This is a genomic window from Streptomyces sp. NPDC032721, assembly GCF_055579625.1.
In genome coordinates, this window is record NZ_JBVIMX010000025.1 from 1 (window position 1) to 57,671 (window position 57,671).

The 57,671-nt window shown below is 69.7% G+C and carries 46 protein-coding genes and 2 pseudogenes (1 of these 48 running past the window's edge); 23 read left to right on the forward strand and 25 right to left on the reverse strand.

All coding sequences use genetic code 11. The features are described 5' to 3' along the window. Window positions 1–316: 316 nt before the first annotated feature. The 3 genes from ACZ5PB_RS37160 to thyX all read right to left on the reverse strand — a co-directional run bounded on the left by ACZ5PB_RS37160 (window position 317) and on the right by thyX (window position 3,989). Window positions 317–2,002 (reverse strand): ribonuclease J, encoded by a 1,686-nt coding sequence (locus ACZ5PB_RS37160; RefSeq protein WP_468697466.1) that lies wholly within the window; start codon window positions 2,000–2,002, stop codon window positions 317–319. Between the two features lie 137 nt (window positions 2,003–2,139). Beyond that, entirely contained in the window at window positions 2,140–3,039 is a 900-nt protein-coding gene (gene dapA, locus ACZ5PB_RS37165; protein WP_468697468.1) for a 4-hydroxy-tetrahydrodipicolinate synthase, read from the reverse strand. Window positions 3,040–3,236: 197 nt separating this feature from the next. After that, window positions 3,237–3,989, reverse strand: a complete 753-nt coding sequence (gene thyX, locus ACZ5PB_RS37170) for an FAD-dependent thymidylate synthase (RefSeq protein ID WP_468697469.1) — start codon at window positions 3,987–3,989, stop codon at window positions 3,237–3,239. A gap of 278 nt (window positions 3,990–4,267) precedes the next feature. Here thyX and ACZ5PB_RS37175 point away from each other — a divergent pair, with 278 nt between their 5' ends. Next, complete coding sequence (locus tag ACZ5PB_RS37175) at window positions 4,268–4,507, forward strand: hypothetical protein (RefSeq protein ID WP_468697470.1); 240 nt, start codon at window positions 4,268–4,270, stop codon at window positions 4,505–4,507. Window positions 4,508–4,683: 176 nt separating this feature from the next. Then, complete coding sequence (locus tag ACZ5PB_RS37180; protein ID WP_468697472.1) at window positions 4,684–5,232, forward strand: hypothetical protein; 549 nt, start codon at window positions 4,684–4,686, stop codon at window positions 5,230–5,232. A gap of 439 nt (window positions 5,233–5,671) precedes the next feature. Here ACZ5PB_RS37180 and ACZ5PB_RS37185 read toward each other — a convergent pair whose 3' ends face one another. From ACZ5PB_RS37185 to eccD (ACZ5PB_RS37210), 6 genes are all read right to left on the reverse strand, one after another. Then, the gene (locus tag ACZ5PB_RS37185; RefSeq protein WP_468697473.1) at window positions 5,672–6,115 is read right to left on the reverse strand and encodes a hypothetical protein; all 444 of its coding nucleotides are present in this window, start codon (window positions 6,113–6,115) and stop codon (window positions 5,672–5,674) included. 12 nt (window positions 6,116–6,127) lie between these two features. Next, window positions 6,128–6,880: a 4-hydroxy-tetrahydrodipicolinate reductase gene (gene dapB / locus ACZ5PB_RS37190; RefSeq protein WP_468697474.1), complete on the reverse strand. Its 753-nt coding sequence runs from the start codon at window positions 6,878–6,880 to the stop codon at window positions 6,128–6,130. Window positions 6,881–6,903: 23 nt separating this feature from the next. Beyond that, complete coding sequence (locus ACZ5PB_RS37195; RefSeq protein ID WP_468697476.1) at window positions 6,904–8,283, reverse strand: M16 family metallopeptidase; 1,380 nt, start codon at window positions 8,281–8,283, stop codon at window positions 6,904–6,906. Between the two features lie 2 nt (window positions 8,284–8,285). Further along, a complete protein-coding gene (locus ACZ5PB_RS37200; RefSeq protein WP_468697477.1) occupies window positions 8,286–10,496 on the reverse strand; it encodes a polyribonucleotide nucleotidyltransferase in 2,211 nt (736 codons plus the stop codon). 513 nt (window positions 10,497–11,009) lie between these two features. Beyond that, complete coding sequence (rpsO, locus tag ACZ5PB_RS37205; protein WP_389245362.1) at window positions 11,010–11,300, reverse strand: 30S ribosomal protein S15; 291 nt, start codon at window positions 11,298–11,300, stop codon at window positions 11,010–11,012. Window positions 11,301–11,501: 201 nt separating this feature from the next. Beyond that, window positions 11,502–13,157 carry a type VII secretion integral membrane protein EccD gene (gene eccD / locus ACZ5PB_RS37210; RefSeq protein ID WP_468697479.1) on the reverse strand — a complete coding sequence of 552 codons (1,656 nt, stop codon included), beginning with the start codon at window positions 13,155–13,157 and terminating at the stop codon, window positions 11,502–11,504. Window positions 13,158–13,683: 526 nt separating this feature from the next. On the opposite strand from eccD (ACZ5PB_RS37210), the gene eccCa (ACZ5PB_RS37215) reads away from it, so the two are divergent. From eccCa (ACZ5PB_RS37215) to ACZ5PB_RS37225, 3 genes are all read left to right on the forward strand, one after another. Further along, entirely contained in the window at window positions 13,684–17,763 is a 4,080-nt protein-coding gene (gene eccCa, locus ACZ5PB_RS37215; protein WP_468697481.1) for a type VII secretion protein EccCa, read from the forward strand. A 580-nt stretch (window positions 17,764–18,343) separates the two neighbouring features. After that, entirely contained in the window at window positions 18,344–20,632 is a 2,289-nt protein-coding gene (locus ACZ5PB_RS37220) for a hypothetical protein (protein ID WP_468697482.1), read from the forward strand. Continuing rightward, window positions 20,619–21,206, forward strand: a complete 588-nt coding sequence (locus tag ACZ5PB_RS37225; protein WP_468697484.1) for a hypothetical protein — start codon at window positions 20,619–20,621, stop codon at window positions 21,204–21,206. Before ACZ5PB_RS37220 ends, ACZ5PB_RS37225 begins: the two co-directional genes overlap by 14 nt. A 74-nt stretch (window positions 21,207–21,280) precedes the next feature. Here ACZ5PB_RS37225 and ACZ5PB_RS37230 read toward each other — a convergent pair whose 3' ends face one another. From ACZ5PB_RS37230 to eccB (ACZ5PB_RS37255), 6 genes are all read right to left on the reverse strand, one after another. Beyond that, complete coding sequence (locus tag ACZ5PB_RS37230; RefSeq protein WP_468697485.1) at window positions 21,281–21,580, reverse strand: WXG100 family type VII secretion target; 300 nt, start codon at window positions 21,578–21,580, stop codon at window positions 21,281–21,283. 23 nt (window positions 21,581–21,603) lie between these two features. After that, on the reverse strand, window positions 21,604–21,969 hold the full coding sequence (locus tag ACZ5PB_RS37235; RefSeq protein WP_468697486.1) for a WXG100 family type VII secretion target: 366 nt from the start codon (window positions 21,967–21,969) through the stop codon (window positions 21,604–21,606). Between the two features lie 13 nt (window positions 21,970–21,982). Beyond that, window positions 21,983–23,254: a WXG100 family type VII secretion target gene (locus tag ACZ5PB_RS37240; RefSeq protein WP_468697487.1), complete on the reverse strand. Its 1,272-nt coding sequence runs from the start codon at window positions 23,252–23,254 to the stop codon at window positions 21,983–21,985. Then, entirely contained in the window at window positions 23,251–23,649 is a 399-nt protein-coding gene (locus tag ACZ5PB_RS37245; protein ID WP_468697488.1) for a hypothetical protein, read from the reverse strand. The genes ACZ5PB_RS37240 and ACZ5PB_RS37245 overlap by 4 nt, the downstream gene beginning before the upstream one ends. Window positions 23,650–23,766: 117 nt before the next feature. Beyond that, window positions 23,767–25,047, reverse strand: a complete 1,281-nt coding sequence (gene mycP, locus ACZ5PB_RS37250; RefSeq protein ID WP_468697489.1) for a type VII secretion-associated serine protease mycosin — start codon at window positions 25,045–25,047, stop codon at window positions 23,767–23,769. 14 nt (window positions 25,048–25,061) lie between these two features. Next, window positions 25,062–26,603 carry a type VII secretion protein EccB gene (eccB, locus tag ACZ5PB_RS37255; RefSeq protein WP_468697490.1) on the reverse strand — a complete coding sequence of 514 codons (1,542 nt, stop codon included), beginning with the start codon at window positions 26,601–26,603 and terminating at the stop codon, window positions 25,062–25,064. Window positions 26,604–27,056: 453 nt separating this feature from the next. Here eccB (ACZ5PB_RS37255) and ACZ5PB_RS37260 point away from each other — a divergent pair. Both ACZ5PB_RS37260 and ACZ5PB_RS37265 read left to right on the forward strand, forming a co-directional pair. Then, window positions 27,057–27,407 (forward strand): annotated as a pseudogene (locus tag ACZ5PB_RS37260) (type VII secretion protein EccE); the annotation flags it as partial. Window positions 27,408–27,560: 153 nt separating this feature from the next. Continuing rightward, window positions 27,561–28,205, forward strand: coding sequence for a hypothetical protein (locus tag ACZ5PB_RS37265; RefSeq protein ID WP_468697610.1), 645 nt, complete (start codon window positions 27,561–27,563; stop codon window positions 28,203–28,205). 15 nt (window positions 28,206–28,220) lie between these two features. Here ACZ5PB_RS37265 and eccD (ACZ5PB_RS37270) read toward each other — a convergent pair whose 3' ends face one another. Continuing rightward, window positions 28,221–29,684, reverse strand: coding sequence for a type VII secretion integral membrane protein EccD (gene eccD / locus ACZ5PB_RS37270; protein ID WP_468697612.1), 1,464 nt, complete (start codon window positions 29,682–29,684; stop codon window positions 28,221–28,223). A gap of 523 nt (window positions 29,685–30,207) precedes the next feature. Here eccD (ACZ5PB_RS37270) and eccCa (ACZ5PB_RS37275) point away from each other — a divergent pair. The 10 genes from eccCa (ACZ5PB_RS37275) to ACZ5PB_RS37320 all read left to right on the forward strand — a co-directional run bounded on the left by eccCa (ACZ5PB_RS37275) (window position 30,208) and on the right by ACZ5PB_RS37320 (window position 42,813). Continuing rightward, on the forward strand, window positions 30,208–34,176 hold the full coding sequence (gene eccCa / locus ACZ5PB_RS37275; protein ID WP_468697491.1) for a type VII secretion protein EccCa: 3,969 nt from the start codon (window positions 30,208–30,210) through the stop codon (window positions 34,174–34,176). After that, window positions 34,158–34,559 carry an SseB family protein gene (locus ACZ5PB_RS37280; RefSeq protein WP_468697493.1) on the forward strand — a complete coding sequence of 134 codons (402 nt, stop codon included), beginning with the start codon at window positions 34,158–34,160 and terminating at the stop codon, window positions 34,557–34,559. The genes eccCa (ACZ5PB_RS37275) and ACZ5PB_RS37280 overlap by 19 nt, the downstream gene beginning before the upstream one ends. Then, entirely contained in the window at window positions 34,556–35,233 is a 678-nt protein-coding gene (locus ACZ5PB_RS37285) for a hypothetical protein (protein WP_468697494.1), read from the forward strand. Before ACZ5PB_RS37280 ends, ACZ5PB_RS37285 begins: the two co-directional genes overlap by 4 nt. Continuing rightward, on the forward strand, window positions 35,233–40,056 hold the full coding sequence (locus ACZ5PB_RS37290; RefSeq protein WP_468697495.1) for a putative T7SS-secreted protein: 4,824 nt from the start codon (window positions 35,233–35,235) through the stop codon (window positions 40,054–40,056). The genes ACZ5PB_RS37285 and ACZ5PB_RS37290 overlap by 1 nt, the downstream gene beginning before the upstream one ends. Beyond that, window positions 40,053–40,262, forward strand: coding sequence for a hypothetical protein (locus ACZ5PB_RS37295; protein WP_468697497.1), 210 nt, complete (start codon window positions 40,053–40,055; stop codon window positions 40,260–40,262). Before ACZ5PB_RS37290 ends, ACZ5PB_RS37295 begins: the two co-directional genes overlap by 4 nt. Window positions 40,263–40,316: 54 nt before the next feature. Next, window positions 40,317–40,733 carry a hypothetical protein gene (locus tag ACZ5PB_RS37300; protein ID WP_468697498.1) on the forward strand — a complete coding sequence of 139 codons (417 nt, stop codon included), beginning with the start codon at window positions 40,317–40,319 and terminating at the stop codon, window positions 40,731–40,733. A gap of 218 nt (window positions 40,734–40,951) precedes the next feature. Continuing rightward, window positions 40,952–41,491 (forward strand): hypothetical protein, encoded by a 540-nt coding sequence (locus tag ACZ5PB_RS37305; protein WP_468697499.1) that lies wholly within the window; start codon window positions 40,952–40,954, stop codon window positions 41,489–41,491. Between the two features lie 36 nt (window positions 41,492–41,527). After that, complete coding sequence (locus ACZ5PB_RS37310) at window positions 41,528–41,800, forward strand: hypothetical protein (protein ID WP_468697500.1); 273 nt, start codon at window positions 41,528–41,530, stop codon at window positions 41,798–41,800. Window positions 41,801–41,936: 136 nt separating this feature from the next. Then, complete coding sequence (locus tag ACZ5PB_RS37315; protein ID WP_468697501.1) at window positions 41,937–42,425, forward strand: Imm50 family immunity protein; 489 nt, start codon at window positions 41,937–41,939, stop codon at window positions 42,423–42,425. Next, the gene (locus ACZ5PB_RS37320; RefSeq protein WP_468697502.1) at window positions 42,412–42,813 is read left to right on the forward strand and encodes an Imm50 family immunity protein; all 402 of its coding nucleotides are present in this window, start codon (window positions 42,412–42,414) and stop codon (window positions 42,811–42,813) included. The genes ACZ5PB_RS37315 and ACZ5PB_RS37320 overlap by 14 nt, the downstream gene beginning before the upstream one ends. Window positions 42,814–43,238: 425 nt before the next feature. Here ACZ5PB_RS37320 and ACZ5PB_RS37325 read toward each other — a convergent pair whose 3' ends face one another. Together ACZ5PB_RS37325 and ACZ5PB_RS37330 are read right to left on the reverse strand one after the other, a co-directional pair. Beyond that, on the reverse strand, window positions 43,239–43,442 hold the full coding sequence (locus ACZ5PB_RS37325) for a DUF397 domain-containing protein (RefSeq protein ID WP_468697504.1): 204 nt from the start codon (window positions 43,440–43,442) through the stop codon (window positions 43,239–43,241). Further along, window positions 43,439–44,323 carry a helix-turn-helix domain-containing protein gene (locus tag ACZ5PB_RS37330; RefSeq protein ID WP_468697506.1) on the reverse strand — a complete coding sequence of 295 codons (885 nt, stop codon included), beginning with the start codon at window positions 44,321–44,323 and terminating at the stop codon, window positions 43,439–43,441. Before ACZ5PB_RS37330 ends, ACZ5PB_RS37325 begins: the two co-directional genes overlap by 4 nt. A gap of 196 nt (window positions 44,324–44,519) precedes the next feature. On the opposite strand from ACZ5PB_RS37330, the gene ACZ5PB_RS37335 reads away from it, so the two are divergent. Beyond that, window positions 44,520–45,158: an ATP-binding protein gene (locus ACZ5PB_RS37335; protein WP_468697507.1), complete on the forward strand. Its 639-nt coding sequence runs from the start codon at window positions 44,520–44,522 to the stop codon at window positions 45,156–45,158. 74 nt (window positions 45,159–45,232) lie between these two features. On the opposite strand, the gene ACZ5PB_RS37340 is transcribed toward ACZ5PB_RS37335, so the two are convergent. The 7 genes from ACZ5PB_RS37340 to eccB (ACZ5PB_RS37370) all read right to left on the reverse strand — a co-directional run bounded on the left by ACZ5PB_RS37340 (window position 45,233) and on the right by eccB (ACZ5PB_RS37370) (window position 52,719). Then, window positions 45,233–45,538 carry a WXG100 family type VII secretion target gene (locus ACZ5PB_RS37340; protein WP_468697509.1) on the reverse strand — a complete coding sequence of 102 codons (306 nt, stop codon included), beginning with the start codon at window positions 45,536–45,538 and terminating at the stop codon, window positions 45,233–45,235. A 58-nt stretch (window positions 45,539–45,596) separates the two neighbouring features. Then, window positions 45,597–45,959, reverse strand: a complete 363-nt coding sequence (locus tag ACZ5PB_RS37345; protein ID WP_468697511.1) for a WXG100 family type VII secretion target — start codon at window positions 45,957–45,959, stop codon at window positions 45,597–45,599. Between the two features lie 67 nt (window positions 45,960–46,026). Continuing rightward, window positions 46,027–47,229, reverse strand: coding sequence for a S8 family serine peptidase (locus ACZ5PB_RS37350; RefSeq protein WP_468697513.1), 1,203 nt, complete (start codon window positions 47,227–47,229; stop codon window positions 46,027–46,029). A gap of 68 nt (window positions 47,230–47,297) precedes the next feature. Beyond that, window positions 47,298–49,169 (reverse strand): hypothetical protein, encoded by a 1,872-nt coding sequence (locus ACZ5PB_RS37355; protein WP_468697515.1) that lies wholly within the window; start codon window positions 49,167–49,169, stop codon window positions 47,298–47,300. Beyond that, window positions 49,166–49,654: a hypothetical protein gene (locus ACZ5PB_RS37360; RefSeq protein ID WP_468697516.1), complete on the reverse strand. Its 489-nt coding sequence runs from the start codon at window positions 49,652–49,654 to the stop codon at window positions 49,166–49,168. The genes ACZ5PB_RS37355 and ACZ5PB_RS37360 overlap by 4 nt, the downstream gene beginning before the upstream one ends. 219 nt (window positions 49,655–49,873) lie before the next feature. Further along, on the reverse strand, window positions 49,874–51,115 hold the full coding sequence (gene mycP / locus ACZ5PB_RS37365; protein WP_468697614.1) for a type VII secretion-associated serine protease mycosin: 1,242 nt from the start codon (window positions 51,113–51,115) through the stop codon (window positions 49,874–49,876). Window positions 51,116–51,144: 29 nt separating this feature from the next. Then, window positions 51,145–52,719 (reverse strand): type VII secretion protein EccB, encoded by a 1,575-nt coding sequence (gene eccB / locus ACZ5PB_RS37370; RefSeq protein WP_468697518.1) that lies wholly within the window; start codon window positions 52,717–52,719, stop codon window positions 51,145–51,147. A 181-nt stretch (window positions 52,720–52,900) separates the two neighbouring features. On the opposite strand from eccB (ACZ5PB_RS37370), the gene eccE reads away from it, so the two are divergent. The 5 genes and pseudogenes from eccE to ACZ5PB_RS37395 form a co-directional block, all read left to right on the forward strand. Then, complete coding sequence (eccE, locus tag ACZ5PB_RS37375) at window positions 52,901–54,301, forward strand: type VII secretion protein EccE (protein ID WP_468697519.1); 1,401 nt, start codon at window positions 52,901–52,903, stop codon at window positions 54,299–54,301. A gap of 5 nt (window positions 54,302–54,306) precedes the next feature. Beyond that, window positions 54,307–55,047: a hypothetical protein gene (locus ACZ5PB_RS37380; RefSeq protein WP_468697521.1), complete on the forward strand. Its 741-nt coding sequence runs from the start codon at window positions 54,307–54,309 to the stop codon at window positions 55,045–55,047. Window positions 55,048–55,232: 185 nt separating this feature from the next. Next, on the forward strand, window positions 55,233–55,466 hold the full coding sequence (locus tag ACZ5PB_RS37385; protein WP_362416549.1) for a DUF397 domain-containing protein: 234 nt from the start codon (window positions 55,233–55,235) through the stop codon (window positions 55,464–55,466). Between the two features lie 472 nt (window positions 55,467–55,938). Then, window positions 55,939–56,061: pseudogene (locus ACZ5PB_RS37390) on the forward strand (SCO5717 family growth-regulating ATPase); the annotation flags it as partial. A 528-nt stretch (window positions 56,062–56,589) separates the two neighbouring features. After that, on the forward strand, window positions 56,590–57,671 hold the 5' portion of the coding sequence (locus ACZ5PB_RS37395; RefSeq protein ID WP_468697615.1) for a MinD/ParA family ATP-binding protein. The gene runs 2,332 nt beyond the window's last position; the window shows 1,082 of its 3,414 coding nt (coding positions 1–1,082); its start codon is at window positions 56,590–56,592; its stop codon lies beyond the right edge, outside the window.

Genomic DNA, 57,671 nt, shown 5'->3' on the forward strand with positions numbered 1-57,671 from the left:
TACTCACCCTCGCGGGCTTTCCTCCGGACGATTTCGTTCGGTGTTTCTTTTGTTCTTGCGTTTCCGACTCTATCAGACTGTTTCCAGTGCCGATTCCCTCGGTGCTTTCCAGGTTCTTCGCTTTCGCGCTTTCCCTTTTCAGCGGTTCCGACTTTATCAGAAGTTCTGAGTCGGAATTTCCAACCCCCTGCCGGTGCTCCAGGCACGCGAAGGTGTCCGGGTTCCCGCTGAGGTGGAGCCGTAAACGTACTGGAGCGGGGTGCCTCGATGCAAATCGAGGTGCCCCGCTCCAGGAGATGAGGTAGTGGGACCTCGATCAGACCTCGACGACGACCGGAAGGATCATCGGCCGGCGACGGTAGGTGTCGGACACCCACTTGCCCACCGAACGGCGGATGAGCTGCTGGATCTGGTGCGCTTCCATCACTCCGTCCGCTGCCGAACGAGCGAGGGCTTCCTCGATCTTCGGGGTGACGGCGTTGAACGCGGCGTCGTCGATGCCGGAGCCGCGGGCGTGGAAGGTCGGGCCGCCGACGATCTTGCCGCTGGAGCTGTCGACCACGACGAAGACCGAGATGAAGCCCTCGTCCCCGAGGATGCGGCGGTCCTTGAGGTGGGTTTCGGTGACGTCGCCGACCGAGAGGCCGTCGACGTACACGTAACCCGCCTGGACCTTGCCGACGATCTTGGCGCGGCCGTCGATGAGGTCGACGACGACGCCGTCCTCGGCGATGACGATGTGGTCCTTGCGGACGCCGGTGAGGGCGCCCAGCTCGGCGTTGGCGCGCAGGTGGCGCCATTCGCCGTGGACCGGCATCAGGTTCTTGGGCTTGCAGATGTTGTAGAAGTACAACAGCTCGCCGGCCGAGGCGTGGCCCGAGACGTGGACCTTGGCGTTGCCCTTGTGGACGACGTTGGCGCCCCAGCGGGTCAGGCCGTTGATGACGCGGTAGACCGCGTTCTCGTTGCCCGGGATGAGGGACGAGGCCAGGATGACCGTGTCGCCGGGGACGATGCGGATCTGGTGGTCGCGGTTGGCCATCCGGGAGAGGGCGGCCATCGGCTCGCCCTGCGAGCCGGTGCAGACCAGCACGACTTCCTCGTCCGGGAGGTCGTCGAGGGTCTTCACGTCGACGACCAGGCCGCCGGGGACCTTGAGATAGCCGAGGTCGCGGGCGATGCCCATGTTGCGGACCATCGAGCGGCCGACGAAGGCGACGCGGCGGCCGTACTCGTGGGCGGCGTCCAGGATCTGCTGGATGCGGTGCACGTGGCTGGCGAAGCTGGCGACGATGATGCGCTTCTCGGCGCTCGCGAAGACGTTGCGGAGCACGTTGGAGATGTCGCGCTCGGGCGGGACGAAGCCCGGGACCTCGGCGTTCGTGGAGTCCGAGAGGAGGAGGTCGATGCCCTCTTCACTCAGACGCGCGAAGGCGTGCAGGTCGGTGAGGCGGCCGTCCAGCGGGAGCTGGTCCATCTTGAAGTCGCCGGTGGCGACGACCATGCCCGCGGGGGTGCGGATGGCGACGGCCAGCGCGTCCGGGATGGAGTGGTTGACCGCGACGAACTCGCACTCGAAGGGGCCGAGGCGCTCGCGGTCGCCCTCGGCGACCTCAAGGGTGTACGGGCGGATGCGGTGCTCCTGGAGCTTCGCCTCGATGAGGGCGAGCGTCAGCTTGGAGCCGATCAGCGGGATGTCGGGCTTGAGGCGCAGGAGGTACGGGACACCACCGATGTGGTCCTCGTGGCCGTGCGTCAGGACGATGCCCTCGATGTCGTCGAGGCGGTCCTTGATCGAGGTGAAGTCGGGCAGGATCAGGTCGATGCCCGGCTGCTCCTCCTCGGGGAACAGGACGCCGCAGTCGACGATGAGCAGACGGCCGTCGAACTCGAAGACCGTCATGTTGCGGCCGATCTCGCCGAGACCGCCCAGCGGGGTGACGCGCAGGCCGCCCTTGGCCAGCTTCGGCGGGGCGCCCAGTTCGGGATGCGGATGACTCAAAAGACTCTCCTCACCATGCGCGCGGCGGATCGCTCGGATCTCGGGCGCATGTTGTGTCGTGCACGGGCTGAATGTCTGTGCAGGGGTGTTTCCGGGTGCTGCTGGGTGTGGTGCTTGTTCAGTTGTGAAGTCTGTGTTTAGAGCTGTACCCCGCCTGCGGCGAGATCGATCTTGAGCTGGTGGGTTTCATCCGCGGACAGCTCGACGAGCGGCAGGCGCAGCGGTCCGGCGGGCAGTCCTTGCAGGTCCAGCGCGGCCTTGGTGGTGATGACGCCCTGGGTGCGGAACATGCCGGTGAAGACCGGCAGCAGCTTCTGGTGGAGCTCGGTGGCCTTCTGTACGTCGCCGGAGAGGTGGGCGTCCAGCAGGGCGCGCAGCTCGGGGGTGACGACGTGGCCGACGACGGAGACGAAGCCGCAGGCGCCGACGGACAGGAGCGGCAGGTTGAGCATGTCGTCGCCCGAGTACCAGGCGAGGCCGGAGCGGGCGATGGCCCAGCTGGCACGGCCCAGGTCGCCCTTGGCGTCCTTGTTGGCGACGATCCGGGGGTGCTCGGCGAGGCGGACGATCGTCTCGGTGTTGATCGGGACGCCGCTGCGGCCGGGGATGTCGTACAGCATCACCGGGAGCTCGGTGGCGTCGGCGATGGCGGTGAAGTGCCGGAACAGGCCCTCCTGCGGGGGCTTGTTGTAGTACGGCGTGACCGCGAGGAGGCCGTGGGCGCCGATCTGCCCGGCGGCGCGGGCCAGCTCCAGGCTGTGGCGGGTGTCGTTGGTGCCGACTCCGGCGACGACGTGGGCGCGGTCGCCGACCGCTTCCAGTACCGCCCGTACCAGGTCGTTTTTCTCCGCGTCGCTGGTGGTCGGGGACTCGCCGGTGGTGCCGTTGACAACGAGACCGTCGTTGCCGGCATCCACCAGATGGGTCGCGAGGCGCTGTGCGCCGTCGAGGTCGAGTGCGCCGTCCGCCGTGAAGGGCGTGACCATGGCGGTGAGGACCCGCCCGAAGGGGGTCTGCGGAGTGGAGATCGGAGCCATGGGTAACACGCTACTCGCTGCTCAGCGCGGGGTGTCCCCTCGGGGGACCGTGTGAGACGGGGGAAGAGGACACCGGCACTGCCTGCTCGGGGGTTCAAGCAGTGCCGGGTCCGTTTGATCAGCCTAGATGAACTTCTCGAAACGTCGCAATACGGACACCTCGTGCAGCCCATCCGTACATCTGTGCCCTCGGAGAGTTACGGGGCGACACGGCCGTTCTTGTTGAAGGCGGCGTGGGTGAGCGGCATGAGCTGCTGCCACTGGGCTTCCATCTGCTCGCCGACCATCTCGATCTCGCGCTGCGGGAAGGAGGGGACCTTGGCCAGCTCGTGCTGGGTGCGCAGGCCGAGGAAGTGCATCAGCGAGCGTGCGTTGCAGGTGGCGTACATCGAGGAGTACAGGCCGACCGGGAGGGTCGCGCGGGCCACCTCGCGGGCGACGCCGGCGGCGAGCATCTCCTGGTACGCCTCGTAGGACTGGCGGTACGAGTCCTCCATGACGCGGGCGGTGAGCTCCTGCTGGGCCTCGGTGCCCTCGACGAACTCGTACTTGCCGGGGCGGCCCTGCTGGACCAGCTTGCGGGCGGCGCCGGGGACGTAGAAGACCGGGTCGAGCTGACGGTAGCGGCCCGATTCCTCGTTGTACGACCAGCCGACGCGGTGCCGCATGAACTCGCGGAAGACGAAGATCGGGGCGCTGATGAAGAAGGTCATCGAGTTGTGCTCGAAGGGGCTGCCGTGGCGGTCGCGCATCAGGTAATTGATGAGCCCCTTGGAGCGCTCGGGGTCCTTGGTGAGTTCCTCCAGGGACTGCTCGCCGGCCGTGGAGACCCGGGCGGCCCACAGGACGTCCGAGTCCTGCGCCGCGTGCTTGACCAGCTCGACAGTGACTTCACTGCGGAAGCTGGGCTTCTGGATCTCTTCGGGGGTGCTGTCCGGGGTCACGGTCACCGGCGGGTCCTTCCACTTGCGTCTCGCTCTGGGCCGCGTCCACTTTACGGGCCGGAGGAGGGGCCGATCGCCGCTTGCGGAGTCCGGGGGGAGCCTGGCGAGGGTCCGGCGAGGGCCTGGCGAGGGTCCGGCGAGAAGTTCGACGGGGCGTCAGGACATTCTTTGAGCAATTCGGGGAAATCGGGCACCAAGTGACAGGGCTGTACGTCTGTACTTGTAAGGCACCGTTCGGTGCTCCTGTGAATCCGTCAGTTTGATGACCAAAAGGAGCGACACTCATGTTTCGCCGGCGAGAAGCCGTCCCGTTCGCCTTCGTTGCCGAGGCCGACCGCTTCCGCAGTAACGTCACCCCGCCCCCTCCCGAACGCGCCAGCACGGCCCAGCTCTTCGGGCGGTCGTTGATCGGTCTGACCGTGGTCGCCGGACTGGTCGGTTCGCTGATGTTCGGGCTTCCCGCGCTTGATCCGGGGAATGCGCCGGGGAAGACGCAGCAGTCCGAGGCTGCTGAGGGGCGTTGATCCGGTTCCGGTGATCCGGTTCCGTTGATCCGGCGGTTCGGCTGCGTCGGGCCGGCAGGCTGAGTCGATGGGCCGTCAGGACTCGTCCGGACCCCCTGAGGTGGCTTGGCGCGGGAGCGCTCGGTAGCCTCACCGGGCACTGCCCAATCGAGCGTGCTTGTGAGTGAGGACCAGTCGTGCCCCTGCCTTTCCTGACGGCCGACCGCGCTTTTGAAGCTGGCGCGGACGATGTTGCGCTGCCGTACGACGATCACGACCAGTGGCGGCGGCCCTATCGGCCCGGGCCTTACCGGGTCGGGATCGCGGCGTTGTTGCTGCTGCTGGCGTCGTTCGTGCTGCTGTCGGCGATGATCATTGCCTTCGCGGCGGAGTTGACCGCTGCGTTGATCGTGCTCGGTGTCGGGGCGGTGGTGATCGTCTGCGCGCTGAGGATCCTGCGGATGGGGGTCTGGGTCAGTCGGGCGGGGCTGCGGCGGGTGGGGTTCCTGGGGACCGTGACCGTGCCGTGGGGCGAGACTTCGAACGTGCGGACGGTTCAGCAGCCGGTGCGGTGGTTGGGGTTGCCTCGGACTGTGCAGGGGCAGGCGTTGGTCATGGAGCGGCGGGGTGGGGGTTCTTTGCCGCCGCTGCTGACCGACCACAGTGCGGATTTTCTTTCTCGGCCCGAGGCTTTTGAGCGGGCTACGGATGTGGTGGAGGCTTGGGGGGACGAGTACCGGCGGTAGGCGGCGGGCTCGTTGTGGTTGACGTGAGGGTCTGGTTCGGGGGATGCCCTGGGCCAGGCCCTTTTTGGTGTGCGGGGGTGGGTGGGCCGCTGCGCGGGGCTTCACCCCACCCCGCCCCTTCCCGAAACCGGGGCTCCGCCCCGGGCCCCGGGCCCGTGTGGGCGGGCGGGGGTGGGTGGGTTGCCGGGGCTGCGCCCCGGGCCCCGGGGTGGCAGCCCGGTGGGGGTGGGTGGGGGAGGTGCGGGTCGAGTGTGGCTGGCCGCGCAGTTCCCCGCGCCCCTAAAGGGCGCACCCCGCGCGGGGGTGGGCGGGTACGCGGTACCCCTGGGAGGAGGGCTGGTCGCGCCCGCGCGGCGGAGCCGCGCATGGCACAGGGCCGCGCCCCTAGACCGGGTGGGTGTAGGTGGTCGCGCCCGCGCGGTGGAGTCGCGCCTGGGGTCTAGTGGGTGTTCTTGTGTAGGGCGATGGCGTGTTGCATGGCTTTGCGGGCTCGGGGGGTGTCTCTGGCGTCCTGGTAGGCGATGGCCAGGCGGAACCAGGCTCGCCAGTCCTGGGGGTTGTCCTCGGTTTCTTCGCGGCGTTTGGTGAAGACCTCGTCGGCGGAGTCGCGGTCGATGCGGCCGGCCGGGGTGCGGCGGAGTTCGTCCACCGGGAGGGCGCCCTCGGCGTCGAGGATGGCTGCCAGTTTGTTGGCGTTGCGGACGAACTCGGTGTTCTTCCAGAGGAACCAGACGCCGATGAGCGGGATGGTGAGGGCGGTGACGCCGAAGGTGATGCCGAGGGGGGTGCCGAGTTTGATCATGGCGACGGCACGGCCGCCGACCAGGACGAAGAAGACGACCAGGACGGCGGACGTGACGAGGTAGGTGATCTTTGCGCGCATGGCTGGGTGCCGTCAGTTCAGGTCGAGGAAGTGTTCCAGGCCGAACGTGAGGCCGGGAGTGGTGACCACGCGACGGGCGCCGAGCAGGATGCCCGGCATGAAGCTGCTGTGGTGCAGGGAGTCGTGGCGGATGGTGAGGGTTTCGCCCTCGGTGCCGAGGAGGACTTCCTGGTGTGCGAGGAGACCGCGCAGGCGCACGGAGTGGACGGGGATGCCGTCGACGTCCGCGCCGCGCGCCCCGTCCAGAGCGGTCGAGGTGGCGTCCGGCATCGGGGCGCTGCCCGCCTCGGTACGGGCCGCGGCGATCAGCTGGGCGGTACGGGCTGCCGTACCGGAGGGGGCGTCGGCCTTGTTGGGGTGGTGCAGCTCGATGACCTCGACGGATTCGAAGTGCGGGGCCGCGATCTGCGCGAACTTCGTGGTGAGGACGGCACCGATGGAGAAGTTCGGGGCGATGAGTACGCCGGTGGAGGGGGTGGCCTCCAGCCAGGAGTTCAGCTGCGCGAGGCGGTCCTCGGTCCAGCCCGTGGTGCCGACGACGGCGTGCATTCCGTTGCGTACACAGAATTCGAGGTTGGCCATCACCGAGTCGGGGTGGGTCAGGTCGACGACGACCTGGGCGCCGGATTCCTTGAGGGTCTCCAGCGAGTCGTCCCGGTCGAGGGCGGCCACCAGGTCCATGTCCGTGGCGGCTTCCACGGCTCGTACGGCTTCGGAGCCGATCCGGCCCTTGGCACCGAGGACCGCCACGCGCAGCTTGCTCATGTTCAGTGATTCCTTAAGGGGAGTTACGAGACCGCTTCTTCGAGGCGGGCCGCCTGCTTGTCCTTGAGCGGGCCGATCACCGAGAGGGACGGCCGCTGACCCAGGATGTCGTGGGCGACTTCCCGGACCTCGTCCGGGGTGACCTCGCTGATGCGGGTGAGCATGTCGGTGACCGACATGTGCTCGCCCCAGGCGAGTTCGCTCTTGCCGATGCGGTTCATGATCGCGCCGGTGTCCTCCAGGCCGAGGACGGTGGAGCCCGACAGCTGGCCGATGGCGCGGGTGATCTCGTCGTCCGTGAGGCCGTTGGCCGCCACGTGGTCGAGTTCGTCGCGGCAGATCTTGAGTACGTCGTGCACCTGGTTCGGGCGGCAGCCCGCGTACACGCCGAACAGGCCGCAGTCGGCGAAGCCCGAGGTGTACGAGTACACGCTGTAGGCCAGGCCGCGCTTCTCGCGGACCTCCTGGAAGAGGCGGGAGGACATGCCGCCGCCCAGCGCGGTGCTCAGGACGCTGAGTGCCCAGCGGCGGTCGTCCGCGCGGGCCAGGCCGGGCATGCCGAGGACCACGTGGGCCTGTTCGGTCTTGCGGTTGAGCAGTTCGACGCGGCCCAAGGTGCGGAGCCTGCGGGAGCCGGTGCGCGGGGCGACCGGGCGGGCTTCGGGGTGGCCCAGCGCGCCGGCCTTCTCGAAGGCGCGGCGGACCTGTCGTACGACCGTCGCGTGATCGACGTTGCCCGCGGCCGCGACCACCAGGTGGGTGGGGTCGTAGTGCTTCTTGTAGAAGCGGCGGATGCGGTCGGCCTGGAGCGCGTTGATGGTGTCGACGGTGCCCAGGACCGGGCGGCCGAGGGGGGTGTCGCCGAGCATGGTGTGCGCGAACAGGTCGTGCACGCAGTCGCCCGGGTCGTCCTCGGTCATCGCGATCTCTTCGAGGATGACTCCCCGCTCGGCGTCGACGTCCTCCTGGCGGATCAGCGAGCCGGTCAGCATGTCGCAGACGGTGTCGATCGCGAGGGGGAGGTCGGTGTCGAGGACGCGGGCGTAGTAGCAGGTGTACTCCTTCGCCGTGAAGGCGTTCATCTCGCCGCCGACCGCGTCGATCGCGGAGGAGATGTCGAGGGCGCTGCGCTTGGCGGTGCCCTTGAAGAGGAGGTGTTCGAGGTAGTGCGTCGCGCCGTTCAGGGACGGGGTCTCGTCGCGGGAGCCCACGTTGACCCAGATCCCGAAGGTGGCGGAGCGTACGGAGGGGAGGGTCTCGGTGACGATGCGCAGGCCGCCGGGGAGGGTGGTCCTGCGGACCGTACCGATGCCGTTCTCACCCTGGAGAAGCGTTTGGGTACGGGCGACGGCCCGCCCCTCCGAAGAGGTGCGGGCCGTCGTCACGGAACTACGGGACGTCACTTTTAGGCGTCGTCCTTCTGTTCGTCGTTCTCTTCACCCTCGATGACCGGGATCAGGGAGAGCTTGCCGCGGGAGTCGATCTCGGCGATCTCGACCTGCACCTTGGCGCCGACCGCGAGCACGTCCTCGACGTTCTCCACGCGCTTGCCACCGGCGAGCTTGCGGATCTGCGAGATGTGCAGCAGGCCGTCCTTGCCCGGCATGAGCGACACGAACGCACCGAAGGTGGTGGTCTTGACGACCGTACCCAGGTAGCGCTCGCCGACCTCCGGCATGGTCGGGTTGGCGATGCCGTTGATCGTGGCGCGGGCGGCCTCGGCGGCCGGTCCGTCGGCGGCACCGATGTAGATGGTGCCGTCGTCCTCGATCGTGATGTCGGCGCCGGTGTCCTCCTGGATCTGGTTGATCATCTTGCCCTTGGGGCCGATGACCTCACCGATCTTGTCCACCGGGATCTTGACGGTGATGATGCGCGGCGCGTTCGGGGACATCTCGTCCGGAACGTCGATGGCCTCGTTCATCACGTCGAGGATGTGCAGACGCGCGTCGCGGGCCTGCTTCAGCGCGGCGTCCAGGACCGACGACGGGATGCCGTCGAGCTTGGTGTCGAGCTGGAGCGCGGTGACGAAGGTCTTCGTACCGGCGACCTTGAAGTCCATGTCGCCGAACGCGTCCTCGGCGCCGAGGATGTCGGTCAGCGCGACGTAGTGCGTCTTGCCGTCGATCTCCTCGGAGATGAGGCCCATGGCGATACCGGCGACGGGGGCCTTGAGCGGCACACCGGCGTTCAGCAGCGACATGGTGGAGGCGCAGACCGAGCCCATCGAGGTGGAGCCGTTGGAGCCCAGCGCCTCGGAGACCTGGCGGATCGCGTAGGGGAACTCCTCGCGCGTCGGCAGGACCGGCACGATCGCGCGCTCGGCGAGCGCGCCGTGGCCGATCTCGCGGCGCTTCGGGGAGCCGACGCGGCCCGTCTCACCGACGGAGTACGGCGGGAAGTTGTAGTTGTGCATGTAGCGCTTGCGGGTCACCGGGGAGAGGGTGTCCAGCATCTGCTCCATGCGCAGCATGTTGAGGGTGGTGACGCCCAGAATCTGGGTCTCGCCACGCTCGAACAGGGCCGAGCCGTGCACGCGCGGGATGGCCTCGACCTCGGCGGCCAGCGTACGGATGTCCGTGACGCCGCGGCCGTCGATGCGGACCTTGTCCTTGATGACGCGCTCGCGGACGAGCTTCTTCGTCAGCGCGCGGTAGGCACCGGAGATCTCCTTCTCGCGGCCCTCGAAGGCCGGGAGGAGCTTCTCGGCGGCGATCTCCTTGATGCGGTCCAGCTCGGTCTCGCGCTCCTGCTTGCCCGCGATGGTGAGGGCCTGCGAGAGCTCCGACTTGACGGCCTTGGTGAGGGCCTCCAGGACGTCGTCCTGGTAGTCGAGGAAGACCGGGAACTCGCCGGTGGGCTTGGCAGCCTTGGAGGCGAGGTCCGACTGGGCCTTGCAGAGACCCTTGATGAAGGGCTTCGCGGCTTCCAGACCGGCGGCGACGACCTCTTCGGTGGGGGCCTCGGCGCCGTCCTTGACCAGCTGGATGGTCTTCTCGGTGGCCTCGGCCTCGACCATCATGATCGCGACGTCGCCGTCCTCCAGGACGCGACCGGCGACGACCATGTCGAAGACGGCGTCCTCAAGCTCGGTGTGCGTCGGGAACGCGACCCACTGGCCCTTGATCAGGGCGACGCGGGTGGCGCCGATCGGACCCGAGAAGGGCAGGCCCGCCAGGATCGTGGAGCACGAGGCGGCGTTGATCGCGACCACGTCGTACAGGTGGTCGGGGTTGAGCGCCATGATCGTCTCGACGATCTGGATCTCGTTGCGCAGGCCCTTCTTGAAGGAGGGGCGCAGCGGCCGGTCGATCAGGCGGCAGGTGAGGATCGCGTCCTCGGAGGGCCGGCCCTCACGGCGGAAGAAGCTGCCGGGGATCTTGCCGGCGGCGTACATGCGCTCTTCGACGTCCACCGTGAGGGGGAAGAAGTCGAGCTGGTCCTTGGGGCGCTTCGACGCGGTCGTGGCCGACATCACCATGGTGTCGTCGTCCAGGTACGCGACGGCGGAGCCGGCGGCCTGCTTGGCCAGGCGGCCCGTCTCGAAGCGGATGGTGCGGGTGCCGAAGGTGCCGTTGTCAATGACGGCCTCGGCGTAGTGGGTCTCGTTCTCCACTAGCGTTTTCTCCTCGTCTTCGTCCCCAGTCGCCCGTGTGGCGGTGGGACGGTGGCGGAGAAGCGGTCGCGCTCCGTGGTGCGGGCCGGTCTTCGATCGAAGCACCCGGGTCTTGTTTCTCCGGGGGCCACTACCGAGGACCGGCGGGCTGGGCTGCGCCGCTTCTCGCTCTTCGTGTTGTGTGCTGCTCCAGCTGCTCAGCTGTACGGCTTGTACTGCTGTGCAGCTCTACTGCTCTTGCTCTATTGCTCGCACGGGCTTCGTGGTGACGTCCGTGACGTCTGTGTACGTTTCCCGTGCGTCGTGCTCGTACGCCTCGCCGGTGGGGCGGGGTGTGACGCGTACCAGCCTAATTGGCGTCCGGTACGTCCCGCACGTCCCGGACGTACAAGAGGCTTCGTGCCTGTTGCACGTACGGCACCTGCGGCCGATGCGTACTGCTGTACGCGTACCGCCGTACGTACGGCAAAGGGAGCGGCTCCCAGTGGCGGGAACCGCTCCCTTCGTGGCGTCCTACTTGGCGCCGCCGGCCGCACCGCGGCGGATGCCGAGGCGGTCGACCAGCGCACGGAAGCGCTGGATGTCCTTCTTGGCGAGGTACTGCAGCAGGCGACGACGCTGACCGACCAGGATCAGCAGACCCCGGCGGGAGTGGTGGTCGTGCTTGTGCGTCTTGAGGTGCTCGGTCAGGTCCGAGATGCGGCGGGAAAGCATGGCGACCTGGACCTCGGGAGAGCCGGTGTCGCCCTCCTTCTGGCCGAACTCGCTCATGATCTGCTTCTTCGTAGCGGCGTCGAGCGCCATGCGTACTCCTCGTGAGTCATCGACTTGCCACCGAGTGCCCCTGGTCTTGGTCTCAGGGGAGCTTCCGTTACTCGGGAGGCGGGGATCCGCTGGGCGCAGCCCGCAGAGGTTCTGAGGCCTCCGGTGGGCGCGTACACAAACGGCCGTAGGTCAGAGTACCAGGCTGGTGAAGGGGGCCGGGGCGGTCGGGGCGGGGGCCGGTCACGGGGCCAGCGAGCGGAGCGCGTGGTACGCGTCGAAGACCGCGAGGCAGAGCGGGACGAGCGTGAGCAGGACGCAGGTCTCGGCGATCTCCAGGAAGCGGCCCCAGAAGGGGGTGACCCCCTTGTTCGGGACGATCAGCGCGACTGCGGCGATCACTGCTGCGACCGCTGCGGTGGCTGCCGTGATTCCGATTGTACGGAGGTCCAGGGGGCCTGCCGAACCGGCGAGGGCGCCGCTGACCAGGGCGGGCGGCGGGCGCAGGGCCAGTCCTAGGCCGAGCAGGAGGAACGTGGCGAGGCCGGCGGCGAGGGTGCAGGCGGCCTGCGCGGTGTAGCGGAAGAGGTGGGCCCGCAGGAGGAGGGCGGTGCCGAGGGCGAGGGCGAGGAACTGGGCGCGGGGGTTGCCGGAGAAGCCGAGGACGGCGGCGGAACCGGCGGCGAGGAGGGCGCAGCCGCCGATCAGGCCGGTGAGGAGTTCGTGGCCTCGACGGGTGCGGGCGGCGATGAGGGGGGCGTCGATGGAGGGACGGGGGGTGGGGGTGGTGCTGTCCGGGGTGCCTCTGTGGGCGTGGTCGTCGTAGGCGTCGGTGTAGCCGGTGGTGGTGGGGGTGGGGGGTGGTGCGAAGCCGACGGGGATGCGGGCGAAGCGGGTGGCGAGGCCGGGGAGGAAGGCGAGGGCGCCGACCAGGAGCGGGGCGGCGAGGGCGGCGGTCCGGGTGGGGGTGAGGTCGGCGACGGTCCCGGTGAAGACGAGGAGGAGGGCGGCGGTGGAGGCGGTGGCGGTGGCTACGAAGGGGGCGTCGGTGGGTGGAGTGGTGGGGGTGGGGATGGGGGTGGGGGTGGTGTTGGCGGTGGTTCGGGTGGTGGGGGTGGAGGCGGAGGGGTGCGTGGTTGTGGTGGGTGGGGGTGGGGTGGCGATCAGGAGGAGGACGGAGGCGAGGAGGACTGTCGCGCAGGCCGTGAGGAGGTGGAGGCGGCCGGGGCCTTCGCCCGTGGCGATGGGGAGGAGTGCGGTGCCGGCGACGGCGGCGTGGGCGAGAGCTGCCGTGCCGAGGGCCACGGCCGAGCCCTGGTCGTCGTACACCCGGGTGCGGATGGCGGCGAGGGCCAGGAGGAGTACGGCGGTGAGGGCGGCGAGGGCTCCGGGGACGCCTCGGGTGTGGTGGTGGGGGTCGGCGTTCCAGAGGGTGAAGGCGAGGAGGGTGAGGAGGGCGGAGGTGGCGAACAGGCCGGTGGTGCGGGTGAGTTGGTCGCTCCAGAGCGTGCGGTCTCGGGCGACGGCGGAGGCTACGGCGTCCGAGACGTCGTCGAAGACGGGTGGGGCGAGGGACTCCCCGAAGGGGCGCATCACGAGGATCTCGCCGTCGAGGACGCGCTGCGCGGCGAGGGTGCGGGAGCCGTTCAGGGCGGTGCCGTCGCGGCGGACGAGGCGGTGGCCTACGGGGGCGTGAGGGGTGGGGCGGCAGCCGGAGAGGCGGAGGAGGTCGGGGTGGAGGTCGGCGAGGGGGAGGTCGGAGGGGAGGGCTACGTCGATTCGGCTGGTGGGGGTGATGACGGTGAGGCGGAGGAAGGGGGTGGGGGGTTGGGGGTGGGGGTGGGGGTGGGGCTCGGGTTGCGTGGTTGGCGGTGGGGTGGTTGCTGATTGGGGGGTCAACGGGGTTGGTCCTTTTGGGGGTTGGTGGGGGCGGGGGTCTCCTTCGTCAAACGCGGGAGGGGTGGGGAAGGTGGCGGGGGGGGTGGGGCCGGGGCGGGGGTGGGGGTGCGCGGGCGTGTGGGTGGGGCGGGAGTGGGGGTGCGGGGCCATGGCGGAGGTGGGGCGGGGGTGAGGGGCCGAGCGGGGTCGGGGGCCGCCCCCTTGCCCGCCCGTTCCGCCCCCGGGGGGCGGCCCCGCCGCCCAAGGAGGCTCGGCGCGCGGCCCCGCCGCCCGAGGGGGCGGGGGGGTACAGGCGGCGTCGCCGCACGAGGGGGCAGGGGCGCACAGGCGGCGTCGCCGCACGAGGGGGCTCGGCGGGGTGGCCGCGTAACGGGGCGAGCGGTGGGGGCGGGGCCGGGGGGTGGGGGGTGCGGGGGTTTGGGGTGGTGTGGGAGGGGTGGGGTGGGGCAGTAGGATCCGTCGGCGGTGGGCCCGGATCGTTGGGGTTTGGGGGTAACACGACTGTTCGGTAGGGGAATTGGGGATCGTGGGGCAGATCGTCGTCAAGCGTCCGGCTCGGGATGTGCCGCCTGGTTTTGGTGGGGATGAAGTGGTTCTTCTGCCGCCTCCGGAGTTGCCTCGGGGGCAGCAGGAGGGCGTGCTGATGCAGCTCCTGCCGATGCTCGGGATGGGTGGGTCAGTGGTCTTCCTCTTCATGGGGAAGCACCCGATCATGCTTGTGATGGGCGGGTTGATGGTGGTTTCCACCGCTGCCATGGCCGTCGCGATGTTCGTACGGCACCGGCGGGGTGCGCAGGGGCAGTTGGCCGATCTGCGGCGGGACTATCTGACGCATTTGGCGCAGGTGCGCCGGGGTGTGCTGAGGACCGCGCGGCGGCAGCGGGACGTGCAGTACTACCTGCACCCTTCGCCCGAGCAGTTGTGGGCGCTGGTCGCCGAGGGCAGTCGGGTGTGGGAGCGGCGGCCGGCCGATCCGGACTTCGCCCAGGTACGGGTGGGGCTGGGGAGTCAGGGGCTGGTGACTCCCCTGGTGGCGCCCGAGACCGCGCCGGTGGAGGAGCTGGAGCCGTTGGCGGCGGGGGCGCTGCGCCAGTTCCTGGCTACGCACAGCACCGTTGATGATCTGCCGATCGCTGTTTCGTTGCGGGCGTTCTACCACTTGGTGGTGAGTGGGAGTGGAAGTGGGAGCGGTGGGGTGCGGGATGTGGCTCGGGCTGTGGTGGGGTCCTTGGTCGCGTTGCACTCCCCCGCCGATCTGGTGGTCGCCGTGGCCGCCGGTGAGCGGAGTGCGGCGGAGTGGGAGTGGGTGAAGTGGCTGCCGCATGCGCAGGGGGCGGGTGAGGCGGACGGGGTGGGGAGTCCACGGCTGTTCGCGGGTGGGGTCGTGGAGTTGGAGGGGCTGTTGGGTGGGGTGCTGGCCGACCGTCCCCGGTTTCGGGCGGACGGGCCTGCACTGGCCGATCGGCCGCAGGTGGTGGTGGTGCTCGACGGGGTGAGCGTGCCCGGCGGGTCCGTGCTCGCCTCCGCCGACGGGCTCCAGGGGGTGACCGTGGTGGAGGTCGTGCCGGGTGAGCTGGGCGAGGGTGCGAGGGGCGGGCTCTCCGTCGTCGTACGGGATGAAGTGCTGTTGCTGGAGTCGGGGCACGGGGCGGCCTTCGAGGGGATGCCCGACCGGCTGAGCAGGGAGTGTGCGGAGGGGCTTGCCCGGCAGTTGGCGCCGCTCGGGGTGGCTTCGGGGGCGGATGCCGCCGGGGAACCGCTGCTTTCGGAGCTGGACTTCACGGAGCTGCTGGAGCTGGGGGACGCGGATGCCGTCGAGGTGGGCAGGACCTGGCGGGCGCGGCCCCGGGCGGACCGGTTGCGGGTGCCGATCGGGGTGGGCGAGGACGGTGCACCCGTACTCCTGGACCTGAAGGAGGCGGCGCAGGAGGGAATGGGGCCGCACGGGCTGTGTGTCGGAGCCACCGGGTCGGGGAAGTCGGAGCTGCTGCGGACGCTGGTGCTGGGGCTGGCCGTCACGCACTCGTCGGAGACCTTGAACTTCGTCCTGGCGGACTTCAAGGGCGGGGCGACCTTTGCCGGGATGGCGCAGTTGCCGCATGTGGCGGCGGTCATCACCAATCTGGCGGACGACTTGTCGCTGGTCGACCGGATGGGTGACTCGATCAGGGGTGAGCTGAACCGCCGCCAGGAGTTGCTGCGGGACGCGGGCAACTACGCGAACGTGCACGACTACGAGCGGGCTCGGCTGGCGGGTGCCGTGGGGGCCGGTGGGGTGCCGTTGCGGCCGGTGCCCTCGCTCGTGCTGGTGATCGACGAGTTCAGCGAGCTGCTGACCGCGATGCCGGACTTCATCGAGATGTTCGTGCAGATCGGGCGGATCGGGCGGTCGTTGGGGGTGCATCTGCTGCTCGCCTCACAGCGGTTGGAGGAGGGGCGGCTGCGGGGGCTGGAGACGTATCTGTCGTACCGGGTGGGACTGCGGACCTTCTCGGCGGCGGAGTCGCGGGCCGCGCTCGGGGTTCCGGATGCGTACCAGCTGCCGAACGTGCCGGGGTCCGGCTATCTGAAGTACGGGACGGACGACATGGTGCGCTTCAAGGCGGCGTACGTGTCGGGGCCGTACCGGGGGGCGGAGGTGCGGCGGGAGCCGGTGGGGTCGGTGGGGGTGGGGGGTCGGCGGCCGATGTTGTTCACGGCGGGGCGGGTGCCGGTGCCGGATGTGCCGGATGTGGCGGATTTGGTGGATGTGGTGGATGTGGCGGCGGGGGCTGATGTGGCTCCGGTGCCTGTGCCGGATGTGGTGCCCGGGGCGCGGGTTGCCGAGGACGAGGCGTTGGCCGATTCCGTGCTCGATGTCATCGTGCGGCGGCTGGAGGGGCAGGGGCCGGATGCGCACCGGGTGTGGTTGCCGCCACTGGACAGTCCCCCGGCATTGGACGAGTTGGTCGCGGCGGAGGCGGATGGCGTGGCGGGGGCCGGGCGGCTTTCCGTACCGCTCGGGGTGATCGACAAGCCGTACGAGCAGCGGCGGGACACCCTGTGGCGGGACTTCTCGGGGGCCGCCGGGCACATGCAGATCGTCGGCGGTCCGCAGTCGGGCAAGTCGACGCTGCTGCGGACGCTCGTGGCCGCCTTCGCGCTGACGCATTCGCCGCAGGAGGTGCAGTTCTTCGGGCTGGACTTCGGCGGTGGCGGGCTGTCGGCGCTCGCCGGGCTGCCGCACGTGGGCTCGGTCGCCTCGCGGCTGGATCCCGAGCGGGTGCGTCGTACGGTCGCCGAGGTGTACGGGGTGCTGGCCGGGCGGGAGGAGTACTTCCGGTCGGCGGGCGTCGACTCCGTGGCCACGTACCGGACGATGCGTGCGAGCGCTGCGATCCCGGCGGACGAGCAGCCGTGGGGCGATGTCTTCCTGGTGATCGACGGGTGGGGCGGCTTCCGTACGGAGTACGAGGGGCTGGAGTCCGCCGTCGTCGACATCGCGGCGCGCGGGCTGGGTTACGGCGTCCACGTCGTCCTGACCGCCTCGCGTTCGATGGAGGTGCGTGCACAGCTCAAGGACCTCCTGATGAACCGGCTCGAACTGCGGCTCGGTGACGTCATGGACTCGGAGCTGGACCGGCGGGTGGCCGCGCAGGTGCCCTCCGGGGTGCCGGGGCGCGGTCTGACTCCCGAGAAGCTGCACTTCATGGGGGCGGTGCCGCGCACTGACGGGGTGGGGTCGGGCGACGGTCTCGCAGAGGCGACTGCGGCGCTGGTACGGGAGGTGTCGGCGCGCTGGGAGGGTGTCGCGCGGGCGCCTCAGGTGCGGTTGCTGCCACGGGAGTTGGCGGTACGGGAGCTGCCGGGCGGGGGTTCGCGGCCGGGTGAGGGGGTGGCGTTCGGGCTCGACGAGGACCGGTTGGAGCCGGTGTTCGTGGACTTCGAGCGGGATCCGTTCTTCCTGGTCTTCGGGGAGAGCGAGTCCGGGAAGACGAATCTGCTGCGGTTGCTGATCCGGCAGTTGAGCGAGCGGTACGCGGGCGAGGCGTGCAAGTTCTTCGTGATCGACAACCGGCGGGGGCTGCTGGACGTGACTCCGCCCTCGCACCTCGCGGAGTACGTGCCCATGTCGCACGCCATGGACCACCACGTGGAGGCGCTGGCCGAGCTGATGCGGCGGCGGGTCCCTGCGGCCGATGTGACGGCGCGGGAGTTGCGGGAGCGGAGCTGGTGGCAGGGGCCGACGGTGTTCGTGCTGGTCGACGACTACGACCTGGTGTCGACGTCGAGCGGCAATCCGCTGTCGCCGCTGACGGAGCTGCTGCCGTTCGCGCGGGACGTGGGCGTGCGGTTCGTGCTGGCGCGGAACACGGCGGGCGCGAGCAGGGCGGCGTACGAGCCCTTCGTACAGCGGATGGTGGAGCTGGGGGCGCAGGGGGTGGTGCTGTCCGGTGATCCGAACGAGGGGGATGTGTTCGGTGGGGTGCGGCCTCGGGTGATGCCGGCGGGGCGGGGAGTGCTGGTGTCGCGGAGGCGGGGGAGCTCGTTGGTGCAGACGGGGTGGGTTGGGGAGGGGGACGCGGGTGCGGGTGTGGGTGCGGATGCGGGTGCTGATCGGGTTTGAGCGCGGGTTCGGGAGAAGGCTGAGGGCTGCTGGTGGGTTGGGACGAGTGGGAGAAGTTGAAGGGCGAGGCGGCGGAGAGGCGGGCCGGGGCTGGTGGGGGGATGCAGCTCAATCAGTTGGTGGGGTCGCCGGTGGGGGCTGGGGGCGCGGGTGGTCAGGGGGTGCTGGCCACCAATGACCGGGATCTGTCGGCCGTGGCGAAGGACGCGTTCGTACTGTCCGAGCGGTTGGGGCGGGAGGGGCGTGGGCCGGTCGCCGCGAGTACGAGGGCGGCGGGCGATCTGAAGGGGCAGGGGTTCGAGCTCGGGGGCGGGCTGCAGCGGGTGCAGGAGCGGTGGGGGCAGCAGGTGCGTTCGCTGGTGGAAGCGTGCGCGCTGATTTCACGGCATGTGCAGGTCACCAGGAAGGTGCACCAGGAGGACGAGCATGCCGTGCAGCGGGCGGTGAGCAGGATCAAGCAGTTGGAGACGAGCTTTGACGAGAGGTCGGAGCGGTCGGGTCCGTCAGGGCCAGGGCCAGGGCCGTCAGGGTCCGGGCCGTCAGGGCGGCCGGAGCCGTCGGGAAGTTCTGGGGCGCGCTGATGAAGCTGGAGACCCTGCGCCACGGGAACTTCGCATCGTTGGACGAGGCGGTACGTGACTGGTCCCGGACCGTCGCCCAGTTGAGGACCCTCGCGAAGGAGGCGCGCGACGGCATGTGCGCGAAGGCCGAACGTGCCCGCTGGGGCGGGGAGAACGCGAGGGTCTCGCGGGCGTTCGTCACGAAGACCGCTGGGGAGTTCACGGACGCGGTCGCCCAGGCCACCAGCATCCACAACATCCTGCGGGACACCCGCGGCGAACTGGTCAAGCACCGTGACGAGTTGAACCGGGCCATCGAGCGGGGCCGGGCGAAGCAGTTGATGGTGGTCGGGGTCGCCGGGGGCGGGTTCGTGGTGAGGGCGGACGCACCGTGCAAGGCCGGGGAGACGGGAGAGGCCGCCCGGGCCGCCGAGGCGCAGCGGGCGAAGCAGTCCGCGAAGGACATCGGCGCGCTGCGGGACGAGATCCAGCGGATCCTCAACGCTGCCGCGGAGAGCGACACGACGGCGGACCGGGTGCTGCGGACCCTCGTGGCCCAGGCGGAGCTCGGTTTCGTGTCCGCGTCCTCGTACCGGGACCGCGATACGGCGGCGGAGGCGTTGCGGCAGGCGGATGCGATGGCTGCCGTGATGAAGCGCAAGGGCCTCGACCTCACGCAGGGGGAACTCGACGCGCTCAAGGCCGGGTTGAAGAGGTACGCGTCGGATCCGTTGTTCGCGGAACGGTTCGCGGAGCGGGTGGGGGCGCGGGGGACGTTGGACTTCTGGGCGGACAACGCGAGGTTCCAGAAGGACGCGGAGTTGCAGAAGTACCTGGGGCTGACGCTGGCGGAGGCGACGCGGTCCGACAGTCCGCAGATGCGGGCGTGGGAGCGGAGCATGGTCGATCTGGGGGACGAGTCGATCTCGGCGGGGCGGCGGGAGGCGAAGGGCTTCCAGGTGATGAGCAATCTGATGCGGTGGGGGCAGTTCGACAACGAGTTCCTGAAGAGTTACGGGTCCGAACTGATCCGGGTCGAGAAGGAGTTGAGGGAGAACGGGCGGGCTTCGGCGGAGGACATCTGGGATGACTCGCTGGTGCTGAACCGGAGTACTACGGATGCGGGGCATGACCCTATGACGGGGTTCATGCAGGCGTTGTCGAAGAGTCCGGACGCGGCGACGAGTTTCTTCAACGGGTCTTTCGTGACGGAGAAGGAGGACCACGAGTTCTTCAATGATCCGGAGGACGAGGACAAGGGGAAGAAGGGGCTGAGCAACTTCGACTACTTGTTCAGTGAGCGGGACTGGCCGGTTACGCATCATCCGAATGGGGAGGAGAGTTTCGCGGGGCCGGAGTTCATGGCCAGTGCGTTGGAGGCGGCGGCGACGGGACGTATGGCGGGCGAGCCGCCGGGTCCGGGCTCGGCTCCGCACACTGCGGAACAGGCGAAGGTGATGTCGGCCATTGTGACGGCGGTCGCCGAGAACGAGGAACGGCTCACGCATCGCAAGTATTTGGGCGACAACCTTGGGCGTATCACAGGGGATTACTTTCCGGACATCAACCGGACTTTGGCCGGCGCCGACCACTACGGCAATACGGAAAAGCTGTTTCCGCTTGCCGGTGCACAGGCCGACATGACGCAAGCCAAACTCATGCGATTCCTGGTGGCCATGGGGCAAACTCCCGACGGAAATACCGCGATGCAGTTCGGGCACAGGGCGTACATGGCGAGCCTGATGGACTACCACCTCAACCCGAGCCTTCCCGCTGATCAGCGGTATCCGCACCCCATCGAGGAAACCTTCGGGAGCATCGCTCTCAGAGCGGGTGAGATCGGCGGAGCTTTGGCCATCGGCAACCAAGAGGCCGTACTGACGAAGGCTTCGGAAGACGACAAGGACTTCATCAACGCGGTGAGCCAGGGGAAGAACAGCTGGGCTGGACTGGCTGGAGCAGGAGTGGGTGTCGGCGTCAGCTTCATCGGAACTCCGGCACTTGGTGCGGTCGCGGGTGGAGCGGCAACCACCCTGGGCAACATGGCCATTGAATACGTTGCCCAGCAAGCCGAGGCGGAGAAGGCCAAGGAGGCTTTTGTCGACGCCGGAGAATCTTGGGAAGCGCGGAAGAATTTCAGCACCGAGTTCGGACAGGGAATTTCTGTGGCCGCAGGTAAGGTGCACCATTTTTCCGATCCCGGAATGCTGGCCGATGCAGTTCGCGACGGCACGCACGAAGGCTTCTACGCCGCTTCCACCAACGCTTATCGAATGGCAAGGGATCTGGAAACCAATGTCCAGCGTTGAATCGAAAGAACCTTCATCGGCCTTCGCAGGGTGCGGGAAAGTACGCAGAGCGGCAATCTCCCTGTTGGCCCTCGGCGGGGCCCTCATCGCGTCTTGCAGCCCGCAAGAAGCGAAGTCCTATGCGACACCGAGCACCTTGTGCGGAACGCCAGTACCTGCCGCAGCGGTCGAACCGCTCCTGCCTCCCGGCAACGCCATCTCCCAGGAACTGGAAAAGCAGAAGGGAACCTCGGAGCGGTATTCGTTCTGCCGGGTCCGCGTCGACGGGGTCAAGGTGCTCTCCATGATCAAGGAGTGGTACCCGAGGAAGTTCAACGTGGCGCAGGTGGCCTCGGCTCCGATGGGCGTCCAATTGGGCAAGCATTACTCCGAGGACGACTCGTATACCTACGCAGCGCGGGGAGGCGTCAGCCGCGTCGCATGCCGGCACCCTTCGACACCCTGGAAACGGGAGAAGGGGCAGCTCTTCGTCATCGTTTACTCGAACGATCCCGCACCGCCCGACGAGTCCGCCATGAAGGGCCTCGTCACCGGCTACGCCAAGGCAGTCGCAGGATCGAACGAGTGCAACTGAGGACCTGAGACACCCGGAGCGCCCCCAGCCGATGTGGTTGGGGGCGCTCCGGGTTGGGGCTTGGGGGGGGTGGGTTACATGAAGCCCTGGGCGGCCTTCTTGTCGCCTGCCTGGTAGGTCGGGGCCGCTTCCTGGACCGCGCGGGAGATCTGGAGCAGGGACGTGTGGATGGCCATGGCTTCGTTGTCCCACTGGGCCTGGGCCGTGTTGTAGGCCTCGCGGGCGTCGCCGGCCCAGAGTTCGGAGATGGTGGCGATCTTGGTCTTGATGGCGCGCAGGCTTTCGTCCAGGGCTTCCGCCTGCCGCTTGATCGTGCGGGACGCGTCGTCCAGGGCTGCGTACGTGACCAGCATGGTGCCGTCGTTGTGAGACATGCGAGGGGTCCCGTTCCGGTTGGTTAGTAGCTGCTGAAACTTGAGGTGGGTGTGGTGGCCGGTGGTGCCGACGGGCCCGCGTAGCCGGGGGTCACGTCGATGCCCCTCATGGCTGCCAGCACCTCGTCCTCCGTGTTGCCGGAGATCGTGCGGGCCGCCTCGATCGCCTCCTGGAACTTCAGGAGGAGCTTGCCGATCCGGACCATGTTGTTGTTGATCTGGGCCTGCTTGGTGTTGAACGCGCCCGCGCCGATGCCCTTCCACTGGCCTTCGAGGCTGTCGATCGTGGCGTGCAGGCGGTTGAGCTGGCCCTTGACGCTCTCGAAGCCGCCGGTGAGCTCTACCTGTAGCTGCGCGAGCGCTACTCCGTTGACCTTCTGGACTGCCATGTGCGGTGCCTCCTCAGTGCGGGTGGGTGGTGTGCGTGACGACGGGTGGGGCGGCGGTGGGCTGGGCGGAGGTCCAGGTCTCCTCGTCCTCCGTCAGGGGGGAAGTGGTGGCCCGGGGGTTGTTGCGGGGTGGGCGGGTGGGGGCGCGTTGTGGGGGTGGCGGTGCCATCGGGGGTGCGCCGGGGCGGAGCAGGCCTGCGCCGCCCTGGGTGAAGGTGCCGGGGCGGGAGGTGGCCGAGGCGGGGGTGGAGGTGGGTGTTCCGCCCATCACGCCGTACGGGCTGGTGGGGAGGAGGGGTGGGCGGGGGCTGCCGCTGACCGCCCTCGATCCGGTCGCCATGGCCTGGGGGCTCGGGGTTCCCCGTGTACCGGTCACGGGAGGTGGGGGCGGTGGCAGTGGGATGCCGCCGGAGATGCCCGCCAGTGGGACTCCCGTGAAAGCTGATGGTGGGTGGGGTGTTGTGGGTGGTGGTTGGAGTGGCTGTGGGGGTTGGGGGGTGGGTTGTTGGGGGTGGGGGGCAATGGAGTTGAGCTCCATGTGCGTGGGAGTTGGGTGGGCGTGGGGTGCCGGTGTGGCTGGGGTGGGGGGCTCTTGGGGCGTGGGGCGTAGCGAAGGTGAGGAGGTTGGGTCGGGGGTTTGTTGTGGGGTGTTGGGTGTCGTCGAGTGGCGGAGGGTGGAGGGCTCCCCCTGTGTGGGCTCCCCCGGCGCGGGCGGCCCGGGTACGGGTGACCCGGGTGCAGGTGACCCGGGTGCGTGTGGCCCGGGTTCCGGGGTGGGGCTGCTTCCCGTGCCGGTGCCGTATGCCGGCCTCGGGACCGCTGCCCTCAGGTCCTCTTCGAAGGTGGGCTGCGGTTCGGCCGCCAGCTTGTCGGTGGAGATCCGGTAGTACGAGGCCAGTCGGTTCAGCTGGTTGATGGCCTCCTGGCGGTGCGGCTCCGAGGGCACCGCGCCCGTGGCGGGCGATGCGTCCTTGGGCGGGAGGGAGTTGCGTACCGAGGTGAGGCCCGCGCCGGCCTCCTTCAGTTCCAGGCCCACGCGGTGCGCGTACTCCCCCAGCGCGTCCGCGTGCTCCGCCAGACGTACGCCGAACCTCCGGAACTCCGTGGCCGATTCGCCCTTCCACTCCACCCCGGCCAGGTGACCGCGCAACTCCCTCGCCGCGGCGTGGAAGGCTGCCCGTACGCCCAGCAGCGAGCGGCCCGCGCCCTCCAGGGCCTGCGGGTTTCCGGCTTCGACCAGGTCGATCATGGTGTTGAGGTCGTGCGACTCGAAACGGGAGGTCATCCGCTGGTCCCCCGTTCCGGGGCGGAGTCGCGTTCCTGCTGCATGCGGGTGCGGATGGCCCAGAAGCGGCGGCGCTGGTCCTCCTCCAGGTTGTCGAAGCCGATCTCCGCGCCGTGTACCGCGATGTTCAGGTATTCGATCTGGTCGGAAAGGCCGCGGGAGAGCGTCACCAGGCCGGAGTGGACGCGGCGGTACTGCGCGTGCAGGTCGTCCGCCTCCGGGAAGTGGGTGGCGGGGGCGCCGAAGTGCGCGCGGGCGAGGGTGTGGGTCGCCACCTTCCTCGTACCGGCTTCGCCGTCCTCGAAGTCGGCCAGTATCGCGTGCACCCGGGTGCGGAACCGCTTGAGTGCGCCCACCCCGCGTTCGAGGTCGCTGCCGCCGCTTCCGTCGGGCACGGCATTCCTTTCGTTCAGGGGTCCTGCGAGTAGTGCTGCTGATCAGTTGAGCGTGCCATCGGACTGGGGGGCGGCAACCGGTCAAGTGGCTGGTCAGTGCGGTTCGTTGCCCAGGAATCAGCCTTCGTGGGCCGGGCTTCCGACACCCGTTCGGCGGGTGGTGGCACGTCCGCGTCGCCTCGCGTCGCGCACCGCCACCGCGGCTCCGGTGAGCAGGGCCACCGCCGCGCCGCTGCCGATGAGGACGTACGTGGCGAGGCGCGCGGCGTGTTCCTGCTCGGTCTCGCCCGTGCGTGCGGAGGTGGGGTCCGGGGTCGGGGGCTCGGCGGGCACGGGGAGTTGTCCGGCGGTCGGGGCCGTGTCGTCCGTGAGGGCGCGCAGCGGGTCGGCGACGCCCCAGCCGACGTACGGGTCGCGGCCGGGGGTGGCTCGTTCGGCGGTGCGCTGGAGGTGGCGGACGATCTCCGGGCCCTTCCAGCGGGGGTGCTTCTCCTTGAGGAGCGCGGCGATCCCGGCGACGTACGGCGCGGCGAAACTCGTACCGCTGTCGGTGCAGTGACCGCCGCCGGGGACCGTGGAGACGATGTCGGTGCCGGGAGCCGCGATGTCGACGAAGTGGCCCGGCTGGGAGAAGTAGGCGCGTTCGTTGTTGCGGTCGGAGGCGGCCACGGCCAGGACGCCGTCGTAGGACGCGGGGTAGGTCTCCCTGAGCTTGCCGTCGGCTCCGTTGTTTCCGGCGGAGGCGACGACGATCCGCTTGGCGTTGATGGCGGCTCGAACCTCCCTCTCCAGTGCGGGACTTGGCCTGATCGACTTCGCCGTGTCCTGGGAGATGTTGATGATGTCGGCGTCCATCGCGACCGCGTGCTTGATCGCGGCCGCGAGCTTTTCGGGCGTGCCGTTGCCCTCCGCGTCGTTGTGTTCGATGGGGATGATCGTGGCTGCGGGGGCCAGGCCCACGAAGCCCGTGGAGGGGTGGGGGCGGGCGGCGATGATGCCCGCGACCTTGGTGCCGTGGCCGACGGAGTCGGAGGTTCCGGCGGGGCCGACGGATGGGCCGGTGCCCGGGAGGAAGTTGGCCCCGGCGGATACGTCGACCGCCTCCCTGAGCTGTGGGTGCCTGACGTCCACGCCCGTGTCGATGACCGCCACCCTGACGTCCCTCCCCCTCCCTGGCGCCTGTCGCCAGACCTCGTCGAGCAGTACGCGCTGGAGCGGCCAGGGCCTGCTCGTGTACGGCTCGCCGGTGAAGGTGCACGGGCCCGGGTCGGTGGATTCCGCCGCCTGGTTCCTGGCCTGGGCGGCGGGGGCGCAGAGGGTGGCGAGCGCGATCGTCGCCGTGGCCCGGGCGAGACCGGTGCGGAGACGTCGTTGTCCGCTGCGGTACGGCGATGTCATGCGCGGCGCGCCCCTCACGAGCCCTGCATCTGTACGGCCGCACCCGTCGACAGACGCGGGCCCATCGGCACGAGCGAGGACCAGGCCGAGGGGATCGGGGCGGCCTCGACCTCTTGGTAGCCGAGGAGTTCCCGTGCGGTCTTGAGAGGTTGGCGGGGATCCCCCTTCTCCTTGCCGGGCCCGGTCGGGTACGGCCCCTCGCGGTGGGCCGCGTCGCCCGCCGCCGGGTGGGCGCCGACCTGGAGGGAGTGGCGCAGCCCCGCGTCCGTGACCAGGAAGTACGGCCCGGTGTCCGTCTGCGTACCGGAGATCTGGCGGAAGAACTGGCCGGAGCCGGGAGTGACGTACGCGGAAGTGGTTCCGCTCTGCAACGGGCGGGGGAAGTCCGGCGCGGCCCAGGTGCTCAGTGTCGTGGTGCCGCGAGAGCCGCGCACGGAGCGCAGGACGTTGCACACGGCGCCGCCGTGTCCCTTGCCGGAGTGGGCGGAGTTGCTCGCCAGGGGTTCGGGCGCGTGCTCGGGCCAACGGGGGTACGGCCGGAATTCGGCGCGCGGGTCGAAGACGAGGGCGGCCTCGGCGGGCTTGCCCCCCTTACCCACGGGGGCCAGCTGCTTGCTGTTGAGCAGCAGCCTCGCCATGAAGGGCGACACCCGGGCGACCCGGTCGCGCAGCACGAGGAAGTGCAGGCCGTCCGCCCTGAGCACCGACCCCACCCGGTTCCCGTCCGCCGGCAGGCCGGGTACGCGGCTGAGCCCACCGGGCTTCTCCGGTACGACCGGGCTGACGATCTCGTCCCCCTCGTGCAGCGTCTTCAGCCACTCCCCCGACACCCGCTGCGGCACCCGCCCCACGCCGACCACCTGGGCGAGCAGGACCTGATCGCCCCTGCCGATCGGGTACTTGGTGCCCTTCGCGTCCACCACGTACCGCTGGTGCCCCTCCTCCGCGCTCTCCACGTACAGCAACTGCCCGCCCCGCAGCCGGTACGCGTTGTCGAGCTCGTCCCGTTCCTGTCCCGCGAGCACGAACACGGTTGTCCGGATCGCGCGTCCGCCCACTTCCGCGCGCTCGCAGGCCGCCCAGAGCTTCGGCTTGGCGACCTCCGTCGCGCCGGGCACCCGGTCGGGGGCGTACGGAATGCCGATGGTGGGGCCGCGCCGGAGGTCGCTGCGGTCGAGGACCGTGTCGTCGACCTTGATGATCTGGCTCCGCCGGTCGTCCACGTCGACGAGGAGGCGGGCCGATGCCATGTTGAGGACCGGGTGGAGTTTGTCCACGCCCTTCGTCGTCAGCACCACGTAGCGGGTGGTGGATTGGCTCGCCACGATGACGTTTCCGTACGGCTCCTTCCAGCCGTTCGGTGCTGCGGGCTTGAACATCCCCCACACCCCGAAGCCCGCCAGCACCACCACCCCCACGAGCACCCCCGGCAGTACCGCACGCAGCGGGCGCGGTGCGGCTTCCTCGGAGCCGGTCCGGCTGGGGTGCAGGAACTGTGCGACCAGCCTCCGTTTCGCGTAGGCGTACGCATTGAGTTCGTCTCGTCGTGATGCCATCGGACCCCTTCCGCCCCCTCGCCACCCCCTGTCCACCCGTCACTCCGCGCAGGGAATCCGTCACTCACTGCTCGGATAGGGTGAACGCTCGGTCAACTCCCGCACGACTGCGGTGGTTACGGTCGCGGGAGGCGGGCGACGATGGGGACATGGGTATTCCGGCCCAACAGGACTTTGGTTGCACGGGAGTTGGCGGGCCCGCTGGTGATCGGCGAGCTGGCGGCGGCCGGGGCGGTGGCGGGGGTGGCGTGCGGTGCGCCGTGGGTCGCGGCCGCTGCCGGGGCGGCGGCCGTGGGGCTGTCGTTCGTGGCGTTGGGGCGGCGCGGGGGCCGGGGGCGACTTCGGCTTCGGCGGGCGCTCCGGCGGGATTCCGCTTCTGCCCGGCAAGGGCTCTCCGGGCTCTCCGGGCTCACCCCGTACCCGTACGAGGACCGCATGCGCCGGGTCGTCGGGATGGTGGGCGACGGGACGTTCCTCAGCGCCGTCGTACGGGTCGACCTCGGCGGCGGTACGGGGCTCCAACCGGCGAGCGGCGCAGCGGAGTTGCCCCTGTCGTTGCTGGCCGACGCCCTCGACGTGGACGGGATCGCGCTCGCCTCCGCACAGCTCGTCCAGCAGGTACGGGGCGGCGGCCCAACAGGTGCTCCCGCGGTGCGGCTGACCTGGGTGGTGCTGCGCCTGGAACCCGGGCTCTGCCCCGCTGCGGTGGCCGCGCGCGGGGGCGGGCTCGGTGGGGCGCAGCGGTGTCTGGTCCGGGCGGCCGACCACCTGGCGAGCCGGCTCGTGGGGGCGGGCTCGCGGGCCTCGGTACTGGACCAGGAGGGCCTCGACTCGGCGCTGGCCGCGGCGGGTTGCGACGACCAGCAGTACTCCTCCTACGTGGTGCGCGGCCCGCGCGACCGCGCACCTGCCCTGCCTGCCGCACTGCCGGGACGGACGGCCACGCTCGGCCTCACCGTGCAACGCGGGACGGCGCGGGGTCCGCGGGTGCTGCCGGATGTTCCCGTCGGCGGGGACGGGGTGTTCGTCGGGGCCGACCCGGCGGGGCAGCCGCTGCTGCTCGGGGTGCACCGGCCCGAACCGTACGACGTCCTGCTGATCGGCGGGGTGTGGACGGCACGCCTGCTGGCGCTGCGCGCGGCGGAGGCCGGTGCAGGTGTCCGGGTGGCGGTCGAGACGGCGCGGGCGCAGGCGTGGGCGGAGGTACGCGGGGTGGAGCTGTTCGAGGTGGGGCGGGTGCCGGCGCTCGGGGCCGCGGTGGGGCGGCCGGTGCTGGTGGTGCGGGACTGCGGGATGCGGCCGCCGCGCGGGCGGGTGGCGGCCGCGCCGTGGCAGACGGTGCTCACGCTGCTGCCGTATCTGAGCGCGGTGGCGCCGGGCCTCGTACGGGGCGCGGGGCTCGTCGGCGTACAGCGGGTGTCGCCGGACGAGGCACGGCAGTTGGGGCAGCTGCTGCGGCTGTCGCCGGAGGAGACCGAGGCGCTGCCGGAGCTCGGGGACGGGGTCACGCTGTGGTGCGCGGGCCCGGAGCGGCAGTGGGTGACCACGGCCGCGACCGGGCCCGAGAGCGCGCTGTTCGGGCCCGCGCGGCGGATGGACTGAGCCCCCGCACCGCTCCTAGGACGTCAGCGCCCTGATCGAGTGGTACACGTCGAAGACCGCCAGGCACAGCGGCAGCAGCGTCAGCAGTACGCACGTCTCCGCGATCTCCAGGAAGCGGCCCCAGAACGGGGTGACGCCCTTGCTGGAGACCACCAGGCCCGTCGCCGTGAGTACCGTCGCCACCGCCCCGATCGCCGCCGCCAGCCACACCGTACGGAGGTCGAGCCCGCTGGAGTCGCCCGCGAGCGCCTCCACGAGCAGGGTGCGCGGCGGGTTCAGGCACAGGCCCAGGCCGAGCAGTACCAGCGCGCCGAGTCCTGCCGCCAGGGCGCAGGAGACCTGGGCGGTGTAGCGGAAGAGGTGGGCGCGCATCAGCATGGCGAGCCCGGTGGTGAGGGCGAGGGCCTGGGCCCAGGTGTCGCCGGAGAAGCCGAGTACGGCCGCCGCGCCGGCGGTGGTGAGGGAGAAGCCGCCGACCAGGCCGAGGAGCAGTTCGTGGCCCCGGCGGGCCTGGGCGGTGATGCGGTCGGCGTCGACGGGGCCCTGCGGGGCGGGTTCGGCGCCGGTGCTGTAGTCGCCGACGGTGGTGCGGGGCGGTTCGAAGCCGACCGGGAGGCGGGCGAAGCGGGTGGAGAGGCCGGGCAGGAAGGCCAGTCCGCCGACCGCGAGCGGCGGCAGCATCGCGGCCGCCTCGACGGGCTTCAGGTCGGTGAGGATCGCGACGAAGGTGGCCAGCAGGCCGAGTGCGGAGGCGACGGCGAAGGCGACGAACGGGCCGTCGCCGTACGGGGAGACGATCACCAGGATCACCGCCGAGACCAGCACGGCCGCGCAGGCGAGCAGGAACTGGAGGCGTCCGGTCCCCGTCTGTCCCGCGGCGAACGGCAGCAGTCCGGCTCCGGCGACGGCGGCGTGCACCAGGGCGCCCGTGCCGAGGGCGACGGCCGAGGCCCGGTCGTCGTACACCCGGGCCCGTACGCAGGCGAGGGCGAGCAGCAGGGTGCCGGTGACGGCGGCCAGGATGCCGGGCAGGCCGTGCATGTCGTGGCGGGGGTCGGCGTTCCACAGGACGAACGCGAGGAGGACCAGGAGGACGGCGCCGCCGAGGAGTCCGGCGCCGCGCATCAGGCGGTCGTTCCACAGGGTGCGGTCGGCGGCGACGGCGGTGGCCACGGCGTCGGAGACGTCGTCGAAGACGGCCGGCGGGAGTGACTGCGAGAAGGGGCGCAGCGAGAGGAGTTCGCCGTCCAGTACGCGCTGGGCGGCGAGGGTGCGGGCGCTGTCGAGGACGGTGCCGTCGCGGCGGACCAGGTGGTAGCCGACGGGGGCGCTCGCGGTGGGGCTCTGGCCGGAGAGCCGGAGTATCTCGGGGTGCAGGTCGGCGACGGGGAGGTCGTCGGGGAGGGCCACGTCGACGCGGCCGTCGGGGGCGACGACGGTGACCCGGCAGAAGCCGGTGCCGTTCGCGGCGGTGGTGATCGCGGGGGCCGGACGGCCGTTCGCGGGGCCGGGGTGGCCGCCGGTGGGTGTCGGCGCGGAGACCGTCGTACTCAACTTCTGCTCCCGTCGGATGGCGCTCACGTTGGTGCTCGCGCGGAGGCTCACGGATGTGGTCGCTCAGAGACTCACGGATGCGGTCGCTCAGCGGCTCACGGATGTGCTCGCTCAGAAACCTTCACGAGTACCTTCACGAGGTTTTCACCAGGTGCTCACGATGCGCTCCGGATGCCCGGTGAACGGCCCCTGCGCGGCAGGGCTCGGCGCCCCTCGTGCGCCGAAATGCCCGCAGGGGTCGCCGGATCGGAGGACGAATCACCAGTTGTCCTGAACAACACCGTTTGCTCTGATAGTTCGCGGGTGCATACAGCAGTGCATACGACCCGTGCGCCACCCTACCGCCGACCTGGCACCCCCACTCCAAGTTAAGATCCCCGCGGGCGGGGTCGGCCATCAGGAAATGTGCAGGAGGAACGACTCTTCCCGGTAAGGGAATTGAGGAGCTGTGAGCCAGATAGTCGTCAAGCGCCCACCTCGTGCGCTGCCATCCGAAATTCCCGCTGAGCAGGTGCAGTTGCAACCGCCTCCGGAATTGCCGCGCGGCCAGCAGGAGGGCGCGCTGATGCAGATCCTGCCCATGCTGGGCATGGGCGGGTCCGTCGTGTTCTTCTTCATGACGCCGAACCCGATCATGCGCATCATGGGCATGGTGATGATCGCCTCGACGATCGCCATGGCCGTCGCGATGCTGGTGCGCTACCGGCGCGGCACCCAGGGAGAACTCGCCGATCTGCGGCGCGACTACCTCAAGTACCTCACCCGGACCAGGCGTACCGTCCTGGAGACCGCCCGCGTCCAGCGCGACGCGCAGTACTACCTGCACCCCTCCCCCGAGCAGCTCTGGGCGCTGGTCGCCGAGGGCAGCCGGGTCTGGGAGCGGCGCGCCGCCGACCCCGACTTCGGCCAGGTGCGCATCGGCCTGGGCAGCCAGCAGCTCGCCACCCCGCTGATCGCGCCGGAGACCGCCCCCGTCGACGAGCTGGAGCCGCTCACGGCGGGCGCGATGCAGCAGTTCCTCCAGGTGCACAGCACGCTGGACGGGCTGCCGATGGCCGTCTCGCTGCGGGCCTTCTACCACCTGACCGTGAGCGGCGATCCGGAGTGCGTACGGTCCACCGCGCGCGCGGTGGTCGGCTCGCTCGCCGCCCTGCACTCGCCCGAGGACCTGGTGATCGCGGTCGGCGCGGGCGCGGCGAGCGCGGCCGAGTGGGAGTGGGCGAAGTGGCTGCCGCACGCGCAGGCGCCCGGTGACGGGGACGGCGCGGGTTCCCGGCGGCTGATCGCGGGCGGGATCCAGGAGCTGGAGGACCTGATCGCGGGCCGTCTCGACGGGCGGCCCCGGTTCCAGCCCGGCGGGCCCGCGCTGCTCGACCAGCCGCACCTGATCGTGGTGATCGACGGCCTCTCGGTGCCGCCGATGTCCGTCCTGGCGTCCCCCGAGGGGCTCCAGGGCGTGACCGTCGTCGAGGTCGTACCGGGTGAGATGTCGGGCGCGCGGGGCGGTCTCTCCGTCGTCGTACGGCCGGACGTACTGCACCTGGAGTCCGGGGACGGCATGGTCTACGAGGGCGTGCCCGACGGCCTGAGCCGGGAGGCGGCCGAGGCGCTGGCCCGGCAGCTGGCGCCGCTGCGGATGGCGTCCGGCGGGGACGACGACGAGCCGCTGCTCGCCAACCTGGAGTTCACCGACCTGCTGGGGCTCGGCGACGCGGCGTCGGTGGACGTCGCCCGCACCTGGCGGCCGCGCTCGCAGTCGGAGCGGCTGCGGGTGCCGATCGGGGTCGGCGAGGACGGCAGCCCGGTGATGCTCGACCTCAAGGAGGCCGCACAGGAGGGCATGGGCCCGCACGGGCTGTGTGTCGGAGCGACCGGTTCCGGAAAGTCGGAGCTGCTGCGCACCCTGGTCCTGGGCCTCGCGGTCACCCACTCCTCCGAGACCCTGAACTTCGTCCTCGCGGACTTCAAGGGCGGCGCCACCTTCGCCGGAATGTCGCAGATGCCGCACGTCGCGGCCGTGATCACCAACCTCGCCGACGACCTCACCCTGGTCGACCGGATGGGCGACTCGATCCGGGGCGAGCTCAACCGCCGCCAGGAGATGCTGCGCGACGCGGGCAACTACGCCAACATCCACGACTACGAGAAGGCGCGCGCGGCCGGCGCCCCGCTCCAGCCCATCCCCTCCCTCGTGCTGGTCATCGACGAGTTCAGCGAGCTGCTGACCGCGATGCCGGACTTCATCGAGATGTTCGTGCAGATCGGCCGGATCGGCCGCTCGCTCGGCGTGCATCTGCTGCTCGCCTCGCAGCGCCTGGAGGAGGGGCGGCTGCGCGGCCTGGAGACGTACCTCTCCTACCGCGTCGGGCTGCGGACCTTCTCGGCCGCCGAGTCGCGGGCGGCGCTCGGCGTTCCGGACGCGTACCAGCTCCCCAACGTGCCGGGCTCCGGCTACCTCAAGTTCGGCACCGACGAGATGGTGCGCTTCAAGGCGGCGTACGTCTCGGGGGTCTACCGGAGCGGGGACCGGCGACCGCTACCGGGTGGGACGCTGCCGGTGGACCGGACTCCGGCGCTGTTCACTGCGGCTCCGGTGCCGGTGCGCTATCTGGCGCCTGCGGCCGGTTCCGTAGCGGAGGCGGGGGGTGCGGGCGGCACGGACGACGCGCTGTCGGACACCGTGCTCGACGTGATCGTGCGGCGGCTCGAAGGGCGCGGCGCCGAGGCGCACCAGGTGTGGCTGCCGCCGCTGGACAACCCGCCCACGCTCGACGAGCTGCTCCCGGGCCTCGCGGAGGTGCCGGGACGCGGGCTGACCCAGCCCGGGTTCGAGGGCGCGGGACGTCTGGTCGTACCCCTCGGCGTCGTCGACAAGCCTTTCGAACAGCGCCGCGACACGCTCTACCGGGACTTCTCGGGCGCGGCAGGACACATGCAGATCGTCGGCGGCCCGCAGTCCGGCAAGTCGACGCTGCTGCGCACCCTGGTCTCCGCCTTCGCCCTGACCCACACCCCGCAGGAAGTCCAGATCTACGGGCTCGACTTCGGCGGTGGCGGACTGTCGGCGGTCTCCGGGCTGCCGCACGTCGGCGGCATCGCGTCCCGGCTCGACCCCGAGCGGGTGCGGCGTACGGTCGCCGAGGTGTACGGGGTGATGGCCCGGCGCGAGGAGTACTTCCGCTCCGCCGGGATCGACTCCATCGCCACGTACCGCAGGATGCGCGCCCGCGGCGAGATATCGGTGACGGACCAGCCGTGGGGCGACGTCTTCCTGGTCGTGGACGGCTGGGGGACCTTCCGTACGGAGTACGAGGGTCTGGAGCAGCTCGTCGTGGAGATGGCGGCCCGCGGCCTCGGCTACGGCATCCACGTCGTCCTGACCGCGTCGCGCTCGATGGAGGTCCGCGCCAACCTCAAGGACCACCTGATGAACCGCCTCGAACTGCGGCTCGGTGACGTCATGGACTCCGACATCGACCGCAAGGTCGCGGTGAACGTGCCGCCGGGCGTCCCCGGCCGGGGCATCACCCCGGAGAAGCTGCACTTCATGGCGGCGGTCCCGCGGATCGACGGCATCAACTCCGACACCGACCTCTCCGAGGCGTCCACCGCGATGTCCCGCGAGGTCACCCGCCACTGGACGGCGCCCGGCGCCCCCGCCGTACGCCTGCTGCCGCGCGAACTGGCCGCAGCCTCGCTGCCGCACGGCAACGCACACCCGGAGCGCGGCATCGCCTTCGGCATCGACGAGAACCGCCTGGAACCGGTCTTCCTGGACTTCGACCAGGACCCCTTCCTCCTCGTCTACGGCGAGTCCGAATCCGGCAAGACGAACCTCCTGCGGCTCCTCATCCGCCAGCTGACAGAGCGCTACGACCCGTCCGCCGCCCAGTTCTTCGTCATCGACAACCGGCGCGGGCTGCTGGACGTCACCCCGCCCACGCACCTCGCCGAGTACGTGCCCATGTCCAACAACATGGAGCACCACGTGGACGCGCTGGAGGGCCTGATGCGCCGCCGCACCCCGGCGGCCGACGTCACGGCGCAGCAGCTGCGCGACCGCAGCTGGTGGCAGGGCCCGAACGTGTACGTGGTCGTCGACGACTTCGACCTGGTCTCGACGTCGAGCGGCAACCCGCTGGGCCGCCTCACCGAGCTCCTGCCCTTCGCCCGCGACGTGGGCGTCCGCTTCCTGATCGCGCGCAGCACGGCGGGCGCGAGCAGGGCGGCGTACGAACCCTTCATGCAGCGCATCCAGGAGCTGGGCGCGCAGGGCCTGCTGCTGTCCGGCGACCCGAACGAGGGCGAGGTCCTGGCGGGCCTGAAGCCCAGGCCGATGCCGGCGGGGCGGGGCTTCTTCGTGTCGCGGCGGCGGGGGAACCCGCTGGTGCAGACGGGGTGGGTGGACGGGCAGTGAAGGACACGGCTGACGCGGCCCGGATCGCCGTCGCGCGCAGGGAGTTCGCCGCGCTGCTGGGCGAGTTCCGGCGCAACACGGTGCTCGTACCGCTCGACGCGTCGGGCGGCCTGTGGACCGCCGAGTGGGGCGGGGTGCGGTGGATCTGCGCGTTCTCCGACGAAGCAGCGCTGGCGCGCTTCGCGTTCGCGCAGGGGGATGCCGGGCGGGAGTGGACGTACCAACGGGTGTACGGGGCCCGGTTGCTGGATGTGATGGTGCCCGCGCTGGGCGTGCCCGCAGGGGTGGCGCTGGACGCGGGAAGCGACGACGGGACGCTGTTCCCGCCGGTGGCAGGTGTCGTACCGGAGTCGGTCGCGGTGGATCTCGGGGGTGGCGAATGAGTGGGGAACAGCCGGATCTGGCGGCGGCGCAGCCCGCGTTCGCGCTGATCGCGTCCGGGATCAACGGTGCGCTCGCCGAGCTGAACGAGCAGGCCATGACCGGCCGGGCCACCGCGGGGCGCGGTTTCGCCGATCTCGCGCTGTCGGGTCTTGAGCTGGGGCACGCCGGGCTGACGGCGGAGTTCAAGACCTTCTGCGACCGCTGGGAGTGGGGCGTACGCGCACTGATGATGCGCGGCAACAACTTCGCGCAGGGCGTCGGCCTTTCCGCAGGCTCCTTCCACCAGCAGGAGCAGTACGTGAAGGACTCGTTCAAGGTCGTGGCGAACGGCCTGAACGGCAATCCGCATCTGACCGAGGACCAGGTCAAGGAGAAGAGCTGGGCCGAGATCGGCGCCCAGACCCCCACGGACAACGCGGACTGGAGCGGCGACTCCTTCCGGCAGGCGGGCACCGAGATCAAGGAGACCTGGCAGAACACCGGGTACGACGTGGTGGCCACCAACGCGGACTGGATGGAACGGACCGGGATCATCGACGAGGGGGAGCGTGACGGGGCGCAGTCGAAGCTCCGCGAGTTCTTCGAGCCGACCCCGGAAGCGGTGGCACAGCAGCGCGGCGAGGCACCGCCGCAGCAACAGGACACAGCTGCACAGGGTGGGGGCGGTCGCTGATGCCGGACTTCGGGGACGCGTTCGACAAGGTCGTCGGCGGGGCGTACGACAAGGTGCGCGAGGGGGTCGACTGGGGCAAGGAGAAGCTCGGGGAGGGCGTCGACTGGGGTACGGACAAGATCGGCGACGGCCTGGAGAAGGTCGGCCTCGAAGAGGCGGGTGACGCCGTCAAGGACTGGGGCGACGGTGTCGCGTCCGACCTGGGCGCGGAGGTCGGCGAGCAGCAGCTCGGCCAGACCGAGGACCCCGACGAGCTGATCCACGGCAAGCCCGCCGAGATCCGGGCGACGGCCAAGAACCTGCGGGACTTCGGGACGGCGTTCGGCCGGGTCGGCAACGGCATGAAGCAGCTGGACTCCAGCCACTGGAAGGGCGTCGCGGCCGACACCTTCCGGCAGAAGTTCGCTCCGCTGCCGACGGACTGGCTGCACGCGGCGGACGCGTGCGGGGACGCGGCGAAGGCCCTGGAGACGTACGCCTCGACGGTCACCTGGGCGCAGGGCCAGGCAAAGGAGGCGATAGCCCTCTACAAGGAGGGCCAAGCGGCCTCCAAATCGGCAGTCACCGCCTACAACGCCAAGGTCGACGCCTACAACGCCGCCCGCAACAACCCGAACCCGCCGCCCCGCCCGGAACCCTTCACCGACCCGGGCGCCGCGAAGACGGCCCGCGCGCAGGAGATCCTGAACGCCGCCCGCACCCAGCGCAACACCGCCGCGACCACGGCGAAATCCCAGGTCACCGCAGCCCTGGCGCACGCCCCTCAGGAACCGACGGGCATGGACCGGCTGAAGCTGGACGGCGCGGACTGGGCCATCGCACAGGGCACCGAATCGACGCACTTCCTCGGCGGCATCGCCAAGGGCACCATCGGCCTGACCAACTTCGTCCGGGGCGTCAACCCGCTGGACGCGTACAACATCACCCACCCCGCCGAGTACCTCAAGTCCACCAGCACAACCCTGGCGGGCCTGGCCACGACGGCGGCCCACCCGGACCGCGCGGTGAAGACCCTCTGGGAAACCGCCAAGAAGGACCCGAGCGAGTTCCTGGGCACGCTGGTGCCGGAACTGATCGGCACGAGGGGCGCGGGGGCGGCGATGAAGGGGGCGAATGCGGCGCGGCGGGCAGGGCAGGAGGCGGCTGCGGCGGCCCGCGCGGCCGAACACAACGGGGGCCCCAAAGCCCCCGGGACAGAACTTGACGGCAGCACGCCGGACACGAGGAGAACCGACGATCCCAGCGCCGACGGGCCCAATCTGCCCGTTGACCCGGAAACCGCCGAACTCTTCGCCAAGGCGCGCGAGGCCTTGGCCGAAGACCCTGACAAGCTGACCCGTCCCGAGGCACCGCTCAAGCAGGACCCCTCGGACCCCATCGACCTCGCCACCGGCGTCATGTACCTCCCCCAGGTCGATGTCGCGCTGCCGGGCGCTCTGCCCCTTGCCTTCGCCCGGCGGGTGGCCTCCAACTACCGGTCCGGCCGCTGGTTTGGCCCGTCCTGGGCCTCGACCGCGGACCAGCGCCTGGAGATTGACTCCGAGGGCGTCATCCTCGTCTGCGAGGACGGCCTCCTGCTGCCCTACCCGCACCCCGCCCCTGGCGTCCCGGTCCTGCCCACCCACGGTCCGGCCCGCCCGCTGGACACGGATGCCGCCGGGAATTACACGGTCACCGACCCCGACACCGGCCGGATCCAGCACTTCGCCACCATCGGCCCCCACCTAGCCCTCCTCACCCAGATCGACGACCGCAACGGCAACTGGATCACCTTCGAGTACGACGAGTCAGGCGCACCCACCGCCCTGGTCGACCACGCCGGCCGCCACCTGAAGCTCACCACCGAAGACGGCCGGGTCACCTCCCTGAGCCTGGCCGGTGCTGCCTCCGACGGCTCCGACCAGCAGATCGTCCGCTACGGCTACACCGGCGGCCACCTCACCTCAGTCACCAACTCCTCCGGCCTCCCCCTCGTCTTCACGTACGACGAGCGTGCCCGCGTCACTTCCTGGACCGACACCAACTACAGCCGCTACGAGTACGAGTACGACGATCAGGACCGCTGCATAGCGGAGGGCGGCACGGAGGGCCACGTCGCGCTGCGTGTGACGTACGACGACATCGACCCGGACACCGGTCTGCGCGTCACCACGGCCACCACCGGTTCCGGCGCCGTCCACCGCTACCTGGTCAACGACACCCACCAGATCGTCGCCGAGATCGACCCGTTGGGCGGCATCACCCGGTACGAACGCGACCGGCGCCACAGGCTCCTGTCACGCACCGATCCACTCGGTCGCACCACGCACTTCGAGTACGACTCGGAAACGGGCGGCGTGACCCGTGCCGTTCGCCCCGACGGCCGTGAGGCCACCGCCGAGCACAACGCGCTCGGGCTTCCCGTGCGGGTGACCGGTCCCGACCGTCTGACGATCCGCCAGGAGTACGACGAACGCGGCAACCGCACTGCGGTGACCGGCCCGTCGGGCTCCACCACCCGCTTCTCGTACGACGAAGCGGGCCGCCTCCGTTCCGTCGTCGACCCCCTGGGCAACGCGACCCAGGTCCGTACGGACGCAGCGGGCCTGCCGGTAGAGATCACCGACCCCCTGGGCGCGGTCACCCGCTACACACGGGACGCGTTCGGCCGCCCGATCACGATCACGGATGCCGTCGGCGCAACGACCCACTTCGACTGGACGGTCGAGGGGCAGCTCGCCTGCCGCACCTCCCCGGACGGCTCCACCAGTTCCTGGACGTACGACGGCGAGGGCAACTGCACCAGCCACACGGACCAGATGGGCGGCGTCTCCCTCTTCGAGTACACGCACTTCGACCTGATGAAGGCGCGCACTGGCCCCGACGGCTTGCGCTACGAGTTCCGGCACGACTCGGAACTCCGCCTGACCCAAGTACGTAACCCTCAGGGCCTGACCTGGGACTACTCGTACGATGCCGCAGGGCGCCTGGCCTCCGAAACGGACTTCGACGGCCGCACCCTCACCTACACCCATGACGCGGCGGGCCACCTGCTGACCCGCGTCGACGCCCTGAACCAGACCGTCCGCTACACCCGCGACGAGCTGGGCCGCATCCTCTCCAAGGACGCCGCCGGAGCTGTCACCACCTACACGTACGACCTCTTCGACCAACTGGCCGAGGCCACGGGACCGGACGCCACCGTCACCCTCCTCCGGGACCGCTACGGCCGCCTCAAGTCCGAGACAGTGAACGGCCGCACCCTCACCTTCGGCCACGATTCCCTGGGCCGCCGCACCTCCCGCCGCACACCCTCGGGCGCGAACAGTACCTGGACGTACGACGCTGCAGGCCGCCGCGACACCCTCACCACTTCGGGCCGCACCCTCACCTTCGAGCACGACGCGGCGGGCCGTGAACTGACCCGCCACATAGGCGAGACGGTCACCCTCACCTCCGGCTACGACACCCTGGGCCGCCTCACGGACCAGCAGGTCACACACGCGGGCCGCAGCGTGCAACGCCGCACCTACACGTACCGCGCCGACGGCAACCTCACCGGCATCGACGACCAACTGTCCGGCCCCAGTACTTTTACCCTCGACCGCGTTGGTCGGGTCACAACCGTCAGTGCCCACAACTGGACTGAGAAGTACACCTACGACGCGGCAGGCAACCAGTCCTCGGCCAACTGGCCCGCCACCCACCCCGGCCAGGAATCCACGGGCACCCGCGACTACACCGGCACCAACCTCACCCGCGCAGGCACCGTCCGCTACGAACACGACGCCCTCGGCCGCACCACTCTCCGCCAGAAGCCCCGCCTCTCACGCAAGCCGGACACCTGGCTCTACACATGGGACGCGGAGAATCACCTCACCGCGGTCACCACCCCCGATGGCACCCGCTGGCGCTACACCTACGATCCGCTCGGCCGCCGCACTGCAAAGCAACGCCTAGGGGAGGGCAACGAAACTGTCGTAGAACGCACAGACTTCACCTGGGACGGCACCACCCTCTGTGAGCAGATCACCACCTCCCTCACCCTCCCGAACCCGGTTACCTTGACCTGGGACCACCATGGACTCCGCCCTCTAACCCAGACGGAGCGCGTAACCTCCGCCGAATTCCCCCAAACCAAGATCGACGAACGCTTCTTCAGCATCGTCACCGACCTCATCGGCACCCCACGCGAACTAATCGACGAGCAGGGCAACCTTGCCTGGCGGGCGCGGAGCTCTTTGTGGGGGACAACTGCATGGTCAACAGCAAGTGGGACGTATACACCGCTCCGTTTCCCCGGGCAGTACTTTGACCCGGAATCAGGACTGCACTACAACCACTTCCGCCACTACGACCCAGAATCGGCGCGCTACCTCAGCCAGGACCCTCTGGGCCTGGCACCAGCAAACAACCCGGCGGCGTACGTCCACAATCCTCAGACATCGAGCGACCCATTGGGGTTGGCGCCGTACTCCAACGGTGGTGGGCTCAACCTGGAGGATCTCGGCGACGGGTGGTTCAGGAGCCCAGAGGGACTGGATTACGGACCGGGACGAAATGGTGAGCACCGCATCACCCATGTACAGCAACACGGCAGCGACGTGCCCGGCAAACCAACCCATGGAGTGTTCGATACCGGAGGAAAGGGAATCCTCGAAACTGTGGACGAGTCGTGGAGCCTCCGCGACGGAGCCGTTTCCGTGAACGAGCAGGGAGCTCGCACGACATACATAATCCCAATGGGAAGGCAAGTGGGATTCAACCCCAGCGAAAAATTCATATCCATAACCGTCGAATACGGAAATGAAGTAATAACAGCTTTCCCGAGGAGTTGGCGATGAATCCCAAAGTAGTTTGCGTACACTGCGGTCAGGACTGGCTGCAAAAATACCGCCTAAAAAGCAGTCGCGAGGATTTCTGGGCCTGCCCGGAATGTGAGTCTCTGTGGCTGAATGGTCAGGACCTGGGCGAGGAGACGGAATTGTACATCAGTGAGTTCATTGAATCTCGGGGAACCGATTGGGACGACGCAGAGAAAATCCAATGACTTGAACAGGAATTACTGGCAGACGCCCAAGCCGGAGTGGCATAGAGTAGCGTAATGACAAACCGCAGCGAATACGCAGGGCGCGTCATGCGGAAATTCGGGGAACTCGAATGGTTCAGATGCGGAGGTGACGTCCACCCTGCCTACGGGTATCAGCAGATGTCCAACCTTGGAATGCGCTATGCCCACCACTCTGTCGCGCTGGAGGGATTACTCAAGTGTGCCATCGAACAGACGCCAACGATCATGACGTGGCGACTTGACACCTCTGGAAAGAATTGGGCACTTTATCCGGAGCGAATCTTCGAAGAATCCGGCGGAATCGACTCTCAAGACTTTCTTGAAGTGTCACAGAATATCGTCGTGAACGACCAAGATTTCTGCATTTCCTCCTTCCAAGACCTCGGAAATATCCTTCACCAATTGAAGGCCATCCCGCCCGTGGAAATCGAAATAATGCGACACGTCTGACCGTCAGGTAGCATTCCTCGCACCAATGGCGGACCGGAGGACTCACGCTGTCATGGCTAAGGAAATTAGCCATGACAGTGTGCGAAGGGAAACTGCTCAATTTGATCCACGTGATTACTTCTGGCACCACTCCCCATTACTTCTGGCACCACTCCCCAGGCAGTACTCTAGAGACTTTCTGTCATGCCTTCCGCACCTCCTTCCAAGGAGCAAAGTTGATGGCAAGTGAACTGACAAGTACGGGACGGCCATGGATACGAGTCGTGGCTCCCCCTGTAAAGGAGATACCCATCGTTTCCAGGGCCGAGGATCGCGAACCCCTGTCGGAGGAATCGAGGGCTACCCTCCTGAAGAAGGTCCAGGACGCCTCCTTGGAGATACTGGAAGTTCCTGGAATCATTCCGCTAGGCCCCACCGTTACTCAGGCCTGGCAGTCGGTGGCAGGCGATGTGGAACCCGTAGCATCCCTCCCCCTCTCCAGCCTCGGCGGAGATATCCATACTCAATGGTTGCACCACGCCCGTAGGACCGGAATCTTCGATGAAGATGAAACATTCCTCGTCACAGTGGTTAGTACCGGAAGCCACGGGGTGGGGTGGGTTCACGTCAAAATTACACCTGAGACTGACATCTCTCGGCTACGAGACGATCAGGACTGTGTCGAGTTCATCGCGTGCTCAAATTCGGGGGACAACATTTGTGGCGTAACCGCTGAAGAGTACGATTACTGGATCGTTGCATTTCCCGCCCCCATCTGAGGAAATTGAGAGATTCCACAAGGAAAGCAGACAGCAGTGGCGGGCCAAAGCAGCATCCGAATCATATCCATTGAGGAAGAAATGGGGCCGCACACGATCTGCGTCGTTCGCTGCACATCAGGCGAGGCAAGGATCGGAATGTATTTCACCACCTCCCGTCAGCAGCAGGGAGGGGTAACAATGGAGAGCATTCAGTGGTACGGAAAAATTGTATCGGCACTGAACGAGACTCACTCCGGCAAAGTCACTTTCTCCGGAGACGGACTGACGCTTCTGACGGAGGGCGACACGATCCATAGCTTCAACTGAGAACTCGTACTCACACCTCAAGAGAAATGTCGGCCCTAAGGTCTTCTCAGCCTCGACGCAGCGCTACGTTTGGAAGCGAGCAAGGGACCATTGCGAGGGATACTTGGTGGGCATGCAAAGGAATACAGGATTCGCCGTGCGCAACAGCGAGTATCTTGCGCCGCTGTACGGTGCAGTGCTGCCCGCTCTGGACCGTGTGCGGATTCGCTCGGTCCAGCTCAACTGGCGTGGGCCGACTTTGACTTTGCGCCTTGATCTGCCCGATCCACCCCTCCCCCTGCCGACGGAATGGGTAAGTGCCGGGGTCGATGCGGTGCAGTGTCATTTCGAGTTCATTGGGGTCGAGGATCTCTCGCTCTGCGGCTGGAGCCCGCCCGTCATGGGCAGTTTGTCGCTCACGTCGCCGGATGACAGACACAGAATCTGGGTGGCTGTGGAGACGGACGAGGCCGTGATCCTTCGGTTCAGTTGTTACTCCGATGTCCTGGCCGGCCACTTGAGTGGGTTCCGTCTGGGGCAGGACGGGGCGGACAGCGGCCCGCATCTGTTCGCGAATTATCTTGACCGCCGACTGCACGCGACCGTGCCGGAACCTCACGTGGAGAACTTCTTTGAACGGCGCTGATGCCGGCCCTTCCGGTTCTGCTCGGAGCATCCTGGTCGATCCTTCTGTGCTCAGTGCCTGCGATCTCTTCTACATCCAAATCGACGAGCGTCAGTGCGCGGTCACCTTGGGTTTCGAGATTCAGGACGGGGAAGCCGGCCCCGCTCTCATCCCCAGCTTCAGGACCGACGAGCGGCACAACGCGATCAAGTTCTCACTCGTATTCACGGGCGTACGGGGTCTCGTGGTGAGCGGCTGGGTGCATCCGGGGCAAAAGCAGGTGCGGCTGGAAGAGCGGCAGGGGCGCGTCGTGGTGACCGCAGAGGCTCCGGGCTCTTCGCTGTCCTTCGATGCGGCGTCTTGCTCTTTGGTACGCATTCGCTCCTTTTTCGCCTCCTCTGTTGAGTGAAGTGGCGTGGGCCTTTATCCCGTATGTTGATTTCTGTGAGCTTGAGTGAAGGCGCGTCCCCCGTTCCCCGGCCCGTGAAGGAAAACCCCGGTCTTCTTCAGATCTATGAGTTCGAAGCCTCGGCGGGTTCCTGGGGAACGTGCGTGGTCAGGTGCGTGGGCGGTGAGGTACGGCGTGGTGACACGTTGGTCCTCGGGGACGGAGACGTACCGCGGTTGGTCTTTACGCTGGAGAAGATCCAGCGGTACGAGAAGGTGGTGGTCGAGGCCTTTGATCCGCCTCATGCGGCTCGTGTGACTCTGGTCGGGGAAGGGACCGAGGCACTCGCGATGGGGGACATTCTTCGCGTTCGCGAGACAGGAGTCTGAGCGGCGAGGGGCCGGGCTCCGTTGCCGGTGGGCCCGCCCTCTCTGTGCGCGGCTCGGTCAGCGCACGTACATGATGAAGGACTGCCAGGCGGCGCGGGGAAAGGTCAGGACCGGGCCGGCGGGGTGCTTGCTGTCGCGTATGGGGATGAGGTGGGGGAGGTTGTCGGCGATCTCTACGCACTCGTTGTTCCCACCGCTGTACGTACTGGTGCGCCACCTCGCGCCCGAGAGGTCCGGCGTGGTTCGGCCTGCGCTCGTCATGCTCTGTTCTCCTTGACCCGGCGGTGGATGACCGTGCGGGATTCCACCGGGGAGAGGGCCGACTTGGCGGCGTTGTCGAACAGGTGCTGGTAGCGCGCGACCTCGGCCTCTCGCTCCAGCCAGACCGACCCGGACGGGTTGTCCACCAACACGACGTCGAGCGCCCCCTCTTCGGGGAAACCCAGCAGTACGTACGGGCCGAACATACTCGCATGGGCCCCGCGGGAGAACGGCAGGACCTGAAGGGTCACATTGGGCAGCTCGGAGACCGCGAGCAGGTGGTGAAGCTGCTCGTTCATCACCTGCGGTCCGCCCACCTGTTGGAGGAGTACGGCCTCCGAGAGAACGGCCCACATGCGCAGTGGTGAGGCGCCGGTGAGACGCTCCTGACGCGCGATGCGCACTTCTGCGAACCTGTCGACTTCTTCGGCCGTATCCCACGAGCCGGAGGCGATCGTCACCGCACGGATGTAGTCCGGAGTCTGGAAGAGCCCCGGCACCAGCTGAGCCTGGAAAGAGCGGATCGAGTCGGCGGTGTCCTCCAGGGCGATGTAGTCGCGGTACGTGTCGGCGAGTACGGAGGCGTACTGGTTCCACCAGCCTTCCCTACGGCGGCGGTTGGCCTTGCGGGCGAGCGTGCCCAGGCGGTTGCGCAGGTCGGGGTCGGAGACCTCGTAGGCAAGCAGCATCGCCGCCAGGTCGGGCAGCCGGACGGCGACGCGGCCGTTCTCGATCCGGCTGATCTTGCCCTTCGTACAGTCGAGAGCATCGGCGGCCTGGCTCGTCGTCATGGCCGCCGCTTCCCTCAACCTGCGGAGTTCGCCGCCGAGTTGGCGGCCGAGGACGGTCGACGGATTCGGTGTGGTGCTCTTCGGCAGCATGCCCTCACGTCTAGCAGAGGGGACGGTGTCTTGCGTCGCGATTAACTCGAAAGGTGGAACATTGGAATGATGCCTGTCGACAACGTTGCAGACTCGCATGATCCGCAGGCACTCTGCTGAACACGGAAGCCCGAATCTCAACTCGCCTTGGGGCGTGGCTGGTTCCGGCGGTGACTTCTACCCCTTGGGGGCCGTCATGACAGAGCGATCCGTACCGAACGATGTCGAGAACGAAGCCGTCTTCCGGCTGTCCCGCAGCCGCAGGAGTGTGCCGCGGGCCCGGGCTGCCTTGCGGGCCGTGCTCGGGGAGTGGGCCGTGGACGGAGAGGGGGTGGAGAGCGCCCTGTTGGTGGCCTCCGAGCTGGTGACCAATGCCGTACGGGTACCTGTTCCGCAGGGGCGGCTCGTGGAGGTGCGTGTCCGGTACGCCGTCGGGGCGGGGCTGCTCACCCTGGAGGTGAGTGACGCGGGGGACGGTGTTCCCGAGGCTCGTGTTCCGGGGGATGACGAGGTTGGGGGGCGTGGGCTGCTGGTGGTGCAGGCGTTGGCCGCTCAGTGGGGAGTGCGGAGGCGGGCCGGTGGGGTGGGCAAGACCGTGTGGGCGGAGGTGAAGGCCGCGCGGTTGGGGGTGCCGGTGGTCGTCGACCCGACCGTTGCGGCGGTCGCGGTGCGGCCGGGGCAGGAAGTGCGGGTGTGGGGGTCGTGGCGTGTGGTGTGCAGCGTGCAGTACGCGGCGGACGGGCGGGCCGTTGTGATTGGGCTGGATGAGGGGCCCGCGTTGCGGCTGCGTGGGGCGGAGCCGTTGACCGTGCGGGGTACGGGTGTGGGGGCATGACTCGGGGTGGGCACCTCCCGCGTGTGCCCACCCCTGGTCGTGTGCGTGCCTGGCCTTGGTGGCCGTAACGGCTGTCAGAGCGTGAAGTAGCCCGCTGCCTTGATGTCGCCCGACTTGTACCGCATGACGGCCTCGTCGATCTGCTTCGATATCTGGGACAGCGAGTCGTGGATGCTGCGGGCCTGCTGGTCCCACTGGTTCTGCGAGTTGTTGTACTCCTCGCGGGCCTTGCCCGCCCAGAGTTCGGAGACGCTGGCGATCTGCGCCTTGATGGCGGCGAGGTCGCCCTCCAGGTTCTTCGCCTGGTTGCGGACCTCACGGGCCGCGAGCTCCAGGGCGTGGTACGTGACGATCATCGAGCCGGGTTCGTTCGACGGCATGGGTGCCTCCGGAGTGGTGGGTGGGAGTGGTGCCTGGTGTGCGGCGGGTGGTGGCGGGTCAGAACTTGTTGAGGTTCGAGGTGTTGGCCTCGGCCCTCGCGTCGCCCTGGTAGCCGTCCACCACGTCCACGCCGCGCATCGCCTGGAGGATCTCGTCCTCGGTGTTGCCGCCGATGGTGCGGGCCGCCTCGATGCCCTCCTGGAACTTCAGGAGCAGCTTGCCGATGCGGACGATGCTCTGGTTGACCTCGGCCTGCTTCGTGTTGAACGCGCCGGCGCCGATGCCCTGCCACTGGCCTTCGAGGCTGTCGATGGTGCCGTTGAGGCGGTGCAGCTGGCCCTTCACGCTCTCGAAGCTGTTGGTGAGGGTGGTCTGCAGGCGGGTGAGTGAGTGGTCATCAAGCCTTTGGCGGTCTGACATGGGTGGCTTCCTTTCGGAGGGTGTGGCGTGTGGGGTGTGGGACAGGTGGTCTGAGTGGTTTGAGGGCTCAGGAGGCGCGGCGGCGGAGTACGGCGAAGGTGCCGGCGGCCAGGGCCAGGGCGGCGGCTGCGATGCCGCCGATGAGGAGGGGGGTATTGGTGCCGTCGCCGGTATCCGCATCCTTGGAGGTGGCGGCCAGACCGGCGGAATCCGGTTTCTGGGTTGCCTTCGGCGGCTTGGTGGGAGCGGCGGAAGGGACGGGCTGCACTCGGGAGATCAGCCTCTTGGAGTCCGGCTTGCCCGGGTTCCCCTTGCCCTGGAGCACCGCCTCACGTGGACGGATGGTGCCGAAGCCGTGGAAGTTGTTGTGCGTACGCACGTCCCAGCTGCGGCTTGCCGTGTCGTAGAGCACTCGCAAGACTTGCTGCGCCGTCCAATCGGGGTGCATCGACCAGATCAGGGCCGCCGAGGCAGAGGTGAGGGCCGCTGCGGCCACGCCACCTCCATTGCCCTGGCAGTAGCGCTGGAACTTCGCATCGCACCAGCGCGGAGTGTCGACGCCGGGAGCTGAGAGGTCCACGTCCTTCCCATGCTGCGAGAAGTCGGCCGCCTTGCCCGACCGGTCGATCGATGCGACACCTACTACATCGATTGATTTCGCAGGAGACTGCGGCTTGTTTCCCTGCTTCGCGTTGTCTCCCGTACCGGTAATGATCAACTTGCCTTTGCCGAACGCGTACTCGTAGGCGTTCGCCAAGCCCGGCACGGGGTTCGCGCCGACCACGCTTTCGTTGCCGACCGAGACATGGATGATCTTGGCGTCGCTGTCCGCTGCAGCCTTCACCGCGCGGTACACCGGATCGTCGATGCCTTGCAGCTCGTTGTGCTTCAGGAGCGGCACCCGATACGGAATGATCTTCGCGCCCGGCGCCAGGCCCCGGATGCCGCCGCCTGCGCCCGTTCCGGCAATGAGCTCTGCCGTGGTGGTCCCTTGGCCGTTGAGGTCTTCGGTCAAGGGGCTGCTCCCCTCGCGCTTGCTCGTGTCCAGGCCGGGGAGCACCTGTCCCTTCAGGGACGCGGTGTTCGGGTTCACACCGGAGTCGACGACGGCGATCTTGATGCCCTTACCCGTGGAGACCTTCCACATTGCCTCGGCCTGCATCGGGCCCAAGTACCACTGTTCCGGGGCCGGCTGCGCGGCCGCAGCAGGCGGCGCTGCGGCCGCGAGCCCGATGGCGCACGTCCCGACCGCAGCCAGGGCACGCGGCACCCACCGCTGTCGCCTTCGGAGTTGGCTCGTTCCTGCCGTCATGCTGACTTCCGGACCTTTCGTCGTACTCAGCCGATCACTGGAGGCACGGTGCCGGGGCGCCCTGCCGTCCATGTCTCTTCGTCCTCGGTCAGGTAGTCGGGACGCTTCGAGCCCTCCTGATCGCGGGGCTCGTCGGGGTTGCGGGAGCCTGCCGGGCCCCGGACGAGTCCCGCGCCGCCCTGGGTGAAGCCGCCCGTGGCGGTGCGGCCGGCCGAGGCGGCGTTGTTCCGGGGCGTGCCGACAACTCCGTTGACGGCGGGTGCAGTTCGGCCGGTTTGGCGGGCGGAGGTACCGGCTGCGGGCTGCGCGCCGATGGCTCCGCTCGTGGGGACACGACCGGTTGTGGTGCGGGACTGGGCCGCGTTCTCGCTGCCGACGACGGTCCCGCGAGGGATACGAGTGCCCGAGGTGCCCTGGGTGGTGCGCTGGGCGTTGCCGCCCGTGATGCCTTCGACGCGTCCGGTACGTCCCATGGGGGGTTGGCCGGTGGTCCCGGCGCGGCCCGTCGGGGGCTGCCCCGTCGTACCCGTGCGACCCATCGGGGGCTGACCGGTCGTACCCGCGCGGCCCATCGGGGGCTGGCCCGTCGTACCCGCACGCCCCATGGGCGGCTGGCCGGTGGTCCCCGCGCGGCCCATGGGCGGCTGCCCGGTCGTACCGGTGCGGCCCATAGGAGGCTGTCCCGTCGTACCCGTACGGCCCATGGGCGGCTGGCCCGTCGTCGCACGCCCCATCGGCGGCTGGCCCGTGCGGCCGACCGGGTTGCTCGGCATGGCCGGGGCCCTGACCTGTCCGGTCCGGGCCGGCGGTGCGTACCCGGGGACCATCGGCGGAGGCGTGCCGAAGGTCGGCTGCCCGGGGAGGGCGGTGGGCGGTGCCGCCGGGGGCGCTCCGGGAGCGGGGGCAGGTGCCGGTGCGGGCGGTGCCGCTGCCCGGGCGAGTTCCATCGATGCGTCGCTGCCGGGCGCGACCCCTCCGGCTGCCACACCGCCAACTGCCGCGCCGGGCGCCGTGGCAGCCGGGGTGCCGGCCGCTTCGGCCTGCCCGCCGGCGGCGGCCGGCGCCGCGACCGCGTCGGGGCGGGCAGTGGCGGGCAGCGCGGTGGCGGCGGCCATGCCCATCTGCGCCGTGCTGCTCCGGGCTGCCGCCTCGGACGGGCCTCCGTCACCGCTGGGCGGCGGCACGTTGGCCTTCAGGATCTGGTCGAACGCCGGTGGTTCCTGCAACGCCAGGGTCTGCTGTGACACCGCGTAGAAGGACGAGAGGCGGTTCATCTGGTTGATGGCCTCTTGACGGTCCTTCTCGACTTTGACCGCCGCGTCGTACGTCGCGCTGCCTTCGACCCTGCCCGGCAGAGGTATGTCCTCCACCTTCCGCTTGTCGAGGCGGGAGTCCCTGGGCGGCATCGCCTTGTGCACCGAGGCAAGTCCGGTACCCGCAACGGTGATCTGGGTAGCAGCCGTATCGGCGAAGTCGCTCAAGCCCTGGGCATGGGTGACAAGCCCCAGTCCGAACTTCTGGAACTGGGTAGCTCCTTCGCCCTTCCAGTCAACTGCGGTGACGAAGTCCTTGAGCTCCTTGGCCGCCGCCCGCAGGGCGTCCCTGGCCGCCCAGAGCGCGGCGCCTGCGTTCTCCAGATCCTTGGGGTTCGCCTGATCGACCAGGTCGATCATCGCGTTGAGATCGTGGCCCTCGAAATTGGTACGCGTGGCGAATCCCGGCACGCCCGGCGGCCTGAGCATAGGTGAGGGCCACGGCGCGGCGGGTGCGTCCGGCCGCATCAGCAGCGAGCGCGACTCGGAGAACCCGCGCAGCGAGTCGGCTCCCTTGATCTGCTCCTGGACTTCGGTGAGGTCCTGCTCACTCGCCTTGGGCACAGGGTTCTCAGGCGTTGTCACAGTCCGCTCCCGTCATTCGCGTCCCCCGAGCTGGGCGGAGTCGTCACGGGGCCCTGTGTCCCGTAGCCCGCCTGGTCGCGCTCCCTAATCTGCTCAAGCCCGGCCTGGTAGACGTTCTGCCGTGCCCTGTCCTCGTCCCGTGCCTCGTCCAGGCGGTCCCTGATCGCCTGGTGCCGCCGCCGCACGTCCTCTTCCACGTTGTCGTAACCGACCTCCGCCGCATGCACCCCAATGCTCAGCAGCTCGATCTGGTCGCCCAGCGTCTTCGACAGTGAAGTCAGCGACTGGTGCACCCGGTTGTACTGGCTGTACAGCCCGTCCGCCTCCGCGAACGTCGCCGAGCCGCCGCTCAGCGACGCCCGGGACACCGTCTGTGCCGCGAGCTTCGTGCGGCCCCCGTCGCTGCCCTCCAGCTCGCTCAGCAGGACGTTGACCCGCTTCTGGAAGCGGCGCAGCGCGCCCACTCCCTTTTCCAGATCGCTCACGATCCTGTGACCTCCCCATCCCCGTTTGCTCTACCCGCACCGGTTGCGATCGCAGTGAACGCAAGCCCCACCCGTCACACCAACATCACTGTAACCAGTTACCTGCGTATGCCAACCGGCTTACTGGACTGGCTGTTTCCGCGATTACAGAAACTTCACGACCCTAGATGGGTACTTGTCCCACCCGTCCCGACTTGCGGTGTTCCTGCTTCGCAACTGTTACCGCTGTGTCCTCCGCCGCCGCGCGTCCCGCGTCGCCACCGCCGCGCCCCCGATCGCCGCGACCAGCACCCCGCCGCCCACCACCACGTACGTGGCGAGCCGGGAGTCGCGTTCCTGGGGGGTCTCGCCCAGGGTCAACCGGGCCGGTTCCGGGGCCCGTACGTCCGTCGAGCCGCCGTCCGGGACCGGTGCCGCGGCGGGCGGGTGCTCGTCCTCGGTCAGCGCGCGGACCGGGTCGACCACGCCCCAGCCGACCAGCCGGTCGTGGCCGGGGACGGCGCGTTCGGCGGTCTGCTGGATCTGCGTGACGATCTGCTGGCGGGTCCAGCCAGGGTGTTTGGCCCGCAGCAGGGCCGCCACGCCGGTGACGTACGGCGCGGAGAAGCTGGTGCCGTTGTCCGTGCAGTGGCCGCCGCCCGGGACCGTGGAGACCATGTCCACGCCCGGCGCCGCGACTCCGACGAAGTCGCCCGACTGGGAGAAGGCCGCCCGCTCGTTGTTGCGGTCGGAGGCGGCCACCGCCAGAACTCCCTCGTAGGAGGCGGGGTAGGTCGGTTTGACGTTGCCGCCCAGGCCGTCGTTGCCGGCCGAGGCGACGATGACGATGCCCGCGTTCAGCGCCTTGTCGACGGCGCGGCGCAGGACCACCGTCGGTTCGGTCGCGTTCGCCGTGTCCTGCGAGATGTTGATGACCTGGGCCTTCTGCGCGATCGCGTGCTCGATCGCGGTCGCCAGGGTGAGCGCGTTGCCGTGGCCCTCGGCGTCGTTCTGCTGGATCGGGATGATCGTGGCGCCGGGGGCTAGGCCCGCGAAGCCCGTGCCGCGGGCCTGGCGGGCGGCGATGATCCCGGCGACCTTGGTGCCGTGGCCGACGGTGTCCGTCGTGCCGTACTCGTTGCCGCGCGGGATCGGGGTGCCCTGTTCGTCCTTGAGGCCCTTGGGCAGGACGTTGCGCCCGCTGCGTACGTCGACCGCCGCTTTGAGCTGGGGGTTTTTGGTGTCAACGCCGCTGTCGATGACGGCCACCCGCACCCCCTTGCCCGTCGACTGCCGCCACAGCTCGTCCAGCAGTACGCGCTGGAGCGCCCAGGGGCGGCCCTCGTACGGCTTCCCGGGGTACGTGCACTGACCCGCGTCCGCGGGCGGGGGCGGCGCTGCCAGGGCTGGCGTGGCCGCCGGTATTGCCAGCAGCGGTACGGCGACGGCCCCGGCGAGCCCGTACCGCACACCCGTGGCCAGCAGGCGCGAACCCACGCGCGCCACCCCCCTCACGAGCCCTGCGGCTGGCTCGCCGCGCCCGTCGAGAGCCTGGGTCCCGTCGGCAGGAACGCCGACCAGGCCGCCGGTACCGGAGCAGGCTCGACCTCCTTGTAGCCGAGGCGGTTCTGCGCCTGAGCTGCCTCCTGCTGGGCCGCCTGCCGCTGTTCCTTGGTGCCCTTCTTTCCGATGCCGCCGTCGGGGTCGCCCGTCGCGCTGTCCCCGTTGGACTGCATCGCGTACCGCAGGCCCGTGTCGGTGACCAGGAAGACGAAGCCCGTGCTGGTCTCGGAGCCCTGGAACTGGCGGAAGAGCTGGCCGGAGCCGGGAGTGACGTACGCGCTGCTGCCGCCCTTCGGCAGCGAGGCCGGGAAACCGGTGCCCGCCCAGGTGCTCAGCGTCGTGGCGCCGGTCGACTTGCTGACTCCGCGCAGGACGTTGCAGACCGTGTCCCGCTCGCCCTCCGACGAGGAAGCGGCCGAAGAAGTGCCCTGTGATTTTGGCGAATTGACTGGTTTCGGTGCCGCTTGCGGCCATTTACGACCGGCCCCGAAAGGCGCTCCCGGTTCGAAGGCGCCGCCGCTGACCTCCGTCGGGCGGCCCGCCTGCTCCAGTGCGACCAGGGCGCGGCTGTTGATGAGGAGCTTGGCGGTGAAGTCCGAGACGGGGGCGACCCGGCCCTTGAGGACCACGTACTGCTGGCTCTTCGTGCCGTCGGTGGCGCGCAGCACCATGCCCACCTTGTTCTGCTCGGGGCGCAGCATTCCGGGTGCTCCCGCCGGGGTGCCCGGTGTGCCGTCCGCCGGGGAGAGGGCGGGGAAGTCGATCCGGTCGCCGTGGTGCAGCGTGGCCAGCCAGCCCGCCGAGACCCGTTGCGGGGTCCGGCCCTGGCCGACGAGCTGGCGCAGCAGCAGTTCGTCGCGGCCGACGGCGTACGCGGTTCCGCCCGCGTCCACCAGGTAGCGGGTGCGGGCCGGGCCCGGGCCCTCGACGTACAGCAGGTCGCCGCCGGCGAGCCGGGACGGGCCCTCGGTCTTGTCCGCCTCGCGCTCGGCGAACAGGAAGGCCGCCTTCTCGATCGCCCTGCCGCCCTCGCCCTGCCGCTCGCAGACCGCCCAGCGCTTGGCGGAGCCCGCCTCCTTGGGGTCCGGCAGCCGGTCGGGTCCGTACGGTATGCCGAGGGTCACGCCGTGCGGGATCTTGCCGCTGTCCAGCACGGATTCGTCGATGTTGACGACCTTGCCCTTGTCGGGGTCGAGGAGGAGGCGGGCGGAGGACATGTTGAGCACGGGGTGCAGCTGACGCTTGCCGTCGGTCTCCAACACCACATAGCGGGTGGTCGACTTGCTCGCGATGATCACGTTCTCGCCCGGCTTGTCCCATTCCTTCGGGGCGACCGGCTTGAACATCCCCCACGCACCGAATCCGGCGAGGACCACCACACCCACGATCACGCCCGGCAGTACGGCCCGCAACGGACGGGGCGCACCTTCTTCCGAACCGGTCGAACTGGGCTGCAGGAACTGGGCGATCAGTCTCCGCTTCGCAAATGTGTAGGCGTTGAGTTCATCCCGACGTGATGCCATCTGTCCGCTGTTCCCTCTCCCCGCTCAAGGCGCGACTGCCCGGGTACGCACCGGGCCTCCCGCCGTGGTGCCGCGCCCCACTATGCCTGCCGCTCCTGGTAACTCGCTGCTCCGGTACTGTGATCGCCCGATCCAGTATCCCGCCGGGGAGCGCTGGCAGAGGTCCGACGGGGAGGCTGCGATGGCGACGACAACGCGCGGACGCGAGGGGCGGAACGCACCGCAACCACCCGGAACCAGACGAACCACTTCCCGTCGGCAACGCAGCAATGAATCGAACGCAACACCCCAGGCCGGGGCCTCTGCGCCTGCTCCCGCCCCTGCTCCCGCTCCCGGCACTCCGCCCGCGAAGACCGGACTCCGTCCGCTGTCCCGCACCGGCCGGACCCTCGCCCTCCCGCTGCGTCAACTCGTGCTGCTGGAAATGGCACTGGCCGCCGCCGGTGTGGGGTGGCTGGCCGGGGGTCCCTGGCTGATCGCCGGTCTCGCGGTGGCGGCCGGGCTGTTGCTGTTCGCGGTGGCACGCCGCCGGGGCCGCGCGGTGCTCGACTGGCTGGCGGCGGCGCTGGCCTTCCGGGCCCGGGTGCGGAGGAGCACGGCCGCCCCCGACCCCGCGCTCGACCCCGCCCTGACGCCCGTCGCGGAGAACGTCCCCGGCTTCGGCCCGTACACCTACGTCGACCGGGACCGCCGCACCGTCGGCATGGTCGGCGACGGCACCTTCCTGACGGCGGTCGTCCGCGTCGAGGCGAGCGGCGAGGCGCTGCGGCCCGCTTCGGGCGCGCGGGCGCTGCCGCTGTCCCTGCTGGGCGACTGTCTGGAGGTGGACGACATCTCCCTGGAGTCGGCGCAGCTCCTCCAGCAGGTACGGGCGGCTCCCGCCCCGCACCTCCCCGAGCAGTCGGCGGCCCGCCGCACCCACGCGGCCCTCCAGCGCCAGGCCCCTACGCCCGCGCTGCGGATGACCTGGATCGCGCTGAAGCTGGACCCGCGCACCGCCCACGAGGCGGTCGAGGCGCGCGGCGGCGGGGTGGCGGGGGCGCAGCGCTGCCTGGTGCGGGTGGCCGACCACGTGGCGAGCCGGGTCACCGGGGCCGGGTTCCGGGCCGTGGTGCTCGACCAGGAAGAGCTCAACTCGGCTATGGCGACGGCTACTTGCGGGCGTACGGGGCACGCACCAGCGGCCGTGCCCGGCCCCGGAAGCTCCGGCCGTCCCCGGCGCAGCGCCGAGACGGCCCGTGTCTGGACCTGTGACGACCGCTGGCACACCAGCTACGCGGTGGGCCGCTGGCCCGAGTTGGGGCGTGCCGCGACCCCGCTGCCGCGGGTCCTGTCGGCGCTGGCCGAGGTTCCCTCGTACGCGACGACCGTCAGCCTGACCGTGCGGCGCGGCCCGCACCGGGGGGCGACCGCGGTGGCCGGGCACATCCGGGTGACCGGCGACACGGACACCCAACTGATCTCCGTACGCAAGGAGTTGGAGCGCATGGCGGGTTCCGCCAAGGTCTCGCTGGTACGGCTCGACCGGGAACAGCTGCCGGGCGTGCTGGCGACGCTGCCGCTGGGCGGTGCGACGCGATGAGAGGGATGGGGAGTACAGGCCGGTCCCGCGTACGGCTGCGGGACGTCATGCCGCGTGGGCTGCGCGGCCCCCGGCACCCCGGGCACACGCTGGAGACGGACGGGCTCGGCGCGCTCGCCCTGCCGGTCGGCGACGACGGCATCCTGCTCGGCGAGGACACCGGCGGCACCGCGCGCGTACTGGGGCTGCACCGGCCGACTCCGTACGAGGTCCTGCTGATCGGCGGGGTCTGGACGGCGCAGGTGCTGGCGCTTCGCACGGCGGGCACGGGTGCGCGGGTGGTGGTGGAGACCGGGCGCGCGCAGGCCTGGGAGCAGCTCGCGCAGGCCGCGGGCAGCGGGGCGGGGCTGGACTCCGTGGCGCTGCACGGGGTGGGGCGGGTGCCGCCGAGCGGTGCGGTCGGGGGTTCGCCGGTGCTGGTGGTGCGGGACTGCGGGATGCGTCCGCCGCGCGGCCGGGTGCTGGCTTCGCCGTGGCAGGCGGTGCTGACGCTGCTGCCGTATCTGAGTCCGGTGGCGCCCCGGCTGGTACGGGAGGCCTCGCTGGTCGGCGTACAACGGGTGTCTCCGGACGAAGCCGGGCAGATCGGGCGGCTGTTGGGGCTGACGCCGGAGGAGACGGCTGCGCTGCCGGGCCTCGGTGACGGGGTCACGCTGTGGTGCGCGGGGCACGAGAGGCACTGGGTGACCACTGCGCCGACCGATGTCGAGGGTGCGCTGCTGGGCCCGGCCCGGCGGATGGACTGACGCGCGTCGGAGCCAGAGGCCGCGGCGCCGCCGCCGTCCGCACCGCACCCCTCCGTCACCCGTACGGGAAGCACGATCGCGGCGATGGCGCAACCCCCTCCTCGCCCATCGGGCACGATGGGCTTGGCAACGGCGTTCGTGAGAGCGACGGTTGGGTCGGACGGACAGCGAAGGGGACAGCCGGTATGGGAACTCAGCAGGAGAAGGACGCGCTCTACGCCCTCGACATCTCGGACGTGGAGTGGCTCGGCGCGCCGGGCACCGAGGACGCCGAGGAGCGGGTGGAGATCGCCTACCTGCCCGAGGGCGCGGTCGCGATGCGGTCGTCCGCGGACCCGGAGACGGTGCTCAGGTACACCGAGGCGGAGTGGACGGCGTTCGTGCTGGGCGCGCGGGACGGGGAATTCGACCTGACGTAGGTACGTCGGGCGGGTGTGCGTGATGTGCGTGATCGGCCGAGCGGCCGTCGGGGCGGGAGCGTCCGGGCGGCCGCTCGGCCGTGGGCGGCGCCTGGTGCCGGGGGCGTGGTGGCCGACCATGACGCTCGCCACAGGTGTCGACACCCGATTGTTGGGAAGCGTGCCCTTCGGTGGGCGGGCGACTCTCTTTCCGTACGGAGATGTCGAGTTGTGACCGTTTTGGGCGTCACGCAGGGGTGCGGAGAAGTCACTTCTGGGCAACAAGTGGCGCGGGAGGCACGGTTCCACGGTGGATCGGGCCTGCCGTACGGGCAGTACTGACGACTAGGCTGACGCACGGGCGCGGCAGGCAACACCGGCGGACCTGCGAACGCGCAGTTCACGGGGAAGTGCCGAGCGGATCGGACGACGGCAGCGGTCACCCCACCCACCACGCACGGCACCAGGGTGCTCGACCACAGCAGGAGGCAATGTGAACAGCGAGCGGGACGAGATCCGCGAGGGCTGGAACGTGCCCGTAGACGAGACGCCCGACCCGGAGGCCGACCGGACGGGCGAGTTCACCATCGACTACACGCCGCCCGCTTGGTACACGCAGAACGCGAGCCCTTCGGGCCAGGCCGACGCGGCGACCGCCGAGGCCACTGCGGCCGCCGGGACCACTGGGGCCGCTGGGGCGGCTGCGGCCACCCCGGCCGCGAGCGACACCGGCGCCCCGGGCAGCGGCGAACCGGAAGCCTTCGGGGGCGGTGACCTGGAGAGCGGTGCCACGATGCGCTTCTCGCCGGCCGCGCTCAAGCGGGAGTTCGCGAGGATGGAAGAGGCCGCGGCGAGCGAGGCCTCCGACGGCGACGGATCCGGTACGGAGCCGGAGGCTGCGGCGGCCGGGGGCGGGGGCGCACCGGACGACGACGCGCTCGACGGCCCTGACGGCTCCGCCAGCCCCGACAGTCCCGGTGGCCCCGGCGGCTTCGACGCCGAGAGCCCCGTCGCCGACCTCGTTACGGAGCCGGAGCCCGAGGCATCCACCGCCGACGACACCGACGGCGAGACCGCGCCCGCGCCGGACCTCGATCCGGAGGACACGGACCGGCACAGCTATGCCTCCGCCGACGACCGCCCGCTGGGCCTGAACTGGGGCAGCGACGACCCCGACCCGGAGCCCGCAACCCCGGACTCGGACGCCACGCCGGACACCTCGCCCGCCGCCGACTCCTCCACCGACCTCACCCTGGACGAGCCGGAGCCGACCGACTCCGTCCCGGCAGCCGCCGCCCCGGACGACCACCTCCTGCCGGACAGCGACACCACGGACGCCCTCGCCGCCCCGGACGCCTCGGACGACCTCGCTCCGAACGACTCGGTGCCGAGCGGCTACGCCCCCCAAGACCACTTCGCGGACGCGATCCCCACGGACGCCAACGTCACGGACGACAGCGCCCCGGACAGCCCCTCCACCGACATCCCCGCCACCGCACCCTCCGCCGAGGACGACGCCGCCCCGCACGACGGGATCACCGACGCCGTCCCCGAGGACGCCCGACCGGACGCCGCCGCCGCGTTCCCCGCCGGCGAGCCGCAGGACACGCCGCCCGACGGAGCACCGGCCGCCGCCCCGTCCTGGACTCCCCCGGCTCCGCCGCAGGGCAGCCTGCCGCCGCTGCCGCCGTCGTTCCAGCCCGCCGCGCCCACGACAGCGCCGCAGTGGCCGACGCCTCCCGGGACTCCGTCGGCCTGGACCGCCCCGGCCCCGTCGAGCGAGACGTCCGGCCAGCAGGCCCAGGGCTCCCCCGGCTTCCCGCAGCAGCCCAACTCACCCGCACAGCAGGGCGGTTATGGCTTCCCGCAGGCCGCACAGCCTGCCCCGGCAGCCCAGGGCGGATTCCCGCAGCCCCTCAACACACCCGCACCCAGCGCCCCCGGCGCCCAGCCGGACGGCGGCTACGGATTCCCCCTCCCCGACAACGCACAGCCCGGGTCCGGACCTGCCACACCGCAGACCCCCTTCCCCGGCGCACCCGCGCCCGCCGCTCAGCAGGGCGGCTACGGCTTCCCGCAGGCCACCCAGCCCGCCCCGGAAACCCCCGCACCCGCCCCAGCGGCTCAAGGCGGACCCCCGCAACCCCTCAACACGCCCGCCCCCGGCGCCCCCGGCATCCAGCCCGACGGCGGTTACGGCTCCCCCCGTCCGGACAGCGCACAGCC

Excerpts from the sequence above, each read along its gene's own strand:
- eccE (WP_468697519.1), top strand. The coding sequence starts at position 52,901 with ATGGCGACGACAACGCGCGGACGCGAGGGGCGGAACGCACCGCAACCA.
- rpsO (WP_389245362.1), bottom strand. The coding sequence starts at position 11,300 with ATGGCGCTCGACGCCGCTACGAAGAAGCAGATCATGAGCGAGTTCGGC.
- ACZ5PB_RS37345 (WP_468697511.1), bottom strand. The coding sequence starts at position 45,959 with ATGTCAGACCGCCAAAGGCTTGATGACCACTCACTCACCCGCCTGCAG.
- ACZ5PB_RS37185 (WP_468697473.1), bottom strand. The coding sequence starts at position 6,115 with ATGCGCGCAAAGATCACCTACCTCGTCACGTCCGCCGTCCTGGTCGTC.
- ACZ5PB_RS37235 (WP_468697486.1), bottom strand. The coding sequence starts at position 21,969 with ATGGCAGTCCAGAAGGTCAACGGAGTAGCGCTCGCGCAGCTACAGGTA.
- ACZ5PB_RS37175 (WP_468697470.1), top strand. The coding sequence starts at position 4,268 with ATGTTTCGCCGGCGAGAAGCCGTCCCGTTCGCCTTCGTTGCCGAGGCC.
- eccB (WP_468697490.1), bottom strand. The coding sequence starts at position 26,603 with ATGGCATCACGACGAGACGAACTCAATGCGTACGCCTACGCGAAACGG.
- ACZ5PB_RS37340 (WP_468697509.1), bottom strand. The coding sequence starts at position 45,538 with ATGCCGTCGAACGAACCCGGCTCGATGATCGTCACGTACCACGCCCTG.
- ACZ5PB_RS37295 (WP_468697497.1), top strand. The coding sequence starts at position 40,053 with ATGAATCCCAAAGTAGTTTGCGTACACTGCGGTCAGGACTGGCTGCAA.
- eccB (WP_468697518.1), bottom strand. The coding sequence starts at position 52,719 with ATGGCATCACGTCGGGATGAACTCAACGCCTACACATTTGCGAAGCGG.
- ACZ5PB_RS37385 (WP_362416549.1), top strand. The coding sequence starts at position 55,233 with ATGGGAACTCAGCAGGAGAAGGACGCGCTCTACGCCCTCGACATCTCG.
- dapB (WP_468697474.1), bottom strand. The coding sequence starts at position 6,880 with ATGAGCAAGCTGCGCGTGGCGGTCCTCGGTGCCAAGGGCCGGATCGGC.
- ACZ5PB_RS37300 (WP_468697498.1), top strand. The coding sequence starts at position 40,317 with ATGACAAACCGCAGCGAATACGCAGGGCGCGTCATGCGGAAATTCGGG.
- ACZ5PB_RS37380 (WP_468697521.1), top strand. The coding sequence starts at position 54,307 with ATGGGGAGTACAGGCCGGTCCCGCGTACGGCTGCGGGACGTCATGCCG.
- ACZ5PB_RS37325 (WP_468697504.1), bottom strand. The coding sequence starts at position 43,442 with ATGACGAGCGCAGGCCGAACCACGCCGGACCTCTCGGGCGCGAGGTGG.
- ACZ5PB_RS37230 (WP_468697485.1), bottom strand. The coding sequence starts at position 21,580 with ATGTCTCACAACGACGGCACCATGCTGGTCACGTACGCAGCCCTGGAC.
- mycP (WP_468697489.1), bottom strand. The coding sequence starts at position 25,047 with ATGACATCGCCGTACCGCAGCGGACAACGACGTCTCCGCACCGGTCTC.
- ACZ5PB_RS37285 (WP_468697494.1), top strand. The coding sequence starts at position 34,556 with ATGAGTGGGGAACAGCCGGATCTGGCGGCGGCGCAGCCCGCGTTCGCG.
- dapA (WP_468697468.1), bottom strand. The coding sequence starts at position 3,039 with ATGGCTCCGATCTCCACTCCGCAGACCCCCTTCGGGCGGGTCCTCACC.
- ACZ5PB_RS37330 (WP_468697506.1), bottom strand. The coding sequence starts at position 44,323 with ATGCTGCCGAAGAGCACCACACCGAATCCGTCGACCGTCCTCGGCCGC.
- ACZ5PB_RS37305 (WP_468697499.1), top strand. The coding sequence starts at position 40,952 with ATGGCAAGTGAACTGACAAGTACGGGACGGCCATGGATACGAGTCGTG.
- ACZ5PB_RS37220 (WP_468697482.1), top strand. The coding sequence starts at position 18,344 with ATGAAGCTGGAGACCCTGCGCCACGGGAACTTCGCATCGTTGGACGAG.
- ACZ5PB_RS37335 (WP_468697507.1), top strand. The coding sequence starts at position 44,520 with ATGACAGAGCGATCCGTACCGAACGATGTCGAGAACGAAGCCGTCTTC.
- ACZ5PB_RS37240 (WP_468697487.1), bottom strand. The coding sequence starts at position 23,254 with ATGACCTCCCGTTTCGAGTCGCACGACCTCAACACCATGATCGACCTG.
- ACZ5PB_RS37225 (WP_468697484.1), top strand. The coding sequence starts at position 20,619 with ATGTCCAGCGTTGAATCGAAAGAACCTTCATCGGCCTTCGCAGGGTGC.
- ACZ5PB_RS37290 (WP_468697495.1), top strand. The coding sequence starts at position 35,233 with ATGCCGGACTTCGGGGACGCGTTCGACAAGGTCGTCGGCGGGGCGTAC.